This is a genomic window from Leptothoe sp. LEGE 181152, assembly GCF_032906605.1.
GTDB classification, from domain to species: Bacteria; Cyanobacteriota; Cyanobacteriia; order Phormidesmidales; family Phormidesmidaceae; genus Leptothoe; species Leptothoe turfae.
In genome coordinates this window covers 1-57,671 of the sequence record NZ_JASATU010000009.1, presented here as the reverse complement: position 1 = coordinate 57,671, position 57,671 = coordinate 1, and the positions used below count along the sequence as shown (strand labels likewise).

Annotated in this window: 47 protein-coding genes, 2 pseudogenes and 1 CRISPR repeat array (1 of these 50 running past the window's edge); of the genes and pseudogenes, 19 read left to right on the top strand and 30 right to left on the bottom strand. The window is 46.3% G+C overall.

Annotated elements, in window-relative coordinates:
- The 10 genes from QGP82_RS05480 to QGP82_RS05435 all read left to right on the top strand — a co-directional run.
- A protein-coding gene (locus QGP82_RS05480) for a glycosyltransferase family 4 protein (protein WP_499057559.1) crosses the window boundary here: on the top strand, positions 1–350 show its 3' portion. 853 nt of this gene lie to the left of the window's left edge; 350 of the gene's 1,203 nt are visible here — the last part of the coding sequence; its start codon lies beyond the left edge, outside the window; its stop codon occupies positions 348–350.
- Positions 351–679: 329 nt separating this feature from the next.
- Positions 680–1,873 carry an SLBB domain-containing protein gene (locus QGP82_RS05475; RefSeq protein ID WP_163670711.1) on the top strand — a complete coding sequence of 398 codons (1,194 nt, stop codon included), beginning with the start codon at positions 680–682 and terminating at the stop codon, positions 1,871–1,873.
- Between the two features lie 76 nt (positions 1,874–1,949).
- Complete coding sequence (locus tag QGP82_RS05470) at positions 1,950–3,368, top strand: GumC family protein (RefSeq protein WP_163670713.1); 1,419 nt, start codon at positions 1,950–1,952, stop codon at positions 3,366–3,368.
- An 88-nt stretch (positions 3,369–3,456) separates the two neighbouring features.
- Complete coding sequence (locus tag QGP82_RS05465) at positions 3,457–4,890, top strand: O-antigen ligase family protein (RefSeq protein WP_163670715.1); 1,434 nt, start codon at positions 3,457–3,459, stop codon at positions 4,888–4,890.
- Between the two features lie 43 nt (positions 4,891–4,933).
- On the top strand, positions 4,934–6,244 hold the full coding sequence (locus tag QGP82_RS05460; RefSeq protein ID WP_499057555.1) for an oligosaccharide flippase family protein: 1,311 nt from the start codon (positions 4,934–4,936) through the stop codon (positions 6,242–6,244).
- A gap of 893 nt (positions 6,245–7,137) precedes the next feature.
- On the top strand, positions 7,138–8,340 hold the full coding sequence (locus tag QGP82_RS05455) for a glycosyltransferase (protein WP_499057553.1): 1,203 nt from the start codon (positions 7,138–7,140) through the stop codon (positions 8,338–8,340).
- Positions 8,341–8,607: 267 nt separating this feature from the next.
- Positions 8,608–9,585: an alpha-mannosyltransferase gene (locus QGP82_RS05450; RefSeq protein ID WP_163670722.1), complete on the top strand. Its 978-nt coding sequence runs from the start codon at positions 8,608–8,610 to the stop codon at positions 9,583–9,585.
- Positions 9,586–9,925: 340 nt separating this feature from the next.
- A complete protein-coding gene (locus QGP82_RS05445) occupies positions 9,926–10,912 on the top strand; it encodes a glycosyltransferase family 2 protein (RefSeq protein ID WP_499057550.1) in 987 nt (328 codons plus the stop codon).
- 109 nt (positions 10,913–11,021) lie between these two features.
- Positions 11,022–12,902 carry a glycoside hydrolase family 9 protein gene (locus QGP82_RS05440; protein WP_163670726.1) on the top strand — a complete coding sequence of 627 codons (1,881 nt, stop codon included), beginning with the start codon at positions 11,022–11,024 and terminating at the stop codon, positions 12,900–12,902.
- A 219-nt stretch (positions 12,903–13,121) separates the two neighbouring features.
- The gene (locus tag QGP82_RS05435; RefSeq protein ID WP_163670728.1) at positions 13,122–14,441 is read left to right on the top strand and encodes a glycosyltransferase family 1 protein; all 1,320 of its coding nucleotides are present in this window, start codon (positions 13,122–13,124) and stop codon (positions 14,439–14,441) included.
- Positions 14,442–14,526: 85 nt separating this feature from the next.
- On the opposite strand, the gene QGP82_RS05430 is transcribed toward QGP82_RS05435, so the two are convergent.
- Complete coding sequence (locus tag QGP82_RS05430; protein ID WP_163670730.1) at positions 14,527–15,243, bottom strand: polysaccharide deacetylase family protein; 717 nt, start codon at positions 15,241–15,243, stop codon at positions 14,527–14,529.
- 805 nt (positions 15,244–16,048) lie between these two features.
- Between QGP82_RS05430 and QGP82_RS05425 the strand changes: the two genes are divergently transcribed.
- Together QGP82_RS05425 and QGP82_RS05420 are read left to right on the top strand one after the other, a co-directional pair.
- The gene (locus tag QGP82_RS05425) at positions 16,049–17,455 is read left to right on the top strand and encodes a type III PLP-dependent enzyme domain-containing protein (RefSeq protein WP_499057546.1); all 1,407 of its coding nucleotides are present in this window, start codon (positions 16,049–16,051) and stop codon (positions 17,453–17,455) included.
- Between the two features lie 58 nt (positions 17,456–17,513).
- Complete coding sequence (locus tag QGP82_RS05420; RefSeq protein WP_499057543.1) at positions 17,514–18,800, top strand: carboxylate--amine ligase; 1,287 nt, start codon at positions 17,514–17,516, stop codon at positions 18,798–18,800.
- 202 nt (positions 18,801–19,002) lie between these two features.
- On the opposite strand, the gene QGP82_RS05415 is transcribed toward QGP82_RS05420, so the two are convergent.
- The 3 genes and pseudogenes from QGP82_RS05415 to QGP82_RS05405 form a co-directional block, all read right to left on the bottom strand.
- Positions 19,003–19,992 carry a glycosyltransferase family 2 protein gene (locus QGP82_RS05415; protein ID WP_163670737.1) on the bottom strand — a complete coding sequence of 330 codons (990 nt, stop codon included), beginning with the start codon at positions 19,990–19,992 and terminating at the stop codon, positions 19,003–19,005.
- Positions 19,993–20,213: 221 nt separating this feature from the next.
- The gene (locus QGP82_RS05410; protein WP_499057540.1) at positions 20,214–21,890 is read right to left on the bottom strand and encodes an alkaline phosphatase family protein; all 1,677 of its coding nucleotides are present in this window, start codon (positions 21,888–21,890) and stop codon (positions 20,214–20,216) included.
- A gap of 194 nt (positions 21,891–22,084) precedes the next feature.
- Positions 22,085–22,216: pseudogene (locus QGP82_RS05405) on the bottom strand (transposase); the annotation flags it as partial.
- Between the two features lie 484 nt (positions 22,217–22,700).
- On the opposite strand from QGP82_RS05405, the gene QGP82_RS05400 reads away from it, so the two are divergent.
- Together QGP82_RS05400 and QGP82_RS05395 are read left to right on the top strand one after the other, a co-directional pair.
- Complete coding sequence (locus QGP82_RS05400) at positions 22,701–23,114, top strand: RusA family crossover junction endodeoxyribonuclease (RefSeq protein WP_499057537.1); 414 nt, start codon at positions 22,701–22,703, stop codon at positions 23,112–23,114.
- Entirely contained in the window at positions 23,111–23,800 is a 690-nt protein-coding gene (locus QGP82_RS05395; RefSeq protein ID WP_499057535.1) for a hypothetical protein, read from the top strand. Before QGP82_RS05400 ends, QGP82_RS05395 begins: the two co-directional genes overlap by 4 nt.
- Before the next feature lie 182 nt (positions 23,801–23,982).
- On the opposite strand, the gene QGP82_RS05390 is transcribed toward QGP82_RS05395, so the two are convergent.
- Genes QGP82_RS05390 through pcrA form a run of 3 tightly spaced genes read right to left on the bottom strand, consistent with a single transcriptional unit; the run spans position 23,983 to position 28,329 of the window.
- Complete coding sequence (locus QGP82_RS05390) at positions 23,983–24,753, bottom strand: hypothetical protein (protein WP_499057532.1); 771 nt, start codon at positions 24,751–24,753, stop codon at positions 23,983–23,985.
- Positions 24,753–25,922: an AAA family ATPase gene (locus QGP82_RS05385; protein WP_499057531.1), complete on the bottom strand. Its 1,170-nt coding sequence runs from the start codon at positions 25,920–25,922 to the stop codon at positions 24,753–24,755. Before QGP82_RS05385 ends, QGP82_RS05390 begins: the two co-directional genes overlap by 1 nt.
- Before the next feature lie 46 nt (positions 25,923–25,968).
- The gene (gene pcrA, locus QGP82_RS05380; protein WP_499057529.1) at positions 25,969–28,329 is read right to left on the bottom strand and encodes a DNA helicase PcrA; all 2,361 of its coding nucleotides are present in this window, start codon (positions 28,327–28,329) and stop codon (positions 25,969–25,971) included.
- Between the two features lie 95 nt (positions 28,330–28,424).
- Here pcrA and QGP82_RS05375 point away from each other — a divergent pair, with 95 nt between their 5' ends.
- Positions 28,425–29,240 carry an SDR family oxidoreductase gene (locus QGP82_RS05375; protein ID WP_499057740.1) on the top strand — a complete coding sequence of 272 codons (816 nt, stop codon included), beginning with the start codon at positions 28,425–28,427 and terminating at the stop codon, positions 29,238–29,240.
- Between the two features lie 26 nt (positions 29,241–29,266).
- On the opposite strand, the gene QGP82_RS05370 is transcribed toward QGP82_RS05375, so the two are convergent.
- The 17 genes and pseudogenes from QGP82_RS05370 to QGP82_RS05290 all read right to left on the bottom strand — a co-directional run bounded on the left by QGP82_RS05370 (position 29,267) and on the right by QGP82_RS05290 (position 41,521).
- Positions 29,267–29,776 (bottom strand): hypothetical protein, encoded by a 510-nt coding sequence (locus QGP82_RS05370; RefSeq protein WP_499057528.1) that lies wholly within the window; start codon positions 29,774–29,776, stop codon positions 29,267–29,269.
- Between the two features lie 532 nt (positions 29,777–30,308).
- Entirely contained in the window at positions 30,309–30,932 is a 624-nt protein-coding gene (locus tag QGP82_RS05365; protein ID WP_499057527.1) for a hypothetical protein, read from the bottom strand.
- Positions 30,933–30,974: 42 nt separating this feature from the next.
- Positions 30,975–32,630 (bottom strand): phage tail protein, encoded by a 1,656-nt coding sequence (locus QGP82_RS05360; protein WP_499057738.1) that lies wholly within the window; start codon positions 32,628–32,630, stop codon positions 30,975–30,977.
- A 96-nt stretch (positions 32,631–32,726) separates the two neighbouring features.
- Positions 32,727–33,323: pseudogene (gpJ, locus tag QGP82_RS05355) on the bottom strand (TipJ family phage tail tip protein); the annotation flags it as partial.
- Between the two features lie 15 nt (positions 33,324–33,338).
- On the bottom strand, positions 33,339–34,874 hold the full coding sequence (locus QGP82_RS05350; protein WP_499057525.1) for a terminase large subunit domain-containing protein: 1,536 nt from the start codon (positions 34,872–34,874) through the stop codon (positions 33,339–33,341).
- On the bottom strand, positions 34,846–35,427 hold the full coding sequence (locus tag QGP82_RS05345) for a terminase small subunit (RefSeq protein WP_499057523.1): 582 nt from the start codon (positions 35,425–35,427) through the stop codon (positions 34,846–34,848). The genes QGP82_RS05350 and QGP82_RS05345 overlap by 29 nt, the downstream gene beginning before the upstream one ends.
- 32 nt (positions 35,428–35,459) lie before the next feature.
- Positions 35,460–35,882, bottom strand: a complete 423-nt coding sequence (locus QGP82_RS05340; RefSeq protein ID WP_499057521.1) for a hypothetical protein — start codon at positions 35,880–35,882, stop codon at positions 35,460–35,462.
- Positions 35,879–36,307: a hypothetical protein gene (locus QGP82_RS05335; RefSeq protein WP_499057519.1), complete on the bottom strand. Its 429-nt coding sequence runs from the start codon at positions 36,305–36,307 to the stop codon at positions 35,879–35,881. Before QGP82_RS05335 ends, QGP82_RS05340 begins: the two co-directional genes overlap by 4 nt.
- Positions 36,307–36,549 carry a hypothetical protein gene (locus QGP82_RS05330; RefSeq protein ID WP_163669010.1) on the bottom strand — a complete coding sequence of 81 codons (243 nt, stop codon included), beginning with the start codon at positions 36,547–36,549 and terminating at the stop codon, positions 36,307–36,309. Before QGP82_RS05330 ends, QGP82_RS05335 begins: the two co-directional genes overlap by 1 nt.
- On the bottom strand, positions 36,549–37,265 hold the full coding sequence (locus QGP82_RS05325; RefSeq protein ID WP_499057518.1) for a phage tail tube protein: 717 nt from the start codon (positions 37,263–37,265) through the stop codon (positions 36,549–36,551). Before QGP82_RS05325 ends, QGP82_RS05330 begins: the two co-directional genes overlap by 1 nt.
- 3 nt (positions 37,266–37,268) lie before the next feature.
- Positions 37,269–37,670: a hypothetical protein gene (locus QGP82_RS05320; protein ID WP_499057516.1), complete on the bottom strand. Its 402-nt coding sequence runs from the start codon at positions 37,668–37,670 to the stop codon at positions 37,269–37,271.
- Complete coding sequence (locus QGP82_RS05315; RefSeq protein ID WP_499057514.1) at positions 37,663–38,043, bottom strand: hypothetical protein; 381 nt, start codon at positions 38,041–38,043, stop codon at positions 37,663–37,665. The genes QGP82_RS05320 and QGP82_RS05315 overlap by 8 nt, the downstream gene beginning before the upstream one ends.
- Complete coding sequence (locus QGP82_RS05310) at positions 38,043–38,444, bottom strand: hypothetical protein (protein WP_499057512.1); 402 nt, start codon at positions 38,442–38,444, stop codon at positions 38,043–38,045. The genes QGP82_RS05315 and QGP82_RS05310 overlap by 1 nt, the downstream gene beginning before the upstream one ends.
- Positions 38,444–38,845, bottom strand: coding sequence for a hypothetical protein (locus QGP82_RS05305; protein ID WP_499057511.1), 402 nt, complete (start codon positions 38,843–38,845; stop codon positions 38,444–38,446). The genes QGP82_RS05310 and QGP82_RS05305 overlap by 1 nt, the downstream gene beginning before the upstream one ends.
- A gap of 8 nt (positions 38,846–38,853) precedes the next feature.
- Positions 38,854–39,795, bottom strand: coding sequence for a major capsid family protein (locus QGP82_RS05300; protein WP_499057509.1), 942 nt, complete (start codon positions 39,793–39,795; stop codon positions 38,854–38,856).
- Positions 39,792–40,301, bottom strand: coding sequence for a structural cement protein Gp24 (locus tag QGP82_RS05295; protein WP_499057507.1), 510 nt, complete (start codon positions 40,299–40,301; stop codon positions 39,792–39,794). The genes QGP82_RS05300 and QGP82_RS05295 overlap by 4 nt, the downstream gene beginning before the upstream one ends.
- Positions 40,301–41,521, bottom strand: a complete 1,221-nt coding sequence (locus tag QGP82_RS05290) for a DUF2213 domain-containing protein (RefSeq protein WP_499057505.1) — start codon at positions 41,519–41,521, stop codon at positions 40,301–40,303. Before QGP82_RS05290 ends, QGP82_RS05295 begins: the two co-directional genes overlap by 1 nt.
- A gap of 126 nt (positions 41,522–41,647) precedes the next feature.
- Here QGP82_RS05290 and QGP82_RS05285 point away from each other — a divergent pair, with 126 nt between their 5' ends.
- Entirely contained in the window at positions 41,648–50,251 is an 8,604-nt protein-coding gene (locus QGP82_RS05285) for a tape measure protein (protein ID WP_499057503.1), read from the top strand.
- Between the two features lie 29 nt (positions 50,252–50,280).
- On the opposite strand, the gene QGP82_RS05280 is transcribed toward QGP82_RS05285, so the two are convergent.
- The 3 genes from QGP82_RS05280 to QGP82_RS05270 form a co-directional block, all read right to left on the bottom strand.
- Positions 50,281–50,724, bottom strand: coding sequence for a hypothetical protein (locus QGP82_RS05280; protein ID WP_499057501.1), 444 nt, complete (start codon positions 50,722–50,724; stop codon positions 50,281–50,283).
- Positions 50,725–50,764: 40 nt separating this feature from the next.
- Positions 50,765–51,412 (bottom strand): hypothetical protein, encoded by a 648-nt coding sequence (locus QGP82_RS05275; RefSeq protein WP_499057499.1) that lies wholly within the window; start codon positions 51,410–51,412, stop codon positions 50,765–50,767.
- Between the two features lie 385 nt (positions 51,413–51,797).
- A complete protein-coding gene (locus QGP82_RS05270) occupies positions 51,798–52,271 on the bottom strand; it encodes a hypothetical protein (protein WP_499057497.1) in 474 nt (157 codons plus the stop codon).
- Between the two features lie 425 nt (positions 52,272–52,696).
- Here QGP82_RS05270 and QGP82_RS05265 point away from each other — a divergent pair, with 425 nt between their 5' ends.
- Both QGP82_RS05265 and QGP82_RS05260 read left to right on the top strand, forming a co-directional pair.
- Complete coding sequence (locus tag QGP82_RS05265; protein WP_163697262.1) at positions 52,697–53,128, top strand: hypothetical protein; 432 nt, start codon at positions 52,697–52,699, stop codon at positions 53,126–53,128.
- Positions 53,129–53,222: 94 nt separating this feature from the next.
- The gene (locus QGP82_RS05260) at positions 53,223–53,621 is read left to right on the top strand and encodes a hypothetical protein (protein ID WP_163697264.1); all 399 of its coding nucleotides are present in this window, start codon (positions 53,223–53,225) and stop codon (positions 53,619–53,621) included.
- A 190-nt stretch (positions 53,622–53,811) separates the two neighbouring features.
- Positions 53,812–54,156: a CRISPR direct-repeat array (repeat unit 37 nt; unit sequence AGTTTCCAACTATTCCGATCTGAACTGATCGGTAAAG).
- Positions 54,157–54,745: 589 nt separating this feature from the next.
- Here the strand turns inward: QGP82_RS05260 and QGP82_RS05255 are convergent.
- A complete protein-coding gene (locus QGP82_RS05255) occupies positions 54,746–55,273 on the bottom strand; it encodes an RICIN domain-containing protein (RefSeq protein ID WP_499057495.1) in 528 nt (175 codons plus the stop codon).
- Positions 55,274–55,886: 613 nt separating this feature from the next.
- On the opposite strand from QGP82_RS05255, the gene QGP82_RS05250 reads away from it, so the two are divergent.
- Complete coding sequence (locus QGP82_RS05250; protein ID WP_499057493.1) at positions 55,887–56,621, top strand: hypothetical protein; 735 nt, start codon at positions 55,887–55,889, stop codon at positions 56,619–56,621.
- A gap of 115 nt (positions 56,622–56,736) precedes the next feature.
- On the opposite strand, the gene QGP82_RS05245 is transcribed toward QGP82_RS05250, so the two are convergent.
- Together QGP82_RS05245 and QGP82_RS05240 are read right to left on the bottom strand one after the other, a co-directional pair.
- Positions 56,737–57,288, bottom strand: coding sequence for a hypothetical protein (locus QGP82_RS05245; RefSeq protein ID WP_499057491.1), 552 nt, complete (start codon positions 57,286–57,288; stop codon positions 56,737–56,739).
- A gap of 3 nt (positions 57,289–57,291) precedes the next feature.
- A partial coding sequence (locus QGP82_RS05240; protein ID WP_499057489.1) for a hypothetical protein occupies positions 57,292–57,671 on the bottom strand: 380 nt, incomplete at its 5' end.

Here is a 57,671-nt window from a genome sequence, read left to right as displayed (position 1 = left end):
TTCTCAATCACTGTTTACAGGCTCACACACCAATTGTGGCCTCCGACCATCCCATGTTTACCGGCAGTCTAAAACATAATGTCAATGCCATGATATTTCCGGCCGGTAACGCCCGTGCCATGTCTCAACGGATTGATTATCTACTCAATCACCCAGAAACCTACACCAAACTTTCTACAACTATCCAAACAACCTGGCAATCTTTACAGCTACCTGTCCACTGGATATCTCTATTAGAAAAATGGCTGAAAGAAACAAGTACAACACATCAGTGGTTTCAACAGCACTCACTGACAGCTCCCCTTTACCAGCAGCCCTCAACAGCACAGTTTATACATCCCCCTACGTGAAGTTTGACCATACCATTGACTGCGAGAAAACGACACCGTAATCACTAGGTTCAAATTCAGCAAAGGTATGGAGCTACAGACAACAATCAAAATAACCGTAAATTTACGAAACCTGATTGAATTACAAGCTTTAGGACAAATAGTCGGAACAGACACGGGCATGCTGTATCAGTAGGGTAAATACATAGAAATACTCGTCAGCTCTTTCTTACTCTAATCCAGTAAAACTAAAAGAAATTGAAACTTTCTCAGACGTAGGTCAGTCCTATACACCAGTCAACGCGAACTAGCCTGCAATTTTCACTTGCCTACACTTTCCTAAGACAGTCATGGAAATCGTTCAATTCCCGCACACTCATCCCCCATCCGGGCCTCGTTTGAACTTATCGTTACTTCCCTGTGGGCAAAAAGCTATTCAGCCAAAGATCTTTAGTCTTATAGGAGTATTATTTCTCAGTAGCTTTTCCATCAGTCTTGTAGCTTCCCCAAGCTTAGCCCAACTACCTGTATTAGAGCCTACAGGCAGCAGCACTAGCCAACAACGGCGGCTCAGTTCACCTCGTAACGAGTCAACCGTTGCCCTGGAAACTTACGCCCTAGGTCCTGGGGATCAAATCAGAATTGATGTCCTATCCTCCAATGAACTGTTCAAAGAACCTATTGATCAAATTGTCTTATTGGATGGCTCAATCACCTTACCTTGGGTTGGTAAAGTTAGTGTCACGGGGCTGAATCCACTGCAAGCTGAGGAAACAGTCATCGCAGCCTACAGCGAGTACATCCGTAACCCACGCATAACATTCCAGTTACTACAGCCACGCCCGATCAGAGTAGGTATTGTGGGTGAAATCAAACGGCCCGGTGGTTACACGTTACAGGTCAACTCAGAAGCCGGTGAACAATCCGAGGCAAGTGAAAGTCGGACTCGTTTCTGGCCAAGTGTAACCCAAGCCATTAGTAATGCAGGTGGGATTACACGTTCTGCAGACGTGCGCTCTGTACAAATTAAGCGCGAAGGTGTCCCTGAGCTGATTCAGGTCAATCTCTGGGATTTAGTCGAAAGTGGGAACCTTCGCCAGGATGTTTTGCTACGAGATGGCGATCAAATCTTTATCCCCACTGCACAGGATATCAATAATGCAGAAGTGATTGCCTTAGCTAATACGACATTTGCCCCTGCAACTATCACAGTCAATGTTGTGGGTGAAGTCGCATCTCCAGGTAGTCTGGCCGTCGCTCCCGATACATTACTCAATCAGGCCATTCTGACAGCTGGGGGCTTCAATACGCGAGCGCGTTCCAGTCGCGTTGAACTGATTCGTCTTCACCCCAACGGCACTGTCTCCCAACAGAGAGTTGATATTAATCTTGCTCAGGATGTGAATGATCAGCAAAATCCTATTCTTCAGGACGGAGATACCATTGTTGTTGGTCGTTCAAGCCTTGCTGCCACTTCAGATACGGCTGGTCTGATCTTCTCACCCCTGACTAATTTACTTCTCGGGCTTTTTGGCATCCGATAATCAATCCTGATACTAATTTATCTCTTTACTTACTGTTTCTGTTTCATTAATCGTTTGGATGGCAGCCTAACTTACTATGAATTTCATTCGTAACGTTATTGACCTCAACCTGCAATATTTATTTGCAGCAACTCGCCGAGGTATTGTACCCGCAACGACAGCATTTGTCTTGACGGTTTTAGGGGCTGCCGCAGTCGCCAAACTACAAAAACCAACCTTCTTATCCGAAGGCAAACTTTTATTTAAGCCAGACCGAGCAGCCACCCTCACCGGGCTAGAAGAAGATGGTAGCCCTTTACAAACCATCAGTTACGGAACCCAATTGAATTCTGAGATTGAGATTATCACCTCAAAGCCACTGATCCAAAAAACCATCGATACACTACAGCTCAAAGATGATGAAGGCAAGCCCTTAAAAATTGAAGATCTTCTGGAAAATCTTCAGGTAAGCGTTGTATTCCAAACAGATGTACTGTCCTTTACGTACCTAGACGAGGATCCCGTAAAAGCAGCCGATATTGTCAATACCTTGATGGGGTCGTATCGTTCCCAAAAACTAGCAAGTACTCAAATAGACACCGAAAGTGCAGGGGACTTTTTAGACCGTCAGCTACCTGTCAGCGCTGAAAAAGTAAGGCAAGCAGAATATGAGCTACGAGTTTTCCGAGAAACCTATGACATCGTTGACCTCGCTGCAGAAGTAGAAATTTCAGTTGCCTTCCTAAATGATTTACGCCAGGAGGAATCTAGATTAAGGGTCAGCTTGAGGGCACTCCAGGGCGTCCAAGAAGCGCTAAGTAATGAACTTCGTCTCAGTGTGTCTGATGCCATTACGGCAAACGCCTTAAGCCAATCTAAGTCAGTCCAAGATATTTTGACGGACTTAAGCGCGGTTCGTCGAAAAATTGCAGTTCAGCAAGTAGAGTTTACTGAAGAAAGTCCCATTCTACTGGACCTGCGTGCTCAGGAAGCTTCCCTCGTCAACCTCTTAGATGACAAAGTCCAGGGGATAGCAGGGGGGCCTGTTCAAGAAGACTTACTTCAGATGGGAGCTACCCGAGAAAGGCTAGTTGAGGATTATGCTAAAAACAATATTCAACTTGTTTCTTTCGAGGAGAGCTTGAAGGCTGTCGAAAATAATAAACAGATATACCAGCAGCGCATAGATCTGTTTCCAGAGTTAGAACAACGTCAGCGAGATTTACAACGTAAATTAGAAGCAGCCCAAGAAACCTATCAGGAATTATTGAACCGAAGCCAAGAGCTACAGGTTAAAGAGAATCAGTTGACTAATTTCATTCAAATTATTGAACCCGCTGTTCCTCCGGAGAAACCGTCTTCTCAGGTGGCCATTAAGATCATTGCCATGGGAATTGTTGCTGGCTTTGCCCTGGCTTTGACCATTATTGTTGCCATTGACTTCTTTATCGTAGATGTTAAAGGAACTAATAAGGTTTATGATCCCGATGCCTATAACATTCCTTCAGGGCTCTAATAACAAGATATTGCTTGTTATTTTACATATTTTCTTAGAAAGACCATCTATCCAACATATTTCAAAATCCCTATAAGCCTGTTGCCCTATGGTGCTTCAAACTACTCCAGCAAGCGAACCTCCTTCTGAAGAAGTAGAAAAGAAAAAGTCACCCGGTAGAGCTTTATTAGAAAAGATCTTAGAAAAAGTCGAATTCACCTATGTGTTTATTTCCTTCTTTTTCTTCACAGATGCTGTAACGATGGTTCTTCTTAGCGGTGGAGCCAGTGAAGGAGATGGATTTAGCTACGATTCGATTAACTATATTCCCGTTCATCTTTTCTACGTTATTCATAATTGTCTTACGCTTTTTTTCGTGGCGTGCAGATATAAACGAACGCTCTATATTTTGCTGAGCAACCCAGTGCTGATTGCAGCCAGCACCGTTGTGGGTCTGTCATTTTTCTGGTCTTTTGCCCCTGATGACTCCCTATCTGCAGGGATCTTTGCCACGTGTAATATGTTGTTCGCAGTGTATTTAGCAGGACGATACACCTTGAAACAGCAGATCACAATCCTCAGCTATGTGCTGCTAAGTATATCCATCTTAAATTTTGTGTTTGTCTATGCACTGCCTCAGTACGGCATTATGGGCCCACCGGTTCATCCAGGGGCATGGCGAGGTGTCTTTACCCATAAAAACGGTGCTGGGAAAATGATGGTACTCGCCTGTGGTGTCATGTATACCATGTTCAATGAGGTCAAGGATAAACGCCTCAAGTGGCTCTACATCATTGGATTGTTCCTCTCGCTGCAAATGATCAACAAAACTGGATCCGGAGGAGCATTACTCAATTCTGTTTTTATTTTGACTATCGTTACAGTGCTTCAAGTATTTAAAACAGAAACTCGTAAACTACTTCTATCACTGATTTTTCTGATCTCGGGAGCCATATTTGTCTCCGTCGCTTATGTTCCTCTAATGACATTTGCCCTCGGGTTAATTGGAAAAGACGCAACCCTAACAGGGCGTACAGATATTTGGGAGTACATTTATACAATGATTGGCCATCGTCCAGCACTCGGTTACGGTGTTGGTGGTTTCTGGCATGGGACAGCCGGGCCGTCTTTATATATATGGCAGCGGGCTGGCTGGCGTGTACCAGATGCGCACCAGGGGTTTCTGGACATGACCTTGCAAATTGGCCTGATTGGCACAACCTTAGTGTCATTAGTGCTATGGCAAACGTTGCTTAGGGGGCTTGCCAGAACTCGCTTGTTTAAAACATGGGTAAGCAGTTGGCCTGCAGCCTATACCCTCTATATCGTCCTAATTAATCTGGCAGAATCTTCACTGTTAGCACCTAACAGCATTTTTTGGATTCTAATTTGTTCCATGAGCTTTACGACATCATTTGAAGCGAAATATTTGAATGACTTTGACAGATTTAGTCTGGGCAACAACAACAATATTATGGGGGATAAAATCATGGACAAAATCAAGCCCTCAAAAAATGTCCAGACTACCCAAACTAATATTTAATTTATAGTTTGCCAAATTTATCCTTTACAACTGAGTCAATGAGGTGAAAAAGATAATTTCCAAACTCAAAGGGATCTTGAGTGGATCCTTAGTAAAAGACAGCATGTGGATGCTATCTGCCCAAGCACTCGGTATATTTATTCAAGGGGCCTACTTTGTCATTGTAGCTAGAGTCTTAGGAGCTGAAGCATACGGCATATTTATCGGCATTGCTGCCTTCGTTAAGCTACTGTTTCCATTTGTTGGTCTCGGCAGTGCGGATATTTTTATCAAGTATGTTTCAAGGGATCCAAAGGTTTTTAGAGGATATTGGGGTACAGCACTACTCACCTCTTTAACCTTTACCGCTGCCCTAGTCCCCATCATGCTAGGCTTGGTCAAGGTCATTTTTGCTCCCAGTACGTCACTACTGCTTGTCTTATTTATACTGCTAGCAGACCTCTTAGGGGGGAAAGTATTCGATCTAGCTGCAACTGCGTTTGTGGCTTGCGATCGCTACAAGGTAGCTGCCCAAAGTAAGGTTCTATACGGTGTAGGAAAACTACTTGCAGCCATTGCCCTCCTGGTCCTCTTCGAAGATGGTAATATTGTTGCCTGGGGTGGTTTATACTGCTTAGGCTCAATCATACCAGCGACTGTATCACTGCTAACGGTGAACAAGTTATTTGGTCGTCCTATATTCAATCTAAAAAAGTATCCACCCAAGTTTGCCGAGGGCTTTTTCTTCGCCATTGCCCAGTCCGCAGAAACTGTAAACGGCCAGATTGACAGAACAATGTTAGTCAGTCTGGCATCTGCCGATGCAGCTGGTATTTATGCTGCAGGGTATCGATTTATCGATGTTGGATACATCATTATTATTGCAGTCATGAGTGCCACCTACACTCGCTTTTTGCGATATGGCGCTTCTGGCATTAAAGCAGGTCTACAATTTGCCTTTAAATTGGTCCCTGTGGCCGTAGGCTATGGAGTTATTGCAGCAATTGCCTTACTGACTCTTTCGCCATTTACATCAAATATTTTAGGACCAGAATACGCCCAGTCTGCTGGTGTATTAATATGGCTGGCACCTATTCATTTGATCGCAACTCTCCAATTCATTGCTGCTGATACGTTAACTGGTGCAGGCTTTCATAGAGCCAGAAGCGTGTTGCAAGTAACAGCAGCTTTTATTAACTTTGGAGCAAACCTATACCTCATTCCTCGGTATTCTTGGCAGGGGGCAGCGTGGGCAACGTTGACATCTGAACTATTCAAACTCGTAACCTTATGGCTAGTGGTATTCTTTTGTTACCGACAATCAAAAGAGCAAGAGCAGGTTATTCAGACTGAAACTGCTTCTGACAGCGATTAGAGGAAGACTCCACAGGAACACAGTACATCTCTTACATGACTTTCTTAAAATTTCTCTGGGATAAAATAGTTCAAAACTAATTAAAATAAAAAGATTTTCAAGAGTATTTAAAGCAAGTTAGCCCAGAAACAATAAGTCTATGTAGACTGACAGCATTAATAAAAGTTTTGTTGCCATCAATCAATATTAGAAGCATATTTATGGATTTGAGGAGACCCCTCAATGAACTATGCCGCGATGATTCTCTACTATATAAGACAGCTTATGACAAGCTTAATCTTTAAATCGCAATCACTACAATTCAATTCTGTTTGCGACAAAGTACGTATTGTCATAGACAACTCTTCCATTCATAATAGAAAAATATATTCCTTAGTTGCAGCTATCAGGGCATAATCAGGCATCTACCCAGTTACTCAGCAGGTTTTTATCAATTGAAAACTGTTGATATATGCTCAATCCCATTCGTATTCAATGGGCATAAGGATTGTATTTACTTAGTTCTAGCCATCGAGCAGACATTTACATAATTCTCTACGAATAGTCTTCACAACCATTTTTCCGACATCGTCAGCATATTTTACCGCACTAGAGAAGCTGTCATAGCATCTTAAGGAACAATAACTGTATAGTTTAAGTCATTTTGAAAGAAACAAATTGCCTATCTGAGTATGAAGTTCACTTTTAGGGCATTATAGGATTTTTTAATGCCAGGCTAAAGGGGTAGGGCGATTTGAGAAATAGGATGGGAGCATTAGGCGTACATGCTATCTAAGGCTAAAAGATTAAATGTCATTTCCGATGTAATTCCTAGGAAAGCATTAATTTTTTATGAAATCAAATAGTGTTTTTAGCTGTTTTATTGAGTTAAACAAAGGGTTCTCTGAGTAGTAATGAAAGCAACTAATGTTTTGTTCTTAACTACGCTGCTTCCTAGTCGAAGGAAAACTGGAGGTGAAGTCGCATCTCAGGCTTTTATTAATGGCCTGAGACAAAACGGATATAAGGTTTCAGTCGTAGGCTACATGCGAAAGGATGATAGTTTTGAGCCAGAAGCTCATGAAGTGTTAGTAGAAAAGCGGCATATAGAGACAAGTAGTGCCAAAATTGACGCTATCCTCTGGCTTTTACTCAGCTTCATAGTTAAGTTGCCCTATTCAGCTGCTAAATATTACTCCCAAACCTATGTGAAATTGGTAAACACTCTTCTTAGTGCCAAGCAATATGATGTGGTTTTTATTGATCACTCTCAACTAGCTTGGTTAGCAAAGTTAGTTGCTGGGAAAAGTAAGATTATATTTATTGCTCATAATATCGAGCATGAAATCTACCTCAGCCACTTCAATAACTCTAAGAACTTATTCGAAAGATGGCTCTATGCTCGAGAAGCCAAAATGGTAGAAGGAATAGAATCTGAGCTTTCGAAACAAGCCGCAGAAGTTTGGACCTTAACTGAGCATGATGCCAATCATTTTTCTAGACTCAAAGGCGTTTATAACGTTAAAGCGTTAGCCTTACCCTTAGGTCCAGAGAAAGTTTGTGAAAATGTGATTGAGAAGAGATTTGATATTGGATTAATTGGCAGCTGGACCTGGAAATTTAATGAGGAAGGGTTACATTGGTTTTTTAAGTTTGTTTATCCTGAACTATCCAGTCAGCTATCCATTCACGTTGCTGGCAAAGGTGCTGAATGGTTAAGCGGGAAATATCCAAATGTTAAGTATGAAGGTTTTGTACCAAACTCTCAGGTTTTCATGGCCCAAGCTAGAGTGATCGCACTACCTATGTTGGGAGGCAGCGGTATACAAATCAAAACCCTTGATGCTCTTGCCTCAGGATCAGCAATTGTAGCCACTCCAACCTCTATGCGAGGTGTCTCTCTAGTCTCTCCAATCGTCCAAATAGCTGAACACCCTAAAGAGTTTGCCCATCTATTAGCTGCTGAGGCGTTTAACTGGACCACGGAAAGAACGCGAAGTGCAGAAAAAACAACTTCAAATTGGTTACAAACACGGAAAGAAAAGTTTCTGAATGATATTGCCAGTTCCGTAGAAAACGGAGCACAAGCATTCACCCAAATGGCTAAAAGTCACTAATCTTCTCACCAATATAGTTGTTCTAAATAACGTACAAAAGATATCTTCTAAGGACATGAATAGATACGGAAAGTCTTCATCTATCAACAGATAGAAAAGAAACTTTGCACCACCTAGTGCGTCAATGTTTGTGTCGGAAAGAGCAGTTTCCACTTCGTCTGATATTTTCACGTTTGCATACCCCATTTCGGAAACACCAGAACCAATTTTTGTAGATGGGACAGGGAAGATTCAGTGGTGTAGCACTATAAATTGAAGGATTAATCTATGAATGATTTATTAGAATACAAGATCGATGCGTCTAATGCTGCAAACTTATTTAATGAACAAGTTAAGGCTCCAGCACCTGAAATGAAAGATTTTTCTGGAAGAGGGTTTGTCATCTGCGCAGGAGGCCCTTATCTAGAAAGCGCTTATGTTGTTGTCCGTCTCCTACGGCACTATGGTGCGACGCTACCGATAGAAATCTGGCATGCTGGTGAAGATGAGATTCCAGCCTGGGCCAGACCAGCATTTATGGAACATGATGTTTCGTTGCATGACATCATGGACTGTTGCAAAAACCGGCCTCTAAAACAGATGCGTGGTTTTCCTATTAAGACAGCAGCCATTCTCCACTCACAATTACGGGAAGTAATGCTCATTGATGCTGACTGCTTTCCCGTATGCAATCTAGAGTTTCTGTTTGACACTAAGGAATATCAAGAGAATAGAGCTATTTTCTTCCCCGATTATCAGCGTCACATACTCCTACCTGGTAAGCCTGTTTGGGACCATGTAGGTATGCCCTATAACGGTGATACAGAATTTGAAACGGGTTTACTACTCTTTGACAAAGTTGCTTGTTGGAAAGCCCTAAACCTTGCTGAATGGATGAATCTTGGTTCGGAGTTTTGGTATCAACATGCAATGGGTGATAAAGACACATTCTATTTATCTTGGCGAAAACTCAACCACCCATATTTTCTAGCTCCAGACTGCTCACGAGTTCCAACTGTTCTGAGTCGACACTACTGGACTGGCAAAAAGCACTTGGCCGATCACCGTACAGGAACCTCCAAATATACGGTGCCTTACAAGAAGGGTATCTTTACAAGCTACCTATCTCCTTATAAAGGTCGTCCTGTATACAAAGATTTTATTGATGAATGTTTACAACGATTTGTCAATAGCAATTATGGATTACATATCAAGTTCTTAGATGCTCTGAAAACCTACAAAGACGCCTCTGAGTCTTCACAATAAATATGCTCAAGTATGGTTAGGGGAGTACACAAAAATAAAGACCCAGATTGGGGCTGTAGATAGGGGGATGAGTGATGGGGTAATGGGGGGATTATCATAAGCACAAGTGCCTTAGTTTAGGCAGAAGCAGTAATCAAGACCTGAGCTATATAACATGTAGCTTCCAGGAACAATCTTTCTAATTTTCATTCGTAATTGTACGTGGGGCATTCTAGATATGTGTTTTACTATGTCCATTTTTTAGCTATCAACTGAAGCAACTATTTCCGATAGGGCCATGCTGAAATGGGTTCGGGCCATCCAATAGTTCCAAATCTAATTTACTTACTTAACTTGAAAGATGCAGGCAACCTCCAATCAACGATCCGATGGTGAGGCTAATATCAATTCCTCCACAACTCTGACCCAGGTTTCAATTTGTGCCGCAACGTATAAACGCCCTCACTTATTGCAAAAATTGTTGGAGTCTTTGAATAACCTTACATTTACTCAGATTCCTATACCTAGTATCGAAGTCATCATCGTTGATAACGACTCTACTCGTTCTGCGGAGGCAACGGTTGAAGCCCTAAAATCTTCTTTCCAATGGTCACTCAAATATTTTGTAGAGACTAATCAGGGAGTGACGTATGCGCGTAATCGTTGTGTTGCTGAGGCATCTGAAGATTCGGATTTCATTGCCATGCTAGATGACGATGAGACTGCAACTCCCCATTGGCTAGAGGAACTTTTAATCAATCAACAGAAGTTTAACGCTGCCATCATTACAGGTCCAGTTCTTGCTGTTTATAAGGAAGAACAGCAAGTGCCTAATTGGATTAAAGCTGGCGACTTTTATTCATTTCCTCGCTATGAAACTGGAAAAAGAATGGATACAGCTTTCACAGGCAACGTTATGTTTAGCACTAAGCTGTTGAAAGATCTGGAGGAAGATGAGCCACTCTTTGATCATCGTTTTGCCCATAAGGGAGCAGAAGATGCTTACCTGTTTTCATGCTTAAATAAACAGGGGTATAAAATTGTTTGGGCTGATGAAGCAGTTCTCTATGAGCCTATTGCCGATCAACGCTTGTCTTTAGATTGGATTTTAAACAGAGGATTCTGGTCTTGGAGTGTTCACAGCTTAATTGAATCAGAGCTTTATCCTTCATTTAAGGTTCAGGCTATTCGAACAATCAAAGGATTGGGGTTAATTGTCATGGGGTTTCTCTCTATTGGCCCATCTATATTTCTAGGTAAGAGTAAAGTAGCCCAGGCATTACTTAGAATGTATCGGGGTATGGGAACACTCTCCGGACTCTTAGGGCGTCAAGGTAACTGGCAGTAGTGCATTACTTGGGCTTGCCTAGGATATATTTGTGCTTTCGAATTTGTTTGAGATAGTTATAGTCATCTCTACAGCATCTTCTAATAACTCCATCTACACAAGCATTCCTATGATTAAATCTACGCTTACCAAACCTTTTCGAAATTATCAGGCAATACTAGGCACAATTGCTAAGGTCGCTGGTGCTGTTACTATTGCTCTTGGTGCACTGAGCTGTTCAGATGGCGCTCAAGAGTCGACGGTTAAAGAGTTTCAAGTTTTAGTAGACCAGTTTGGCTATCGCCCCCAAGATCCAAAAGTTGCGGTTGTTATTGGTCCTTTAGGTGGTGATCAACCTTACGAATTAAGAAATGCTGAAACCGATGAGGTGATTGAGGTTATTACCCCAGTCAAGTGGACAAATGGGGCGGTTCATTCACAGTCAGGAGAACGTGCCTGGTGGGTTGATTTTTCAGACCTGGATGAGCCTGGTAAGTATGTCATCGTCCGTGAAGACGGAGAGACACGTTCAGCTGAATTTGAAATTCGCTCAGACATCTACAGAGATGTCTTAATTGCTGCTACTCGAATGTTTTTCTACCAGCGCAGTGGTTTCTCTAAAACAGAACCCTTTGCAGACGCACGCTGGACTGATGGAGCAGCTTACATGGGTCCTGGACAAGATACCCAAGCACGATTTGTAGATGACAAACAAAATCCAGCAACCGAACGCGCTATGCATGGTGGTTGGTTTGATGCAGGTGACACAAACAAGTATGTTACGTATACGTTGCAACCTGTCCATCAGCTTCTAAGTGCCTACAGTCAAAACCCCAAAATTTGGACGGATGATTTTAATATTCCTGAGTCAGGTAATGGTATTCCTGATTTGTTGGATGAAATTAAGTATGAACTAGACTGGCTCATACGGATGCAAGACGATGATGGGGGTGCCTTTATTAAGATCGGAAATTTGGATTACAATCCGCCAAGCCCTATTCCTAGTAAGGATACTCGGCCTCGGTATTATGGTCCTAAGTGTTCATCATCTACAATTGCGATCGCAAGCGTCTTTGCCCACGCCGCAGTAGAGATGCAGTCTATTCCTGAATTAGAAGACTACGCTGCTGAGTTAACATCCCGAGCCAGAGCAGCCTGGGACTGGTTCCAGGTCCATCCAATAGACACAGATTGTGACACAGGAGAAATCAAATCAGGAGACGCAGATATGACTGCGGACGCCCAGTTGGGAACAACAGTGAGCGCCGCTGTTTATCTGTTTGCAGCAACAGGAGATCCACAGTTCTCCAACTATGTTGTTGACAATATTGACCTGGCACAACCCTACAGAGACGGTCCCTGGTCTCGCTACGATCCTTGGCAAGGAGATGCGTTAATTTTCTATTCCCAAATGCCTGATGCCGATGAGGCTTTAAAAGAGGAAATTTTAACAGATCTAGAAGATAAGTTAATTGACTATCATCCAGAAGCCTATGGCAGCGATGATTTGCTAGATCCGTTTCGCTCCTACATGCCTGACGAACAGTATCATTGGGGCAGCAATATGACTAAGGCCAACTATGGGAACATGAATTATGACCCTGTTATGCTGGGCATACATAAAGCGGAATGGCCAGCCTACATTGAGCGCTCCTTAGGTGCCATCAACTATTTTCACGGTGTAAATCCATTAGGCATTGTCTTTCTCAGTAACATGTATGAGTACGGTGCCGAATACTCCGCTAATGAGATGTACCATCAGTGGTTTGGTCAGGGTGAATTTGAAAACGCACTGACATCGAAAAAAGGACCCGCACCTGGATTCTTTATGGGCGGTCCTTACAAAGACTATTCCGGAGATGAAGCAATCGCGTCAGGACCTCCAATGAAAGCCTATATCGATGACGTAGAGCCCAATCAACCCACATATGAAATCATAGAACCCGCCATCTACTACCAGTCAGCTTATATCAAGCTACTATCTAAATTTGTTACCGCAGAAGAGAACTAGATCAGTCCCTTTTGTATCTCTGTTCTTACACAGCTGATATCTTGAAAACGATAACCACTTAGAACATGTAACAGTCGAATCAGCGTCACTTTTTCTTGATTGCAAGCATCTACTTAAACGTCTATGACTATTAAACAAGTTGAATGTAGATGCTTACATATGTATTGCAATGGTGAAAGCGTCATATTCATATGCCGTCACATCATAGGATAATTATCTATGTCTAAGAACACATTGAAAGTATTACTCATTATTGAACAATGTAATCCTGCCTGGAACTCAGTTCCCCTGGAAGGATATCGATTGTATGCAGGTATCAGCAGATTCGTTGACACTACATTAGTAACCCACGCACGCAATAGAGAAGAGCTAGAGAGAATACACCCAGATGCAGGCATCACTTACATTGAAGACAGTAAACTGATTGAAAACCTAGAGCTGCTTGGGGATCGTTTGAGCCTATATAAGGGGCAAATCATCTGGCCGCTGCGCAATGCGTTTACATACCCAGTTTACTGGGGATTCAATCGGGCAGTCTATAGTCGATTTAAAGAAGCTATTGTTCGCGGTGACTATGATCTAGTTCATACCATCACCCCAATGATGCCACGCTATCCTGTAAAAGCAATTAAGGCATGCAAGAAAACTCCGTTCATTCTAGGTCCAGTCAATGGTGGAGTTCCGTTTCCTGACGGATTTAAGGAGCTGGGGCGTCGAGAATATTCTTACTTTAATTTCCTACGCTGGATAGGACGCTCTATCATCCCTGGGTACCGGGAAACTTATAAAAAAGCCCACTATATTTTGGCAGGCTCTAGTTATACACTGAGTCTGATTAAAGAGCTATTCCCTAAGACTCGCGACAATCAGATAGAACTATTTTATGAGAATGGTATTACCAGCTCCTTTGTCAGATCTGAGGAAGAAGTAGCCCAAGCGAAAATACCTACAGAAGCGTCAGTAGATAATAAAGTTAAACTCCTATATGTTGGTCGACTTGTTCCTTACAAGGGGGCTGATATGATTTTAGACGCTATTAGCAAACTGGACGAGTCTATAAAGCTAAAGATTCATCTAACCATTGTTGGCAATGGCTCTGAGCAGGAAAGCTTAGAGCACCAGGTAAAACAGCTAAAACTCAATGATCATGTGCATTTCACTGGATATGTTGAGCAGTACCAGACCTTAGAATATTATCGACAGTCTGACATTTTCTGTTTCCCCTCAGTTCGTGAATTTGGTGGGGCAGTCGTTTTAGAAGCCATGGCTAATGCTTTACCTTGTATTGTGGTTGATAACGGTGGCATTGGTGAGTATGTAACAGAGAAAACAGGCTTTAAGATCGACCCTTTATCCAGAGAGTTTGTAGTGAACAAATTAGCTATTTATATTGCCCAGTTGGTTGAGGACCATATTATGCGACATGATATGTCCTACGAAGCACTTCAGCGTGCAAAGGAGTTTACCTGGGATACAAAAACTCGTAAGATTGTCGATATTTATTCAGAAGTTGTAGAAAGAGAAGCAACAACAGTCTAGTAAGACTCATCTGTATTGGCATTGAAAGCACATAAGCCCTTAGCAATGCGCCAAGGGCTTATGTGCTTGGGCTTTTGATATCTATTTATGCCGCCTGTAATGCCATCAACTGAGAAACTGTTTTGAACTGATACCCCTCTTTCTGAAGCCTTTTCAAAACTATTTTGGTTGCTGCCACAGTCTGGGATCGATTGCCTCCACCATCATGTAAAAGAATAATAGAGCCAGGCTCCACACTGCAAACGATAGACTCAGCAATTTTTTCTGGATCAGCTGTTTCGTAGTCCTTAGGATCAACATTCCAAAGAATATTTGTTTTTTCTCTACGGGCAAGCTCCCAAGGCAGCCGAACACGCTTTAAACCATAAGGTGCACGAAAATGTATTCTTGATTCGACACCCAAATCAGCTAGTATGTCGTCCGTCTTTTGGATTTCAGAACGGACTGTTGCCAAACTCGTGTCTATTAATCTTTGATGGGAATACGAATGGTTACCTAACTCGTGCCCTTCATCAATCATACGACGAGTTGTTTTGATATTTTTTTCAATATTTTGACCAATTGCAAAAAAGGTTGCTTTTGCATCAAACTCTTTTAATACATCAAGTAAGTTATCTGTATAAGGTGGATTAGGACCATCATCATAGGTCAACGCTAGAACTTTCTCAGTTGTATCCACACATGTAATCATCTTTCCAAACAGCTGAAACTTGTATGATGTTGACAACCAATTTAGGGTGTAACGGCTTAGAAAGCCTAACAAAACGCCGGAGACAAGGGAGATAGCTAGAAAAGAATTCATTTTATATGTGCGCGAGGTGACTCTCTAGGATAGGCATTAATGTACTTTCAGCCTCAAGACCAAAGGGGTTTCGGTATGATGGGAGCTCAGCTAAAGCAAGGATAAATAGATTCTAGTTCTGAGTGGTTTTGAAACAACAATTTCATTGAAACAAAAGCCTTTAGTTACTGCTGAGGCCATGTAAAACCAAACGTTCTAAACCAAATATTTTAGTCACTAGTATGGTATCGGATACTATAAAATACTGACTTATAAGCTAATCGAGAATATTTTATCATAGTAACTTAAATATCTGATCAAGCTATTTAGTGAAAAACTTGAAAACATGGCAATAAAATACTATAAGCGATTAATAATAAGATAAAAGCACCGAATACCCGTAAAATCTCGTTGTATGGGTTTACAAACAGTAGGTTCAACTAGGTTCAACAAGCTTGGCAACAACATGAACCCCACATAGGAGAACACAGATAATATTGAAAGGCTACGCAACAGTATGGAAAGAGCAGCATATCAAAGTAATCTCTTGTCTAGTTACCTGAATATCCTCCAAAGTTGTTCAGCCTTGAGGACAATACTAAACAGGCAAATACACAGAAATTGTTTCGACAGTTGGAAGCATTTTCCAGGCAAAATTGCGAACTTTATGCTTGTTTTCAGCGATCGGACTCGATATGCGTCACTCTCTAATATTTTCTTGACGTAGATGTTTATCGTATTAAGAAACCATGGATCTAGGGGACTTTTATTCTTTGATCAAGTCATACATGAATAAGAATTAAGAATTGGGGAATTGCAAGTAATTATGCCAAAGACTCAAGCAAAACGGCTCGTGCGCAGTATTGGTGCCCAAGCATTGCAAAAGCGAGTGGGCATGCGTCAGGATTTATCTCCCCAGCTCTGGAATATGTCCTATGAAAATAGTGCGCTTACGCTACATGGCGTCAATCTTCAAACTCTTCTGGAGCAATATGGTAGTCCCCTTCATGTATTGAACACACAGAAGCTAGCGCAGAATGCCCATGCCATGATGTATGGGCATCAAAAGCAGCAGATTCTCAATGTTTACTATTCCTATAAAACTCATCCTATTCCCCGCATACTTCAACTCCTGCATAGTTATGGCGTAGGTGCCGAGGTTATTTCTCCTTATGAACTATGGTTAGCGTTACACCTTGGTGTAGACCCTCAAAAGATCATCTACAATGGCCCTGCCAAATCAGACAAGTCCATCGAGATAGCCATTGACCGAGGTATTCGCTTACTTAACGTTAATCATCGCGAAGAGCTAGAGCGTTTTGCTAAAATTTCTCGGCAAGTTGGCAAAAAGGCCAATATTGCAATTCGATTGATATTCGCCAAGGGCTGGAGTGGCCAGTTTGGTCTTGGTGTAGATACTGGCGAGGCGTTAGCAACTTACCGTCAGGCCCTCAGTATGCCTGAGCTTAATGTTATTGGTGTGCACTGCCATCGAGGTGTTCTCTTTGATGGTCTGGATGATGTGGCAGGATACTTGCAAGGTATTAAAGATTTTTTGAATACTTTGTATCAGGAATTTGATTTTCACCCAGAGATTTTGGATGTTGGCGGGAGCATTGCTATTCCAACGGTACGTTCATTTTCAGACTTTGATAAAAAGCTAAGTGAGACCTTCCGTATTGAAGTAAGAGAGCCGACACCACAGGATTATCCTACGCTAGAAGACTTTGCTGAGTTTATTTCTAAGGATCTCACAGGGTATTTTCAAGACGTTAGTCGTCCTATACCGGAGCTAGCTGTTGAGCCAGGAAGGGCAATTACAGGGAATACCCAAGCACTACTATCGCGTATTGTTGATACTAAAGAAACGTCCGAAGCATTTACCTATGGAATTTTGGATGCAGGCATTAGTGTTGCTGAGATTGTAAAGTATGAGTTTCATCAGGTTCTTCCTCTACAGCAGAAAGCTCAGAATCCGAAAAAACTTTATCGCTTAGTGGGTCCTATTTGTCATATGGGAGATACACTCTATCCTGCTTGGCGACTACCTGAACTAGCTAAAGGTGATGCCATTTCCATTATGGATTCTGGGGCTTATTTTGTGCCTGAAGCGCGAGCTTTTTCGTTTCCTAAGCCTGGCATTGTCGGATTAAATAGCAGTGGTGAATCTTTTATGATCCGCAAGTCTGACACTTTCGAAAGCATTATCCATATGGACTGTTTGGCTGACTAGGCCACATGTTTGAAAATTTGTTTTAGAAGAATCTCCTAATTATTTAAGATCTCGTCCTATGGTAGCTATTAGCTCATCTACCCAAGCTCCAATTATGATGACTATGGGAGATTATGGGGGAACCCTCGCAGTTGTGAGGTCCTATGGGAAGCACAATCAGCCTACATTACTGGCTGATCCTAAGACTTCTACACTCACCCATAAATCTCGCTATCTTTCAAAGGCCCTCAAATCCCCACCAGTAGAAGATTTTGAGAGTTTTGTTAACTGGCTAATAGAGTATGGCAAACAAAATCCTGGCGCGTTTCTCTACCCGTCAAGTGATGATATGACATGGTTGATCTCTCGGTATCGTGATCAGTTAAGCGACTATTACAAGCTCTACAGCCCTGATGTTAAAACCATTTATGCGCTGCTGAATAAACCAGAGCTACATGCGATCGCAGAAAAGCTAGGGATTCCTGTTCCCTCTACAGTTGCGCCCACATCCGTAGAAGACCTCAAGGCGCAGGCTCACAAGCTTAGGTATCCAGTATTGATCAAACCTAGAACCCAAATTGGCATGTTGCGACGCCAAAAGGGTCAGGTCTGTGAAACGCCAGAAAAATTACTGGAAATTTACCCAGACTACCAACAAAAATTTTATTACCACCCTCTTCTCATTGACTTTGACCCAGAGGTCAATTGGCCCATGGTGCAAGAATTTCATGCAACCGCCGGTCAAAATACCTACAGCGTCGCTGGTTTTGTTGATGAAAGCCAAGAGATATTCCTAACCCGTGCATCGGCTAAAGTTTTACAATTTCCTATTCGTGTAGGCGTAGGACTCTGTTTTGAAAGCCGTCCTCTGAATCCTAAGGCCATAGACCATCTCAAAAATATCTGTAGAGAAGTTGGCTATTACGGCGTATTTGAAGCCGAGTTTATTGTGCATGGCAACCAGCTATTGTTAATGGACTTTAATCCAAGATTCTATGGGCAAATGGCCTTTGAATTAGAGCGTAAGTTACCATTAGATCAACTAGTTTTAGCCTATGCCAACAATGATTCTGAATATGGCAAAGTTATTCAAAAACAAGATCAGACATGGGACCATCACAAAGTTTATCGTTTTAGTAATCGATGGCGCTTGTGGTTGATTTTGACAACTCAAGCTGTTGTGGGGCGTTTTTCTTGGGCCGAGCGTCGTAAGTGGCTAATCTGGGCCGGTCACACAGACACTGGCTGCGATCCGGTCTACACAGATGATGATCCGAATCCTCGTCGTGCTGATATCCTATCGGTGGTCAAAAGCTGGATCAAGCATCCTCGTAGTACATTTAAGACTTTTTTTGCAGATCTTTGATGGCCACGATTGTTTCCAGTCGCTACTAGTAGGTGCTAAGTTAACAGTATGAACTACTTGGAATCACCTAACTGATATTGCTCATCACATGCCTAGCAAGAGCTGATGCTGCCGTTGTTAGGCATTAAACTTCATCCATATAACAAGTTGAACCGCGTAGTCACCTGAGGCAGAAGACTGCGCATTTTAATATGACTAGAGCTTAGCTAAACTTCTTGTATACTTTAGTCTTAAAAAAGATAGCACCAAAGTGTCTAGAGAGTGACTTTGGCACTTCTGATAATAGGGTTTGATAAAATAAAGGATATTTCAGAGATTCTAACCCAGCTCTGAAGAGTTTTCCTCGCTTGAGAAAAGCAACGACCTTATAATAGTCTTTTAGTTTTTTCGTCTCTTTAAGCTTTAGATTTAACGCATCAACCAGCTCTGTATTTTGCTTTAGATAACTAGCTTCATCTTTGAAAAAACGCCTGACCGCTGCACATTCTTCATTTAGTCTTTCAACTTTGTTGGTGCTGGTCGTTAATGCACCATCCCTAGACCGATAGTAATAGTAGGGTTCTGGCAACAGCAGAAATTTTGCACCTCTCACCAAGCAGTCTAAGTCTAACCAAAAGTCCTGTGAAACTTTGATCTCTGGCTTATAGGTGATATTGTTCTCAACGAGCAACTGTCTGCGAAAAAGTGGCTTGCTGAATCCTAGCTCTAGACCTTGTCTGCCCTCAATATCAGAGAGGACAAACGACACAGGATTAATAGCGAGAACATCAACAATAGATGGATCATGGTACTCAATCATTGTTGTTCGAGGTTCTGTTTCTCCATCTTCAATGATGTAAAAATCATCCGCCACCATATCTGCTTGATTTTCCTTCGCAAAGGTTAAAAGTCGCTCCAATCGCTCAGGTGCATACCAATCATCAGAATCTAAAACCGCAACCCAATCTCCAGTTGCTTCTTGCAGAGCCCGATTTCGCGCAGCCCCTGCCCCTCCATTTTGTTTTTGACAAACTAACTTTAACCGATCATCCTGTATTCCTTTAAGAACCTGGACAGTTCCATCTGTAGAAGCATCGTCAACAACTATGATCTCAAAATCCTCAAACGTTTGAGACAAAACTGAGTCAATCGCTCGCTTAATATAGGTTTCAGTGTTATATGCAGGAACTATAACTGATACTTCTGGCTTCATAATAGTAGTGTGAACTTATCTAAGTGTGTCTGCTCCCAATAGAAAAAGTGACTGGTGGCCAGTAACCTGACCACCGGGTAGATTAGGATTCTAAAAATACTTTAGTTTCTACACAGGTAACCTACCTGTCTATGTCACGATTATCTCCTTAGCTGTCGTCACTAAAAAACATTGGTCAGAACGATGAAATAGAAACTTGGGGTTGCGATCGCAGCCTATATTCACACTACAGTGGTAATTGCTTTAGAACGGGAAGAAGCAAACAAGGATTTACCATCAAAGTGCTCTGGAATGGGTGCACCCAAGGATGATAGGAACGTAGGCGCTAGATCGACAACGTGACCATTTTGCAACGTTTCACCAGCTGGAATTGCGGCACCCTTAGCCACAAAGAAACCACGAGAACGATGACCACCAGGACGATTAAATGTCACTGGGCCAATCCGTCCTAGAGTAGTGCTATCGACCACATCGGTTGGTAACTCGTGCCAAACAACCACCAAGTCTGCATCGGGTAGAGTTGGATTATCGTCCAACGGATCCTGACGGGTGCGTAGGACTTTTTTCACCAATGGCTGGCCCGTACGACCATCAGTCAGCTCATACAGCATGGCTGTAATATCTTCACATAGTGCATCGTACTCATCAGGAGTGACCTTGCCATCTCCCTCTCGTCCCTGCAAATTAATGCGAATGTGACCATCCGCAAAGGCAGGCAGCGCAAAGGCTTTCATGTCTGGCCATAGGGGAGAAAAGGCCATGCCAGGCATCCATCCTAAGTGAGGCTGAGTAGACTGTAGCAATCGTGGTGATGCCAATCCATCCTGGGTTTCACTTAACCACTTCTTAGGTGTCCAAGTATTAATCAATCGCTTGATCGGATTAGGCTCATTAATCTTGCGCCAAACCTCATCTGGCCAGGAGCGACGAATGGGTCGCTTAATGGGTGGAGGTGGTGTGGTACCTAGCTTACCGGGAGCCAGCCCCACCTTACCTGGGAAGTTAAACCGATACATGATTTCTCCTAGGAAAAACATGCTTAACAAATCTGTGAGGTTGGCCCCTATCCCGTGGACAGAGTAGCAAAATACCGTTGCATCCTCTGGAGCTGCGGCTAAGATTTCGCCAATAGCCCAGTCGACCTTTTTGTATACGGCCAACAGTGGGTCAGTTTTACCACGGCGATAGGTGTGCAATGGATGATCCGGTTGGCTCTGATCGTAAAGATCATGGCCAGCGGAGTGGGTATCACCAAAAGTAGTCAAGAACAAATCCCAAGCATCTCGTTGGAGCAGATCTTTGCAGACATCTACCCGCTTCTCAATACTTTCCTGAAGAGCCGTTTGAATCCAATTTACGTAGGTAGGGTCCCACCAGCGACCGTTATCGTTATGCAATACCGGATTACGACCATGCTTTTCGACAATATCCGAAAACAGTTCTTGAGGTTGCGAATGGCTTTGAACAAAGGGAAAGTGGCCGCCCCAACCCAGGATTTGTGCACCTTTAACTTGGTCACACAGGGCTGAAACTGGAATATCAAATGCTGCGACTCGATAGTCATCGCCTAGCGCATAAAAAGGAGAAAAGTTTTTATAGTCATAGCCACTCTCGACTTCGTCACACACGACGCTGTAGCTTTCTGGAGAATATTCTATAGTGTCCCAGAAGCCTGTTTTATTGGGATAACAACCCGTGGAAAAAACCACCCAAGATGGTTCTGTAGAGGAAAATTCTGCCTCGCCGCTAACATAGGGAACCGTATTTGCTAGCCGACCATAGGTGCCTTCTTTTCTCAGTCGGGCAAGGTTAGGTAACAGCCCTTGATCCATCCAGGGCTCCAGTAGGGTAGGATCCGCTGCGTCTAAACCAATACCAATAACGGGTGTCTTTGTCATAAGATTAGTCGGGACAGATAATAGAGCTAGGATACAAATACTAGATGCGCTAAACAGAGAAATTGTTTGCCATCCAGGGTGTTGTTAATCAATAAAAAACACTAAGGGCTAATTCCTAAAGTTAGGCTGAAGAAATCAGCAGATATACGGAGTTTTTGGAATCTAGGGGGTCTTATGTCTGGGTCCTCAATAACAATATTGCCTAACAGACATACTCGATTTTGGAAGCAGATGGTGACAAAATCATTTCCTGATGTGGAATAGTCGTAATGTTTTAGACAAATAGATCGACGATGATGTTTGTCTGGATTGTATTTGGTGGGCATCGCATGGCAACGGGCAGGTAATTCAGAATTCCCCTATAATCATCGCTAAATACCGAAATCCTGTGGGGGCAATGCCTCGTGCTTGCCCGCGAGGTGCCGATGGTGCGATCATATTTGTCAATACCATGGTCAGATAATCAAAGGGTTGAACAATGGCATAAGGTTATCTAGGGCACCCACAAGGGGATGCCCCTACCCACTACACCAGGGCATCTGTAATCATTCCTCGTCTATTTGGGATGCTGCTCACGGCTGTGGGTTCTGAACTTGCAATTGAATTGATTATCAAAATTCTGTACAGATTACGATTTGCGGAAGCGATGGCTTGGAGTAAGCTGCAAATCGACCCGAGGGTTGATAAACCGATACGAGTACTGGAAAAATGAATTCGTCCATAATTCAGGCGCAATTCAATATGGGCAAAGTAAGGTAGCTCCATTCTTTTAGGTAGTTGACTGTCTGGAATCGAACTACACACCAAGTTATGCAAAAGCCCTTATCACTATTTGAATTGCTGATTCCTAGGCGACCCGTATCACATCAGGCTAAGGATCGAGCCAATTTACAAAAGTGGAAAGACTTTGTGTATGGTCGTGCGCGTCTTAGTTGGCAGGGAACTCCATTGACTGAAGACGGGCTTCGACTAACGTTAGTCTATCTGTGTGATGATGCACCTGCCGATATTGATAACGTAATCAAGCCAATTCAGGATGCTCTGGTTGGAGTTGTGTTTGCTGACGATTTTCAAATTACGGATGTCGACAGCCATAGACGGTTTCTTTCTGAGGAAATTGACATTACGCATCTGCCATCATTACTGCTGCAAGGATTAGTATTAAGTCAGGAGTGTGTTTATATTCGCGTTTCTTTAGCTGAGGCATTAGACCGTTACCTATGAGTGAATCAACTAAGGCTCTCTACAATCAGAAGGTTGAGGCAACGGCTAAGGAGCTTCAGGAAAAGGGGTATGACGTCATTGTTGAACCGTCATCGGACAGTATTCCGTTTGCGCTGGGTGGCTATACACCAGATTTAGTTGCATTTAGGGGCAATAACGGCATTATCTTGGAAGTAAAAGAGAGTTCTGCGCGGTTCTCGGTGGATAGATTCCAAGAATTGGCGGAACGGATTGCAGCCCATGAGGGCTGGAGATTTTTGTTGGTTACCTTAGATGATGTAACGGATAGTTTATTCCCCAATGGTGATGATGGGCTGCCTTCTTGGACAACACTCCAAACAAAATTGGCGTCTGTAGAAACTCTCATTCAAAATGAGATGCTGGAACCGGCATTGCTATACCTTTGGAGTTGTATAGAGGGACTCCTGAGAAAACAGGCTATGGTGCAGAAGCTACCCATAGATAGGCTTCCTCCTGTTAAGTTGGTGAATCATATGTATTCCAGCGGTGAAATTTCGATGGATGAATTTGATGTGATTCGAGCAGCTTTGGAAAAACGTAATCGAGTAGCTCATGGATTAGTGACTTCCTTAAGCACTGATGACGAACTTGAAGGGTTACTCACAACAACTCGTTTGCTAATCGAAAAGTGGCAAGGGACTATTTCTTCGAAAATGACTCCTTAGCTTTCTCAGATAGAGCAAATTAAATTTATATATTCTCATAAGCGCGTAGGGCTCCGTTGCCATCAAGCAACACACTTTTAGAGTCTTTAGGCTTCTACTGGCAATTTGCTCGACAGCCCTTTAAGTTCCTGCAATGACATAGAATCTTTTTTTAGATCGCAATTATACTGGCAACCTTTCTCTTAAGTAATTAATCTTCTATGTGCTCTAATTTTGTTTTCTATCACCTCAATTTTTTCTAGAAGACAGCCATTTTCTTTGTACTTTATCGCCATCTCCAAAAGAGACTTCCTACTATGTTTAACTTCTCTATTTGAATAGCTTAGAAAACGCAAAAGTGCTGACATCAACAACTTACCTCGTAGTTTCAATTGATAATCATTATGGATTGCTTGTCTAATCTCGTCAGAAGGTTCTTTATAAGCTACCATCTCAAGAAATTTTTCACATAGCTCTTCCCGACCTTTCACACATATTCTATTGATATTATGTGCAATCTCAGGCTGTTCTCCTGAAGATAAGTACTTTTCTATTTCAAAGGCATACCATTTGCACAATTCGAAAATAATTTTTTGATGTCTTACTGCTTCATCCTTATCTAGCAAATTTTCCAGGTCCGAACCAGCATAAACATCATTTTCTATACTATACCCATCAGTCCATATAATAGAACTATACTTTTCGGGAATCTTGCTGTAGAGCCAGACATCTTTATCCGCTAGAAATATTACTAATTTATCATCACCCAAATCTCCAATCCTTTCATATACTTTAAGAAGAGTTTCTCTTCCATCACAAACTAGAAAATTTATTTTTTTTGAAGTCAATCTAAGTTTATTTTCAAGCCATCGATAAATAATCAACTCATCTTTCCCTTCAACAATAATATTTATTAATTCACTTCTTTGTAGGGATTTTAGAATTTCATTAGCCGTTGTTTTACTCTCTGACATTAGAATCCTCCTGTATCACCTCTCTCAGGATTCAAAATGATTTCTTTATCTTCATATTTAGAATAGATAAATGGTGAATGTGTTGCAACTATAAACTGATTTTTTGTGTTTTGATCGAGCAGTGTTGGAAATAACAATCTTTGCCAGTCTACATGAAGACTAAGTTCTGGCTCATCAATAAAAATTGGGCATCCTAAAACAAACGAGTTATAGCATAAAAAACTTAGCATCTGTTTTTCACCTGCAGACAGCTGTGACGAGTCCACCTGATTTTCTCTATTCCCCAAAGTTATAGATTCACTTATCTTTATTCCTTCATGTTGAAACATATCGAAAACCAACTCTGACAGAACAGAAAAAGGTTTCAATGTGTTTTCTTGATATGATTTAACTTCGCTAACATTCGACTGTATCTCGTTTAGAATTTGCGAGGAATTTTCATGCTTATCTCGATCTTCACTCCCCTTATAGTCATCAATCACTTTAATAATATTGCCTGACAATTCTCTATAGCGTTCATTAATTGTTTCAGATGCGTCTGCGTACTTTGTAGTGATCAATCTAACAATATCTTCAGTAGATATTGAACACACAAATCGGTGATTCTCATCAGATAATCTTTCGGAAAGCTCATTGAAAGATGCATATATTCTATCAACACGCCTATGTTTTATAGAGCGTCGTTTTACAGATAGATCTAAAGGAAAACTCGTAGGATCGACAGAAAATCCTCCTTCAACTCTTCGAAATGTTGGGAAAAATATAGTTTTCCCCATTGAAGAAGCAACCAATTGGTTTATTTCTAAAAGATTTCTTCCTATCAGTTGTTCAGGCAAATGCGTTGTTTTTTTACTGAGTTTAATTTTTTCCGAATCTTCTGAGTTACTAGCATGAGGGAGAAATTGAATAAAACGCTCTAATTTACCTTTATTATTGGCTTCAAAGTAGATACGTAAACAAAAAGAGTCTGTTATCACTTCAGCACTTTCAAAATCAACTTCCTGAATAGCCAGTTCAATATTGCCACTAATGAGACACCACATTAGCTTTAATAAAGTTGTCTTGCCGGAGCCGTTACGGCCAGTAAGAATATTCAGGTCATCGTTAAAAATAAGGTTGTAAGACAGTTGTTGGTTTAATTTTGTTACTTTGAAGGATCGGATATACATAATTTTCCATACGTAACCAGTTATTTTGATTTAAATCATTAAGTTGCTAATCTACACGTGTCAACATAGTCACCCTCGGATCAATAATCTTTTTACCTAATCCAGGAAATTTAATAGCCAAACAAATCTTATTGCCAGCACCAAAAATGTGAGTGATGGTGCCTTCGCCAAAGGCACCGTGTATGACCTTTTCACCAATGCCCCAATCATCCTCATGGGTCCCCGGCTTTTGTACCTTAGGTTCAGGATTTTTCAACTTTGCTGTGCGCTTAGGTGTCACCTCTAATCGAGGCAAAGCTGTCGCTGTATTTGCCAGGATGTAGTCCTCTGGTAGCTCGCCTAAAAACATGGAAGGTGTGGCAATCTCTCGCATATTCCCGTACAAACGCCGTTCCCGCGCATAGGTCAGAAATAATCTCTCCTGAGCGCGGGTAATACCCACATAACAGAGGCGTCGCTCCTCTTCGATGGCGGCGGCATCATCCAATGATCGGAAGCTCGGGAACAGCCCCTGTTCCATCCCCACCACAAACACCACTGGAAACTCTAATCCCTTCGATGAGTGCAACGTCATCAGGGAAACTGCATTGCTCTGCTTATCATCGTCCATATCTGAACTCAGCGCAGCACTGGCCAAAAATGTCAGCAATGTGGCATCTTCGTTCTCTTCTTCAAACTGGATGACGGCGTTATATAACTCATTAACGTTCTGGATGCGATCTAGATCTTCATCAGTGCCCTTATCTCTCAAAGCCCGAATATAGCCAGAGTCTTCGATCACCTCCTGCACTAATTCTGAAGCAGGCACGGTTTCTACCCGTTGCTGCCAGCCCTGGATCATAGTGGCAAAGCGGTTAACTGACTTACTGGCACGACCGGCTAAAGTTTTTACGGATGTGTCATCCGACAGAATTTCCCACAGGGGCATCCCTAACTCACCAGAGGCCTTTTCCAGATTCTCCATGGTGGTTTTACCAATGCCACGTCGGGGTGTGTTGATCGCCCGCTTGAGACTTACCGTATCGGCTGGATTGGCAATGAGTCGTAGATAGGCGAGGACGTCCTTAATCTCACGACGATCATAGAACTTAAGGCCACCCACCACTTTGTGGGGCACACTGTAGCGGGTGAGCACCTCCTCGAAAGAACGAGACTGGGCGTTGGTGCGATACAGAATTGAAAAGTCTCCCCACTTTAGCTCAGGATTCTTGTCTATGGAAATGCGAATCTGGCTCACAACATAGTCCGCTTCGGCTCGTTCATCGTCGGCTTTATAGCAGAAGATAGATTCCCCTGTGCCCCTGGTGGCTCGAAGAACTTTATCGATGCGCTCGGTGTTGTTTTCAATTAGATGGTTAGCGACTTCGAGAATGTTCGAGGTGGAGCGATAGTTCTCTTCTAGCTTCACCATGGTACGGGTATCGTCATCCGATAGCCCATCACCAAAGTCGCTCTGGAAATTCATCAGAATGGTGAAGTCGGCAGCACGGAAAGAATAAATAGACTGATCGGCATCACCAACGACAAATACAGATCGCTGATTCCAGTCTTCAAAGACTTTTGTGGTGGGGGCATTATTGGTGGCAAGTAGCCGCAACAGATCGTACTGGGTGCGGTTGGTGTCCTGATATTCGTCCACCAGCATATGGCGAAAGCGGCGGTGCCAGTAGCCCAACACTTGCTCGTTCTGCTGAAACAGCAAGACCGGAATGCGGATCAGATCATCAAAGTCGAGGGCGTTGTTTTGGGCCAGTCCCTTTTGGTAATGGCGATACACATCAGCGATGACGCGCCCTTTAAAGTTGGGGTTCTCCTTTTCGTACTCGTCAGGATCGAGACCCTGGTTTTTGGCATTGCTGACGGCGTATCGGACAGAGCGGGGATTAAACTTGCGGTCGTCCAGGTTGAGGGTACTGACGACGATATTTTTGACCAGGCTCTGGGCATCGGATTCGTCAAAAATTGTAAACGCTTTGGTCCAGCGATGACCGGCACGGCTTTGGTATTTTTCGATATCAAAGCGCAAGATGCGGGAACAGAGGGCGTGGAAGGTGCCGATCCACAGGTCTTTAATAAAAGTTTTGTAGACGTAGGAGCGCAGCTGGGTTTGCTCGTAGTCGGGCAGCAGGTGTAGGGGCTGCCCGTGGCGACCGAGGGCTTCCTGCTCGGCAAACAGCTTTTCGATGCGCTCTTTCATTTCCTTGGCGGCCTTATTGGTAAAGGTCACCGCCAGGATATTTTCGGGGTCCACACGGTGGTTGAGGATCAGGTTGGCAATGCGGTAGGTGAGGGCACGGGTTTTGCCAGAACCGGCCCCGGCGACCACAAGCAAGGGTCCACAGAAATGTTCGACGGCCTGACGTTGAGCGGCGTTGAGCTGACTGAGGAAATCGGCTGGTGTGATCATTGTGGCAGTGGGTTAGGGGAACGGCGGCCGGGTGATGCGCTGAATCAGTATTCTAATGTAACGGATCTAGTGTGGATGGGAGCGGTTGTATGGTCATAAATGCAACGATTATTGGCTGTGGCTATGTGGGTAAGGAGGTGGCTCGACTGTGGCAGCAGCAGGGCCTGAGGGTAACGGTGACGACGACCAGCCCAGAGCGTGTCGAAGAGTTACAAACTGTGGCGGATCGCGTACGGGTGTTCAGGGGAACGGAGCCAGAGGCGGTGCAGGATTGTTTAGTGGATCAGCAGGTGGTGCTGGTATGCGTGGGGTCAAAGCGCGGGGCGAACTACAAAGAGACGTACCTGGGAACGGCAAAGACCCTGGCGGAGGTGCTGCCGAATACGCAGGTGCAGCATCTTATATATACAAGTACGTACTCTGTGTACGGTCAGCATCAGGGGGCAACGGTCACTGAAGCGACGACCGTAAAGCCTGCAACAGCTAATGGTGAGGTGATTGCGGAGACGGAACAGACATTGCTGGGCTTAGGGGGGGTAAAAGTATGTGTGTTACGGCTGGGAGGAATCTATGGACCGGGCCGGACATTGGAGAGGATTTATAGTCGGGCAGCGGGTCAGACGCGACCGGGCACGGGCGGTGAGTGGGCAAATTGGATTCATCGGGATGACATTGTGGGGGCGATTGATTTTGCGCGATCGCACGCCCTCTCAGGCATCTATAACGTAGTGCAGGATGAGATTCCAACGGTTAAGGAATTGATTAATGAGGTGTGCGATCGCTACAATTTAGCCCCAGTGCACTGGGATCCATCGCAGCCTAGTGCAAGAGCGTACAATGCAAAGGTTTCGAATGCAAAAATTAAGGCGGCAGGATACCAGTTCGTACATCCGCAATTTTTTGATTCGTAGGGGCACTGTAACGTTGCAGCACATGCCTATTGCACATTCACATTAATCACCGACCCATCCTGCGGCCCCAAAATCACCTCCAGCGGTCTCTGATCCGCATGGGCTTTAACGGCTTGACGGTAGACCTTATAGCTAGTGGGTAGAGTTTTCTGCTGTCCGGGTTGATCCACCGTCAATGTATAGTCAACGGATTTGATCAGCTCAGGTGATTCGGGCTGCTCGTTTTCGCCCTGGCGAGCTTCAACATCATCCACGGTAGGTTTGGGGGGAAGTTCGGGCCACCAGAGACCTTCGTTATCTGGACCGGTAACGGCCAGGCCAGGTCGGACACCATTTTGGTTTTCTAAGGAAGTAGAGGCGAATTTTTCGAGCCGGGTGTCGTTGGGGCGATCGCGACCGTCGGCGCGGTTGTAGCGTACTTGCCAGGTATAGGTAACGGTGGCATTAGCACTATAGTTGGTGGTGGCAAAGTTGGTTGTGACGGGTTCACAGGCTGCGATCGCAATGCACAAAGCAGCTATGGTGATGGGTTTCATTATTGATCGCTCAATTTTTGATTTCAGGATAGCCGCTTATGCCTAATTTTTATACTTTAGGTAAGGGTGTTTCAAAGAAGGTCACCCACCCCCACCACATTGTCCGGGGCGAGGGTTAGGGGATGGCTTCAAGTATCCAGCCCCAGGATCGGCACCGCGTCCAGCCTGAAGGTCATTCGCTTACAAAAGTTTCCTCAAACGTAGCGGAGAATTCATGAAAGGCAACTCCCGACCTAGCTCCTAAGAATCTGAGTCGCCAATTTTTGCAAAAGTAAAGCCGCCGCCCGTCAGGGGTTTCATCTGGCGAAAATCCGAATGGTCTCATTCGGCGTTCTTGCAAAAACTGGTGCAGTTCCAGCCCATTTCTAATATTGCCAGAGACAGCCCATCGACTACGAGATCTCTGTAACTGATTCCGCCTGCCACGAGAGACCATCGCATTTTCAGCCGCTTCGATCTCGATTGGCCGCATTGCAAACGATGAGCGATCTCCGGGTCTGCCAATGTATGGAATATCAGGGTAAGGCACTGATTACTTAACAACCCCCCTCAGCCGAACATCTGTTGAGCCCGACGCTGTTGAGGCCGCAAACCTCACGGACTGATACCGCGCTACATTTAACTCCAGCCATGCCGACGCGCCACCTGCCAACGTTCTCGGATCGCCAGCCGGAAATCCGATCGCACTCGACGCAATCACGGGGTTCAATGTATTACCAGTCTGCCGCCCTGCATTTGTGTCGTAGTCTGCCGCACTCTGAGCAAATGGATTAAAAAACCCGCCCAGGTCAGAGTGGTAGCGGGCAGAGCACACAAATGTGTTAAGCGCTGTGGCTCCAGTATTCTCAATCTGGATGCCCATCGTTCTCGAATTCGAGACATCTACAATGACAATCTCAGTTGGTGAGGCTCCGACGCTCACCACCCCTGAATCAAACTCAGTCGTTCGGGATTCGCGTAGTAGTGCCTTTAGAATTGAGATCGCGCTAGCATCAACTGTCTCATCGGCTGCCGCAGCGTCCCCGACTACACCCAGTGCATCACTGTAGAACTTCTGGCCAACAATCTGCACGATACCATCAAGCCCGAGATCTTCGCCGCGAATTTTTAGCGCGGTTTCGTTGCCGTCCAGGACGTCGTAATCAAAGTTGGCCATAGCGTGAGATCGGTGGAACTATTGTTAGTTTAGCTTGAGCCACTAGAATGCGATCGCACTCGCCCTTCTCGAATAATTCAACACCAAATTAGCTTGGGGCGGCTCTCTGACAACCACAGCCCTGGATAGGAGTGATAGCACAGTCGAAGGAACTTCGATTTCAGCTTCGTAGTATGCGCCTTCCGCCCAGTTTGAGAATTTCCCTGTAGAGAGCAAGCTGGCCACACGCACTTGATAAATCGGATCGTACAATACGCCCTGAAAATCGTAGGAAACGCCCTGGGTTGTCGCTTGGCTTTGCCATTGGCCAAACTGTCCGCGTTTATATTCCAGGATGTAGCCTGATACAAAGGCAGCATCGGCTGGCGGCTGCCAGCTAACTTGCAGCACATAACTACCAGAATCTAGTACCAGCAAGACGACATTAATATTAGATGGTGGTGATGCTACAGCTGGCGCTACATCCCCAGGAATCTCCTGCGGCGAGATTGGGATACCTTGCTCTATTCGGGCCTCTTTATCGGGCAGATAAATAGAGCCGAACACCTCAATCGTCGATAGGTCACCTTCTTCTGAGTTAATGGTCAGGCATCGCCATATACGCCCCGGAACAGTGGTGATCGCCCAACTCGCACCCGCCACCGGAGCCGCGCTAAATGTAGTCGTTACAATCAGCTGGTCGGTTGAGCCGGGGTTGTTGGCAAGTAGCCTACGCTCAATCTCTCCTGATGGCGTTATTACCTCTACGTGGACTGCGCCGCCCGGTATTGTCACAGTGCGGTCTAGGTACAACTCGGTGGCTGATGCATTAAGGAGAAGCCCTGCTGAGATCGCGGCGCTATAGCGATTATCGTAGATCGTAAATAATTGCCCTGGACGCAGACCAGCCGCGCTGCCTCTAGCTTGGAAATTTATCGTATCCGTCTCGTAGAAATTAGTGACCAGTTGATAGAGTCCTGCCCTGATCGCCTGCGACCTGGAATAGCACCCATAGGCAGTAAATTTGGTTTCGCGATAGCCATAGACTGCGAACGCCTCCTCTAATTCGACCGGCTCTACCGTGGGTTTAAATTGGTCATCCGGGTCGTGCCAGGTGACCAGGGCGACCGAATACCGCGAATTTAGGTCGCTTGATGCATACGTGAAGCTGCCATCAACTGCATCGGCGTTTGTAAATTGAAATTTTGACGTCCCTGGGCGGTCTTGCCAGAACCGCATTTTTTCACCATCAAAATACCGATGCGCGTTGCAGTTGCTCAGCACGTCATCAATGTGTTTGAACCCTTGGGCTTCGGTTTGGATTAGGGTAGACAGCCGGAATCTACGCTCCAGATAGCCCAACCCAGAGTTAATTTTTTGGTTGTTATAAGCGCTAATCTCTGCGAGATCCATTAGGTCAACGTCATTGATCGAATAATCACTGCCATAGCCATACATCGGGTCTGTCAACAGAAACAGAGCAATCCATGCTGGGTCGGATGTTGGCTGCGGTGAAGGTACTAGGCGTCCATTCCATGGAATGGGCTGTCCGTTTCCGCCCAATATTGGATCAAGCCCACCCGCTAGTGGGTTCAACGAATCTGTCAGCCCCGCAACCGCTACACGCATATTGCTCGGAATCAAAATTCTCCCAATCATTCCGCCGATACGGTAGCTACGCCTCGGCGCACTGTTAAATTGCTCTGCCCCAAATTGCATCGCCACGACATGTAGATTTGGGTACGTTGGCGATGTCGTGATTATTTCTTGGTAGCTTTGCCATCGCAATTGACGAAGCTCAGTTTGGTCTCCTTCATCAATATCAGGACTCGCTTTGACCATCCGTATCGAAAAGTCACGGACACCGATCGTTACGGGGATGAATGCCTCAAATTCTCTAATCTGCGGGAAGCGATCGTTGATCGTCCGGTCATACCGCAGCACAAACGGGCCAATACCTTGTTGTACAAAAATCTGAACGCGAACCGCGTTGCCCTTTACGTCGCCGTCATCTTCTCTGCGCTCCAGCACAACACCAAAACGGACAATAACGGCATCAATCTGATCGTTGGAAAATGTTCGAGTGACGAACTGGGTGTTTTTTACCTCAACACCAACACCTGTCTCGCTAGACTGATAAGTGCCGAAACCTTGTAAAGGAGCCTCGACATTACGACCTGCCCTTTGCTGAAACAGCAGGTCTGAAAAATTTCGGCTACCGTCTAAATTTTCAAGTGGCGTTCCATCTAGGAATACATCCCGAATCGTTCGCACGCCTCGGCACGGCCCTGCACTCAGAATCTCAACAACCTGGGCGTAAGAATCAGACGGGTTCCCCGCATCCTGAGTTTTGGGCTTTCGTTGTTTTCTGCCGCCGCCCCCACGACCGCTTATTAAATGCTGATCAACCATCGAGAGCCCCCACAATTAAATCGCATTCAACCAATCCGCCGCATTAAACTCGGTCACTTTCTGAGACAAGAATGAAAATGCAGCAGAGGATGCATCGGCTACATCGGTTACACCGGGCACAGAAGATCCATTAAACTGTGCCAGCCAGCCCACGTATTGGTCTGTCCAGGCGCGACGCAAGAAATAAACTTGTCCTTGAGACAATGCGGTAGCGAATGGCAAGAATCGCTGTAATTTATCACCGGTTGGTTTGTCGGCGCTATAGCTAAAACCAGCTAGCCGATCTCGCATCGTTTGTGACCATTTTAGGCCAGCGCTACCGCCCTCTAGCTCGGTCGAGACATAAACTTCAGCCCCATCCATTTTTGCAGTATGAACAATAAGGTCGTCCCCCGCAATTGGGTCTAAGCGATCGCACAACACATCCAGCACTATGTAGATGCCATCGCAGGCCAGCATTTTCACTCCAGCCGTATAGTAGGAGGTTGTTTTCGTGGTGGCCGCCAAGTCCCAGGCGCGAACAATGATAGGTTTCGCCTTGGGTGAAAGAACTTCGCTAATGTCGTCAATAAACGTGGGCCATTGACGATTAAAGACATTGCCTGTTTGGAACCGAATTTTCCAGTTACCCCCCTCTAGCCGTGCTCGCTCGACGGGATGCAATGCTTGTAGGTTGGCGCGATAGTCGGGGTCAATCTGAGTGAGGATGGGGTTATCACTCAACTTTGACGGGATAAATGTGAATGACTTAGGCAGTGCATTGGGATATTTCTGGGTTAGTTCAGCTGGTGTATCTGCCCAGATTACCTCGTCGTTAATCGTGATGAAATGCCGCACGGCTCCCGATCTCTCTTCTATAGCAAAGCCATCATCGTCAATCCACCAATCGATAAAGGATGCCAACCAAGAATCTGGGTCTGGGTTGCAGGTGAATCGCATATAAGGCTTGACGCCACAGGTCGAACGATTTCGGGAGAGAAGGTAGAAAGTAGTGGCGCGATCGAAGTGAGTCGCCTCATCAATGATAAACAACGGCACCTGCGAACCCTGCCATCGGTAAGCATCCTTCATGCCGTGCTGCATGTGCGAAAATTTGACTGTGGCTCCGGATGGAAATTTCCAGGTCAAATCATTCTCGCGGGCTTTGCCCCCCAGCGGCATGTAGATTTTTCGCGAGGTCTCCCACAGTCCACCGGGGGCTGTTATTTCGGGGTAGGTTTTACGGAGGATGACGGCGGCAAATTCGGGGTTGTCGATGTGGTAGAGGGGTTCTAGAAGTGCCGAATACGATTTACCACCGCCCGCTCCGCCCCCCGTTAGGGCTAAGTCAACATGGCAACGTGCAAACTTATCTTGCTTCCCTTTCTGTGGCGTGATGGTGCCATCGGGTAAATCTATGCGCTCTGTTGTTCCTTTGTGGGGTAGTGCGATCGTCGAAAACTCAGAAGTGAGGAATCGATAATTGTCAGCGTCGTGTATTTCAAGCCTAGACGATACATCTTGCGGATTATGTTTGATCGGCTTAAGTACCGGAATTGGGACTGGATTCATACTTTTCAACTGTCCATCCTACAGAGTTGTTCTCGTCGGGTATTAATGCCAGCCCATAGCGCTTAAGCGTTGCCCGAGCTTTATTGAAATCATCTCGAATCCCAAAGAAATCAGCCAGTAATCCTAATGCCTGCATTTTGTTGTGCATTTTCAGGCTCTTTTTAATGGTCGTTCCTGACTCGGTAATAGACTCGTTGAAAGTTACAGATTCAATTGCCGCTGTTACATCAGGGGGCAATTCTTCAGAGTTACTAAGTGTTAGTTCAGAGTTATTGAATTTAAGGGTGCTCGTAATGTCGGCGTAGGCAACTCTGGCAATCTCTTCAAGGGTACGCTCTAGCGTGGCAACTGAGCGTGATTCAACTTGGCTGCGGAGATTTGCAAGATAGGCTTGAACGCTACCATTTGCTACCAGCCTTGCTGCGTGGTTCTTTGCGCCTTTTTTAGCATAGCCAGCTCGAATATATGCCGCTGCTCCGTTAAAGTCTTTAAGATATTCACGACAGAATAATTCTTGTTTATCGGTTAATCCTGTTTTGGGATTTCTTGCCACTTACAAAAAGAGATACATTGCATCCATGTTAACTAGCCAGTAAATATCGACATCACAGGCGGCGCTGCATCATCCGGATCAATGCCCTGCTCTAATAGCAAGTCTCTTAGCTCATCAGCAGCGCTATAGCCTGGAGGAATCTCAAACCCATCCGCTAGCCATCTTAAATCTAGCGCCGCTTGCTCCCTGAGGAATGACTTGATCTGTACGCGGTTACCCGTAAAGCGAATGCCGCCGTCTGCTCGTTCTAGGGTCTGGTTGTCATAGTTTTGTCGCTCAATCAATGCCGCTACATAGTGCAGCCGGTAGCGCACATCATCACCGCGCCGTGCGGCTGTATCGTCTAGTTTTGCTAAAATCTCAGACTCGCGACCTGTGTCATTGGTTTGAGTGAGAACCTGAACTCGCTCTAGGGCTACTGAGAGGTCAGAATAGCGATCGCTGATACTCATCATCCACCCCTCGGTACGGCAAAGACAAAATTATCAGAACCCAAACTGTTGGGTGGGGCATTCAAAGTAATAGCCCCACCATTAGTAGCTTCAGACACACCCGTTTGGTAGGCAATCAAATCAGAGTCTGTATCGTCTTCACCTTCGATGAACAACGCAAACGCTCCCACTGTCTGGGCCTCTGCCACTGCCGTAATTGTTGTGTCGGTGAACCTCAGCTCTAGGCGGTCTTCGCTGTCGTTGTAGATCACGCTACTTGATACGTCAGGGCGATCGTAACCCGTGAGTTCGCTGACGGCGATGTCGCTAACAAATTGATGAGTGGAATCGTAAGTGTAGCTCGATAGCAAAATTGCTTTCAGGCTAGGGCTATTCCAAGCGGCCCCTCCCGAAAATAGTGCAATTAATCCTTGCTTAAAAAAGAGCATCAGACTTTCAGTGGCAGTACGATATCTCGATCTCGTGAGCAGTGCGTATTCCAGTTCACCCCAGCACTCAAATCTTGGGGCACATCGACCGTGAGAGAAAGGGGGCGATCGCAAGCGGCTAAAGTAACGCCACCCCAAAGCCCGCCCCGAATCACGACAACAGAGCTTTTAATCTCAGACGCTTCGATAATGCAATCAAAGCAGTACAGAAAGCGGCCATCAGAGAGACAATCAACCTCCATTAGGGTGCATAGGTGTATCCGGACAGCACGGTGAAGCTATCGCCCTGGAATACCAGGTCAAACGATGCCCGTCGCACTTCGTTTTGGTTCCCTGGCTCCTGATAGTTCTGGATCAGCGCGGCCCCCTCTTTTCGCTCACCATCGGGTAGAGTCAGCGTGGCGTAAACCTCACGTCCGTAGAAACCACCACCTTTGAGCGCTACGTTCTGCACCAGCTCGAAGAAAGCCCGATTGTTTGGGCGAATAATGAACGAGCAGTTTACTGTTTTTGACGCCCGAATCAAGGCTACTTCTGTACCGCTGCCAGACTTAGTATCCGTGGTGTCAACGGACGTGTCAGAGGTTGACAAGTCGAACGACTGTAAACCCTCCATCGGCAAAACACCGTCCACAAAGGTTGCAGTGGAACCAACCGGTACGTCTGCCCTGAGCGGGAAAATGGTAGCTGTCACCGGGGTGTCTTCAGTTAATGTCACGTCCTCACTTAGGACTACTTGCACCCGCCGATTGTTAGTGGTGTCTTCAAACGAGAACGACGCGCCAGCATTCAATGTTTGGGTGTCGCCAGTCTCTCCAGCAATATCAATCGTAGTATCGTTGGCTGCAGCCGCGCTCGCTGTCAGTGTAATCGTTGGCGGAGTGCGGCTACCGGTGGGCAACAGCACCAGATCAAGAGATGCATTTTGAAGAATAATTGAACCAACGGCTCTAGGCATTTTTTAGCTCCTCAACAAAAAATAAGGGGAATACAGGGAAAAGACGATCTGCTCATACACATCGTCTGATGATGGAGAATGAATGGGCTGACGAAACTGATTAAAGGTCGTCTCAATACGGTTGGCGGCTTCAACTAAATTCACCGACTGCCGATCGTAGTTGACGAGCGTGACGCGGGTGTAGCCATTCTTGTGAGCCCCGCCAGAGACACGATCGCTACTGCCCATGGGGAAGCGATCAATGCCACAAAATAAGCCCGTCACTGAATTGCGTCGTACATCTTCGGGGGGCTCTACTGTGAAAGCAGGTTCACCATCCGAGAACTGGCCCAGTAAATCACCGATCTCATCGCGTAGTTGAGTCGCTAAGGGAATCAGGATTTCATCTGTCGCAATACTAGCCATGGCGCACCTCCTGAGAGTTCAAGAGTTCACTGGTATCTACTTTGTCGCGTAAGCCAGGGGGGATGTATTGACCGTTCCGGCGTTGAGTGCCACGAGGGTGATACCACCGACGATCGCGCAAATTATCCTGCATTTTTTCGGCAATATCCTCTACAAACTCTTGGAAAGCTTGATGGATAACGCTATCTGAAATCTCAGGGACGATAATCTTCGGTGACTCAAGCTCATCAACAGTAGTTGTCATCCATGGCGCAGGCGGGATGCTGCCACCGGACTTTAGCTGTGCCCCGTTATGAACAATAGGTGCATGCTCGGCGTGATAACCGATTGCGCTGGATGTTTTGGTTAGCTTTGGTGGGTTCCAGCTCAGCATCAGCCACCTCCAACTGAATAAAAGTAGCCAGAGATCGGAGACCCCAATGCCTTGGTCACTGCAACAAATCGGCTTGGGACAATCTGCGCCGCCTCAAACTCGCCATTGAACTCCAATTCAGTTGCCAGTTCCTTAAGAACAGCACGAATCCGTTTCCCAAGAGGAAAGTTGTCCGGCTGAAATTTAGGACTCACAAAATAGCCGTCTACTCGAACACGAGATACATCCGGGCCAATCTGCTCACTGAGCTTAGCCATTTCCTCAGTTGGTCTGACAGACGCTTTAATGATTTGTTGCTCTGATGGTACGGCAGGACGAGCCACGCCAAACGCATCCGTCTCAGTTGCACCGGGCACTGAGTAATAAAGAAACAAATTCTCACGCCGTCGCCAAACTGACATTAAGCACGCCCCTCCTGAACTTCAGAGATGCGCTGGTTGATTGCATTGCGGAGCGTCACACGCTTATCGCGGTTGGCCCAAGCTTGCAACAGTTCAACATCATGCTCAACGTCAACAATCTTCTCGGCTTCATCCACCGTTAGATCATCTAATGCCCCCAGTCGAGCCAGTCTGTCAGCTTCGCTCTTGGCTTCCGGCTTGGCCTCAACTTCGCCGCCACCCTTCACCCATTCAATCGCGCCCCATTCTTCATAGCGTGACAGACTGGGATGAGCCTTGATGGTTTCGACTTGGCTTTCGCTTAGGTCGTAGTTAATGCCAGGGTGGACAGGAACGCCATCAAAATAGCGAACTCCCTGAGAGGCTGGTTGTGTCTTTCGCGGGTTGTACTTAAGCAACATTTAGCCCCCTATGCTGGTTTGACGACATCAACATAACGGCCCGCCAGCGGATACTTCCACCGAACGCCAGAGATGCAGCTGTACATCGGAACAATGTACTGAGCGTTCCGGTATTCTGTTTCGAGCACCTGTGTGGGCTCAATGTGCCGATCTAAGATTTCCGCGCTTCGGGGATAAACAGCAATGCGGTCTTTGTTGGTCCCAGCACTATGCACCCCATAGCGCTCAAGCTTTTCAGATTTCAGCTCTGGCGAAGTCCCAAACGTCATCCGCGAGAACCCTGATTCTTCGCCGCTGAACAACTTACGCAAGTGTTCGATAGCACTGACTGCAGTCCCGCTAAGGCGCTTCGATGATAGTTGCTTCCACAACCGAAACGCCATCTCAATGTGATTGGGATACTCGGTCTCGTCGGTCGAATCGGTCACGGCTGCGACTTTTTCAACAAAGAAATCAACCAGGTCTTCTGCTGTTGTCGCGCCAGCATACGGATCAAAAGACGTGTCATCTACAGGAGTTAGCGGATCGTTTAGCATTCCCGTCAAGCCATACTGAGCGCTGCCAAAAGCAGTTAGCTCATTAGTGCGGCTAGCGATCGCACGTCGCGCTACCCGTTGTCGCTCGTCAGTTAGCGGCTGATTAGCAAACGTAGCGGCTTGCAATTCTCTCACGGTGTAATGAAAAGAACTGAATACGGCCACTACAGGATCTCGGGTCTCGCTGACATTGTAATCAGCCAGCGGAATATCAAAGGCTTGATCAGCGACAACAGCAGCCTGTCCACGACCTTCAATCTGTTCCTGCACCAAGACTTGAGCGCCAGGGCTTAGGTCGGCAATGGTCGGAACAAGTATTCCGTTCTCATACCGAAAGGGTCGAAACCGCTGACGAATAACGTCAGGCAGCTTCTGTTCTAAGTAACGACTTAAATGAACTCCATAATCTGTCATCGTTTCAGTACCTCAATTTTGCAAACTTCACCAGCTGCCGCGACTTCTGCAAATTTGAAGCGGGCCGAGAGATCTTCAGCCGTGGCCGTATCGGCATCAGTGCGAAATTGACCGGGCTTCCCTGTCCCACCAAACCGCACAAAGACGGTATCCGCAGGCGTTACATCTTCCTCGACAATGCCGTAGAAAAAGCCTTCGACGATATAGCCAACGGGGCGTTTGTCGGCATAACCTCGATCTCCGTTTGCGTCGATAGATTCATGATCGATCTGTTGGATCGTGGTCGCGATCGCCACACCCAGTACAGATTGACCCGCCGCCGAGATCACCGTAGCAATAGGACGCTCGCCTCGGGTAGCAGGCGTGGCTTCAACAATGACGCGACCAAACGGCAAGACGCCATCCATGCCATTAGAAGCTGTGCGGATGACAGCATGCTCTGTCGTTGCTACTTGGCCCTCAAATCCTTTGCGGTCGGTGACCGTTTCATAATTAGTAATCGCCATTAGTTACTCCACGCCTCCGAGTATTGCTTGGCAGCATCTGCACGAGCCTTATCAATTGCGCTTTCTGTAGACGGCGCGTGGTCTTGACGCGACTTCTCTAGCTGCGCCAACATGCCTTTCAGTCCGCTGCTGATTTTCTCCTGCTCGCCATCGTCATCCGCCGCATCTTGCCTGGACTGTTCGGATAACTCAGGAGCGATCGCACGCCATGCACCTTCAATAAAGCCGTCATCCTGGAAGTTAGGGTCAGCCGCCATATCTGCGCGGTGTTTGGCAATCCACAAACGTTTTACGTCAGTAGATGAAGCTGAAAAATCAGGCTCAAAATCGGCGTCCATATGCGGCAAAATGCGAGACCAGCAATCCAGCCGGTCTTTGACTTCGCTTGCTACATACTGCTGAACCTCTTTAGCATCCAGCTTTGGGGAGGTTTCTAGAGAGTCAGCTTTGGCCTTGTATTTTTTAAGGTCAGCTGTGAGAACCTTGTTTTCGCCGTCCATAGCCATGTGCTTTTTCTTCATGTCCTCATGCTCTTTGGACATGGATGAAATCGCATCAGCCAAGGCTTTGGCGTCATCGCCTTCAACCTCATAGCTTTTATTGCCGAGGGTTATTTTCATAGTTTTTCGGGGTACAACGACAGACGTTAGGGGGTTAGAGATTTCGCCATCACGCAGCAAACGATCTACGAGCGCATCATCAACAGCATCGGTATAGCTACGTACTTCAGAACCATGCCGACCGCGCTGGACAAGGGCAAAATGATTATGTTTTCTAGGCAGCTGGTGATATGGATTTTCTTTGGTGCCATCGCCATCCATCCAGTCAGTTAGGTAGGCGGGCGATATCTCTGGATACTCGCCAGACTCAACAGCCGAGATCGCATCCTTAGAAAATAGCGTTCCAACAATGCCGAGAAAGTCGCCATCAATGACAACGGAATGCCCAGTACTGCCCTGGATGTGCTGCCGCGCTGTTTCGGGAGAGATTAGTTCGTCTGGGTGGTCGAGTGTGATGACTCCCATCTTCGCCGAATCAATCGAGTCCCGATGAAATAGCTGTTGCGGTCGAATAATCTCATATCGCACACCGTCCTTCATCTGCTCGTCTTGGTACGCCAGCAATTGATTCGCCTTGCCAATACGCATATAAAATCTCAGCCGACCATCATCGAGCCGCTGCGATTTCAAGATAAATCCAGTGTCAAAACGCGACTTCAAGAAATCATCCAAAAAAGCACTATGTCGAATATAGCACTACTATTGAGAATAGCTACAACCCTCGCCAATTAAAGCCTTCAAGGGTTATTTCCTGTATACATTTTCTGTTTTTGTCAACTGGAAGTTATGTCTCAATCCATCGGAACGTTGTTTCTTGAGCTTGAACTTAATACAGAGAAATATACGGCGGGGATGCAGGCGGCCAAAGCGCAGGCCGAAAAGCTAGAGCGCGACCTAAAAAGAACTCTAAATATTGGTGGACGTAATTCGTTCGATATTGCGCCAAAAGTGGATCTGAGCGGGCTGCATGAGTTGAATCGAGTTTATGACTCGAAGATTAAGCACCGCAAGGTAGTCCAGACTGATTTAGACAGAAATCCCATCACACCTCGTGTTGATAGCTCTGCGCTAGATGCACTAGAGAAGCAGTTAGACCGGCTCAGTGGAAAACAGATTCATATTGCAACAGAGGTTAGAGCCCAGGTCTCGGCAATGGGCGGCGCGGCTGGCGGGGGTGACCACTCAAAAGAAATTGCCAGCACCCTGAAAGACATCAGCAGTGCGGTCAAGGATATTCACCAGGCGGTTAAAGGTGTTTCAAGTTTGCCGCAGGCGATCGCCAGTCAATTGCAGCCGAGCGCAGTTAGCCAGGTCGGCTCAGCGATCGGCAGCTTTTTGTCAGTACCAGGGCAGGCACTTTCTGGCGCTGTTGGAACGATTGCGACAGGGGCTCTTGAAAACGTTGGCAGGGAAGCAACGGCTGATTTTTCTAAGGGCCTGTCATCCGGAATTAACCGAGAACTTTCTTTTTTGATTGGTTCATTTGACAAAGTAGGTAATCAGCTAGGACAAAACTTAATCAAAGGTGTCCTCGATTCATTTGGCCGAGATGCCGACATGATCGCCAAGGTTTTGGAAGCGGCCATTGGCAAGCAGACGATATTGGTTGAAGGAGCGGCTGTTCGGGGTAAGCAGTCGGCTGAAGCCAGGTCAAACCGAGGGTTTGCTAGTGCGCAATCGGCAAAGGAATTTGAATTTGTAAAAAGCAATAGAGGTGAGATATCCAACCTTGCTAAGCAACTCGATACTGAATCGAAAGAACTAGCTAGAAAAGAATCTGTTATTCGAGATCGGATTGCAGAAGCCGAAAATAGTTTGGGGATGGAAGCCGTATCGCAGACATTAGAATCTTCGCGGCGTGATTACCAAACAATTCAAACAGAATTACTGAATCAGCTAAAGCGCCAAGAGCAAGCACGCGAAGATATTGATACGTTCCAAAAGAAGCTTGATACTGCCTCAAATCCTGCTACTCGAAGAGATGCTCAAGTCAGGCTGGCGCTTGCAGAAGAAACGTTTGCCGATAGCTCCGACATAATCAACGTTCTCCAGGCGCAGGCGACTACAGTTAAAGCTGATATTGATACGCTCAGTAATCGCGTTGAGATGATTGCCGAAATCGCGGCCAATCGATTCCAAGGCTTGATGGATGAGCTTACCAAGGCGGATGACCTGCTAGCCAATAAGCAACGACAATTTGAGCGATATGTCAATGCGGTTGAAACGTTTGATTTGCTAGATGTGCCAAATGATATGGCAACGTCGAGCCCAGTCGTTAATCGAGCGAGAAAGAAAGATAGCCCTGAAGCGCAACAAGTTTCGAGAAATTATCAAATCCTTGTCGGTGAAGTTGCTAAAAGATCTGGTGTTTCTTTGGCCAATCAAGACATCCCCAGACTGGTTGCCAATGATAGCTTGCAAGGTGCGAACGCAATGTTCGTGCAAGACACAAACTCAATCCAGATCTCATCATCTGTCATTGAGGCGCTTAACCAAGGAACGCTGACCGGCAAGCAGCTAGAAACCTTAGTCCATGAGCTAAGACATGCTGTACAGAGTGACTTTGGCCGGGCTGGTGAAAATATTGCTATTCCAACCCTTGCCCTTACTCCTGAGGAGCAACAAAGGTATGGGCCTGGGATAGAACGGTCTGTTCGAGGGGGCCGAGGGGGATCAGAAAGTTATCGCAGGACTATTGAATCAGATGCCTATGCGTTTGCTGGTCGTGAATCGGCTGGCATTGGCGAAGCTTTATCGCGGCAAAGGGCAATTGATTCCTTGCAGCTAGAAACGGGTATCGGTGGCGGAAAAGTCAAAGACGCATACGCTCAGCTTGAAAAGCAATATGTCGCTGAACTGCTAGCGATTCAAAATAAATTTGATATCGATTCATCTCCTGAAGCAGTCAAGGCAGTCCAGGCTTTTGCATTAGTAGAGCAACGAGTCAATGACCTGGCAAATAGCGCGGCAAATTTAGATGATTTGTCAATTGAAGAAATATCTAAACTGCAATTCCGACTTAGATCCGCACTAGAAAAGGCTGAGGCTGCACTGAAAAAGCAGGTCGAAAAATTTGAATCTACTGTTCAGGGCAAAGCCGTACTTGGCGAGCCCTTGCAAATGCCGGTCAACCCTCTAAGGGAACCAGAGCTTGTAGAAGTCGCCCAAGGTCAGCCCCAAAAACAACGCCAAGCCAGGCAAGCCACTGCTCAAGCTGGCGTTAGTCAATCGTCCAGCCCCATAGAGAACGTATCTCAGCAAATAGAGGATGTAGCCGATGACGTAAAAGAGCGACTCACCTTTCAAGATATTGAGGAAATACTTAGCGAACTCAACCAAGTCGCTGCTGGATTTAAGACAAAATACACTGAACTCAAAAAGCAGATTAAGGAAAATGTTAAAGCGGGGCAAGAGAACATCGCTAGAGCCCAAATTGAGGCGTATCTAAAAACATCAGAAGAATCACGAACTGAGATTGAGCAGGTTATTGAAATGCTCAGATCTGAGGGAGTTGATGTTGGCGTTGAATCCGCACTTGGTTCTAGGTTTCAAGGTATCAAGGGCCAACTGGCACAGAAGGAAACGTTTGCTAAACGACAGCTCAATAAACTCCCAGAAGCAACCAGCGTTGGGGGCAATATTAGCGAAGGGATGGCGCAGGGGGTAGAACCGCAGGCCGTTGTCGATGCCATTGAGAATATGGCAGAAGCTGGAATTAAAGCGGCTGAGGACACACTTGAGATTCAGTCGCCGTCTAAAAGATTTTTTAGGATGGGTCTGTTTAGTAAGCTGGGTTTTAATCTTGGATTCTCCAAAGGTCCGTCCACTGTCAGCGCAGATCTTGAGGAAGAGCTTAAGGCTGCACAAAAAGCAGTAGAAGAGTTTGCCCGTACCAAGAAAATCAACAAAAACGATACCCAATTTACGAACCGTCAGAGCGCGGCAGAGCAATCCCTGAATGAAGCTGAACAAGCATCAGCAAAATTTGATAGGGCGGAGATGGAGATTGAGCGCCGCTTTGCTAAATCTCAGTCCGGACTAGACAACACACTGATTCAAGCCGAGGCAGGGACAGAAAGTCTTGTTGGACGCATCAACCGAGTGCTGAAATCTGAGGGGATTATCAATGGTGGCGGATGGCTCGCCGAACTAAAGGATCAGGCGCTAGGGGTAGTTCAAGGTTTTCTTGGATTTGGGGCGCTCTCATTTGTTGGTCCCATGCTGGGGGAATTCGCCAATCAATCCATGAATGCCGCCACGCAGCTAGAGGGCTTGCGCAATACATTGAAACTGCTTGAGGGCGACTCTATTAGCGCGGCTCAAAGTTTAGATGATGTATTTGCTAGGGCTAACGAACTGGGAGTTGATGCACGCGCATCGGTAAGCGGCTTTGTTCAGACTCAAGCGGCAGCACGCGGGACAAGTCTTGAGGGTCAAGGTGCAGAAGACGTTTTCGACGCGGTACAGCAAGCCTCAGCGGTATTTCAGCTATCCGGAGAACAAACCGAACGCACCCTTTTAGCACTGCAGCAGATGTTGTCGAAAGGAAGTGTTCAAGCAGAAGAATTACGAGGTCAATTAGGTGAGGCGCTTCCAGGGGCGTTCCAAATCGCCGCGCGGTCAATGGGTGTGACAACCCAGGAGTTGTCAAAAATGCTGGAGCAGGGACAGGTTGTTAGTGACGAATTCCTGCCCGCCTTTGTCCAACAGTTAGAAGCCGAAACCTTTAGCGGGCTAGCAGCATCCGCCGATTCTGCCCAGGCTTCGATGAACCGATTCAACAATACTGTATTTGAATTACAGGCGAGTGTTGGAGAAAACCTTCTCCCGGCACGGCAAGTCGGAGTGGAAGCGTTAACGGCAGGGCTGAAACTAGCTCAGGACAATGCTCAGTTGTTAATCATTACCTTCTCTGCATTGTCTATCTCGATGGCGATGAAGCTGGGAGGCGCTGCGATCGCAGCCGCCAAATCCCTTGGCATCATCCCGCCCGCAATGACAGGCATCCGAACCGCGACGACAGCCACTATTAAGACGTTGGCGGTCTTTGCCGTTAAAATCGGCCTAATCAATGCGGCGCTGAAACTTGGACAGATTGTATTTAGCGCCTTCGGTGAAAATGCTGGCGAGCTTGGCGATATTGTTGAGTCGAATACTGATAGGCTAGAGCGCTTTGCCGATTCATTAGATCGCATCGTAGGCAGTGGAGAAAAAGCTGCTGACAGCCTGGGCGGGGTAAAACTGACTGGCCCTATCAGTGTATTAACCGAAGGGATAGGTGGCTTCCTTACGAACGAAGCGTCCAGGAGTGGAGCTAGAGGGCTTGCTGACCGCACTGACATTATTGGTCAAGCGTCTAATTTCATCAAAAATCGCTTTGCTCAAAAACAACAAAATGATGCTCTTGAAGCGGCGGATGCACTGCAATCCAATACGGCTAGTGTGATTGCGCAAGCTGCAGAATTTACATCAGGGCCTCGCAACGACGAACTACAGCGGTTTGGTGAGCTAGATAAAGAACTCCAGGTATTGCGGCAGCGACTTCGGGCAACAGAAGCGCTCGACACTGACAACCTAGCTAAGCAAAATTCACTAGAAGAGCAAATCAACCGGAAGCTAGAAGAGCGTGAACGGCTGGTCGGCGATGTAGGGACGACTCGCCAGGTAGTTGATGAGCAACTGAAAACTCAGGAGGACGGGCTTGCTGCACTGAAAGTTCTTTATGAGCAAGGCAGTATCACAGCCGAAACGTATAACACGGCAGTTGCAGACCTCACCCCGCAAATCGCATTACTAAAAGCACAACAAGAGTTATTTAACCAAGCGCTTGACCAATCCGTTGTTGATATTGAACGTATTGCTGATGCAATTTCTGATGTAGCCGCCTCCCTCGATGCAGCGGCAATTAATTCAGCACGGGCGGGGTCTATTGGCCGTAGCAATCTAGCCAGAGCACAGATTGCAGGTGCATCTGAGGGGCAAGTCGCTAGTCTGTCGCGGGGGCTAGAACAGCAAGCACTAGCATCTGAACTATCCGCCACGGCACAGACCATTGCTAAGCTCAACGCTGAACTAAATTCAGTCGATTTAGCCGACAGCCTCAATGCATTGGGAGGACGAGAGGCATTGTCAGGGCTCAGAGCGCCTGAACTTGCCCGAATGCAGGACCGAATTGGCGACATAGACCCGGCACTAACAACAACGCTGGACGCGCTGATCAATCTAGATGAACTCGAAACTCAGGCGCTTGATATCCAGGCTCGTATTGATGAATCAGCGGCGTCGGCGGCCATGGACCTGCGTGCGCTGGGTGAATCTATCACGGATTACTACCAGGGCATCTCTGAAAGCTTTGAGTCAACAATGCTCGAAGTTGAGCAAACGTTAGCGCAGGCTGAATTTAACCAGTTGCAAGCCGACTTAACCCGCAGTGTCAATAACATCACTGACGAGTTTTTGGGCACCTATACCGACACGATCACCGATACTATCCAATCGATCTTTGATGGCGTAATGGAAGGGCTGCAGCTAGAGTCCACGATTGCTGGAATAACACAGGGGCTTAATGGAACGATCCAGGAGGGGATGGGCTTGATGGGGCAGATACCAGGGCAAATGCCTGTGCTTACTTCAGGTGTGGCTACTGATGTCGTCAATCTTGCTGAACAATGGGATGGGAAGCACTTCAATGAAGGCGTATTTGCTCAGTGCGCTTACTTTGTCCGAGAGGTGTTCAAGAGCGCAGGGATAGAGCTTGGGGTGAGCGCTGACAAACTATCTTCAGGAGACCCCAGGGCGGGTGAACTGGGGGCCGGGTTCGCTTCTTCTTTGATCGGCTCTGATATTGGGCAAGTGGGCAGAACATCCGACCCAACTGCTATTCCCGCTGGCGCAATCGTAGGATTCACAAATACATACGGCAATTTTGAGCAAGGTGCAATCACTCACGTCGGGGTATCCACTGGCGACGGGCAGATGGTTGATAGATCCACTCAGTCTAGACCTGTGCAAGAACGCGCTATCTCTACATTCAAGCCTGACGCTCAAGGCCAATACGTCTACGTAATACCCAGTCAGCTTGCCGCCCCCGCTATGGCCAACTTGCCTCAAGCACAGGCGCGACCGCAGACGGATTTCTCCAACCTCACCGTCAAAGGGCAAGCGGCATCTCAAGAGCAAATCAATAACGCTCGCATCATTGCTGAAGTAGGGCGGTCACTGGGGGCGAATAACGAAGAGATTGCAGGCGCGATCGCAACCGCTATCCAAGAATCCAATTTAATCAATCTCACTGGCGGCGACAGGGATTCACTTGGCTTATTCCAGCAGCGACCATCAATGGAATGGGGTAGTCGCAATCAAATCTCAGATCCGGTCTTTGCGGCTGAATCATTTTACACAGGTCGTGGCAGCAACATTGGACTGCTCGAAACTCAGCGGGGGCAAGATATTTTTGCGAGGTCTCACCAGGTGCAACGCTCTGCTCATCCAGACGCACCACGTCAATGGGACCAAGAAGGTCAAGCGCTGGCAACGGCCCTTACGGGAGGAGGAGTATTCACAACGCCAGCAGTCAACACCAGCGGCATTACCCAAGGGCAAGACTTGGCAGCGCTCGGTGCAAACCAGCAAATCGATGCAGCCCAGCGACAATTTGACGCACAGCAAGATCTGAGACGGGCCGATGCTGAAGCCAATACCCGCAAACTGCAGCAACAGTTGCTAGACGATCGTCGCCGTGAAGATGACTCTCAGCTACAGCGAGAGCGCGAAATTGAAGATGCAAATCTCGACCTGGCCCCCGACAATGCCACCACTCGCCGGACTAGGGACTTTATCCAGTTAGACCGCGAACAGGCTGACAGTACTCGTGATCTGCAACGCCAAATCGAAGACATGGAATTGTCTTACGATTCAGCTCAGCAGTCTATTGATGAATTCAATCGCACTATTGAAGCGGCTGAGGCTACTGGCGGCGACCCATTCTTGATTGCTCAATCGCGTGAGCAAGTCGAATCGCTCAGAGAGGCCCAGTCCGATCTGCTCCCAGCAATAGAAAATCGCCGCAAACATCTAGCCGACATGGAGGCACTACACCTTGAGGAGCGAAAACAGCTAGAGGTAGAACATGAATTGGCTGTCGAAGCTGAGCGCATTGCTAAGGCCAGGGCCGAGGCTGATATCACAGGAGATCTTTCACGGTCTCAAATTGAGCTAGCTCGCCAGAATGGAGCCCAATCCGTAGCGATAGGGCTCAACGCCGACATCCAAGTCACGGAGCTAGATCTAGAAAGGGCTGAAGCCTTACTCAGTCTCAGAGAGCAGCTTGCCAACGAACAGATCACAGACGAAGAGTACGAGCTACGGCTGAAGCTGGTCACAGAAACATTTGACAATCGTCAGGAGTTGCTAGGTCGTGAAAATGACAGAGAAAATCGCGGCCAACAACTCAGGGATGATCGAGCTGTCCTCGACTCCAACATGGATGTGGCTAATGCTGCGTTGTCCCTGGCTGATCAACGCGGGTTTGGCAACTCTCGACAGATGAATGAACTCAGAGAGAATATGGCGATCGCTGAAGAAAATATGCGATTTGCCGAGCAACTAGAGTCTATCCGCAATAATGCCCATCTATCTGCTGATGCCATCGAAAAGATGACAGCCAACGCCGAATTAATGCACGAGCTTAATTTAGAGGGCATTAATGCGCAATTCTCTGAAATGACGGAGATTTTGCAAATGGCACAAGGGCACGCTACCGACGCATTTGCATCATTCCTGGATGGTTCAAAAACAGCGGGCGAGGCATTCAGCGGCTTTATCGATTCAATGATTTCTGGCTTAGCCCAAATGGCCTCTCAATTGCTGATGCAAGAAATCTTCGGCGGCTTATTTGGTGGGCTAGGTGGTGCAGCCGGTGGCGGTGGCGGCGGTGGTATCTTTGGCATCGTTAAAGGCTTATTTGGCGCAGCCGATGGCGGCTACGTCCCTAACTTCATGTCGGGAGGCTCCATTGCGGATGCCTACCGTCGTGAGTCGATGGCACCCGGCAAGCCCCGGTTAGCCATGCTCAACACCACTGAAGCCGTCCTAACTCAACGGCATCAAGCACAGATCAACGCAATGCTGGCCCCCATGGGTAGTTCGCTGGATCAAGTCTTCGCTGGGAATTATGCCGGTGGCGGCTATATGGGGCAGAGGGCTGCAGCAGGAATTACACCCAGTGGAGTACGAGAGGCACCGGCTATTTCTATCTCAAACCAGTTCGCTAGCACTGGTGATTCACAGCGCGATGGTGAATTTGCCAAGAAATTGGAGCGGAGGCAGGCGGCGTTGGTGCGGCAAATTATTCAGGAGGAGCAGCGACCTAGGGGGCTGTTGTCGCGTTGACGCTCCGTGGCGCATACTCGTTCACCCATTTAGTAAATTCCGTGATAACCAGAGTATTCAGCAACCAACTGACGGGCTTTCCAGGCATCCTCATGGAACGACGCCCAATCTCCACGCCCAGAAGCAATCGTGCCAGAAGCAACATCAATGATTGCCTGACCAACTAGGGTCCCATCGCGAGAAATAACCTTTGCTTCAGATAGCACTACATCACCAGGAGTGATGTCAATCACCTGCGAAATAATGTAACCATCATGGGTTAAGGTCACTATCCCAACATGAAGCGTGTCCTCATCTTGAAAAAACCTATAGCAATGACTAGGTCCAACAAATGTCCAGGACTGATCTCGCCGACAGGAACGAAGTGCGGTCGGATTGATTTCAACATATTGCGCCCGCGCCTCACTCTGAAAGCCCAATGCACCCGCCGCGATCGCACTCGCTAACACCAAACTTTGTAGAAAACGTTTCATTTTTACCCCTTTACCATTGGTTAAAGTTTGAAGCGCACCCTTATTCACCTATTGCATTGTTCGCACTTTGGCCAAAAACCGTCCGCCAAGCTTCAACAGTTCCTTCTCCAATATCATTAATTACTTCGCCGCCTCTACCCTCAATGGACACACGGATGATGGCTTCTCCTGCTGGAGCGCTGGCTAAAATCTGTTTTTGCTCATCGTCTAGCGTGAAGTTGCCGTTTACTCCTTCTAGCGAAAAAACGATATCGCCAATTTTTACGTCTAGCGCATTGGTCTCGTACCAAATGACGTTCGTTCGGCAGGAGAAAACCCCACATCGTTTCTCCCGTCTGCGTGCGACAATCCTTACGCCTTTTTCTGACCAAATTGAGATGACCGATTCGTCCCAATTAGACCAGGCAAGATTACCTGAAAAATTATTATCTGCAACGGCTAGATACTCACCATCAAACGGGTGAACGATAAGTAGGGGACGAGACCAGGGTAGGTCAAAAACGCTATCACGCCAGTCGTTTATTTCTAGGCGCTCTATTTCTCCATCATTAAAAGTTTCTTCAGTATCATCTGTTTCACAGAATGCGGACGCTCGATCTTCGCAATTAGCTTTAACTGGGATGTCTGTTGAGAGGATTACCGAGGTTGCGATCGCAAGACAGCCAAAGCTTTTGTATAGAAATTTCATTACCTGAGAAAATAGTAAGTATCCCTACTTTCTCAAAGTATTTTTCCTGACAGGACCCATATAGATCGCTTTACAGGTTTGAAACACAATCTTGGGTGCCTGTTAGTACAGAGATTTGTAGTACACGGCAGATAACAGCTAAAATTGATTGATTGCTGCAAATCATTCAATGTGAAGCAATTAAGCAAGCTACATAGCAATCAATCAATACCTACCATCGTTTTATTATTCAGTTTTCAATGTCATAAGACACTTGAGAGTGAGATCTCAGGCTACACCCCTGCCGACTCCTGCCCTTGCACTTCAGTAAACTGGTCAGGTGTTAAGCCCATATCGGTCAGTTGCTCATCAGTGAGCGCAGCTACACCGGTCTTATTCTCAATACTTATGGAACTGGAGGAAATAGACCCATTTGTTTCTTTAGGAGATATAGATCGTTCTCTACCTCTAATGATTGAAACTGTCGATTGAGTTGATCCAATGAGGCTGCCTGAGTCTTTGCGGTAACGGTATGTCCTGGATCTCGTTTAACCGTCTGTTTCAGCTCGTCCAACTCAGACTGGACTTCATAGTTTTTCCAAAACTCTTCGTAGTAGTCAATGATTGATCCACCGCAATCACTACCACAGAGACTATCTAAAATCAGTAGGCCGCCAACGATCGGCAAAGTTCCCATTACAAACATGCCTAACTGCATACTACCAAAACCAACCCATGCAGCCGTAGCGCTCGCATGGGCCGCTCCGTGTAGAGTTCCAATGGCAGTTCCAGTCCCAGCAACACCGACCGCATTAGCAGCCGCATTGATAATGGGCGTACTAGCAGTTAGAGCTGTGCCCGCAGCGATTTTAGAATCCATGGTCTAAGCAAAGAGGTCAGATAGCTACTACTACTTTCTTCGCTGTCGCCCTCGATCCGAACGCAGGCTAATAACCATAACCAATCCACATCTAAACTATCCCCATTTTCCGGGGTGAAGTTATTGAGTCATTATTGATCTACCACTCAATCACCACAATCAATCCACCACTTCCCCCTCAATAGACAGCATTGATCATCCCCAAAAAAAATCCCTCGGCAGGTACAAGCCAAGGGAGGTGAGTAAGTGCATTTAGAGTCCGATGAACACCCTGTAGTATCGACCTCCGAATGCTTTTAAAAGTTGCGAAAGAATGCTCAATGCTATCTATTGAGGGGGTTAACCAAAAGTCTCATTTAGTTAAAGCATCCCGACAGATGAACGCCTCAGGGAAGTTTTTAGTGTAGTTTCCCTACATACGACACATGAAACTTACCCCGGTTATCGCTTCGTTTGCGTTGTTTTCTGCTGCTCCCTCGGCATTGGCTACACCTGTGTGCTACATGGATATGTATGGGGTGCGCACGGACCTGAGTTATATGTGCAACGAGCGGGACGTAGCGGCTCAGGCGAGAGAGGAGCAAGCGATTGCCGCGCTTAATCAGCAGAGGCTATCAGACTTATCTACCTATGGCGTTTGGGCTGTCGGCAATAATATAAGGGGGACTCTAAGGAATTCTGGTGCCTCGCCTATTAGCAACATTACGCTCACTATTCGTGCTCAGCAAGAAGGACGGTCTGAAGAGTTCAGGGAAGTCACTATCGATCAGGTTGGCGGGCGAACTGAGGCTGATTTTGTGGCGACGTTCAACCATTTGCCAGAAGAATGGTCGATTCAGAGCATTGAGATTGAGTAGCAGGCTAAGCTAAAAGTCTACTAAGCCGCGACCGTTCTGATAGCCCCTGAATAGTGATGGATAATTGATCTGTTGCTGTTCGGGGACTATTGCTATGCGTAAATACTGGCTGCCTGTAACTTTGTCCCTGCTGCTTGTGACAGGAGGTATAGTACTACTATCCCTGCAAACCAATGACCCAGAAAGACTAAGCGCTAAAACACTTGCAAGCCAAGAATCATTCAAGACTGAGGCGGCTGCGATGGAATTGGATGATCTAATCATTGAATCTGGAGTCAACAAAAGCAATCATGAACAAATGGTATTGGTGTTCGATCCTGGTTGGTGGCAGCTAGAGGATTCAAGACAAAACTATATTGCTCATGAGCTCATGCTATCTTGGAAGGCTAAATGCGAATGTGATTCACCTGGCATGTATTTTGTTGATCAAGACGGAAATGAAGTAGGGGTAGGAACGGCCACACATATCCGACTGAACGTTCAGAAAGACTGATAATTGTGGCGGGCTTATTGTATTCCTGCGTGCAAACTCCATGTCGCCCCTGACTTCGGTTGGGGGTTTTGTTTGGGGCCCACAAAAAACAACCGCCCCGAAAATCCCCAGGGCGGTTGTTTTTTGTTGCTTCCAATCGGTAAAGTCCAAGACTCCACTATCAGGGACATCAAAGGCATCCTAAAAGAAGAGTTTCCAACTATTCCGATCTGAGCTGACCGGTAAAGGAATTCATCAGTCTCTATTCAAGACAGGCAAGGAGTCAGGTTTCCAACTATTCCGATCTGAACTGATCGGTAAAGCTGTCGATGTTTGTTGATTATATGTCAGCGCAATATCGAAAAAAGTTTCCAACTATTCCGATCTGAACTGATCGGTAAAGACTACTATGCAATAACTAGTAGTTGGTGCGTCCAGGGAGAGTTTCCAACTATTCCGATCTGAACTGATCGGTAAAGTTCTTCCGTGAAGCTGCGAAGGCACGGCAATCTCAAACGCAGTTTCCAACTATTCCGATCTGAACTGATCGGTAAAGACACCCCCAGCAGAAGCCCGTCATAGAGCACGCCCCAGACGGCTAAACCACGGATGCCGATAATCCTATCCTATCAGCCTTCAGGATTTACGGCCTCAAGCACTGAAACCCTTGTCAAATAAGGCCCCACGGATGTCAACCAAAACATAGGGCTTTCAGCGATCAGCCGATGTCCGTGGGTGGAGGCAGTACCTTCTCATTCCTTTAAGCTTTTCCCGCTACCCTCAACCCTCCCTGGGCACACTAGGGCTATCTGCAAAGCGTCCGCAATGCGGAACACCTGATCCCCCTAGGAGTACGCCCTGGGGGCTTTGCTTTGGGGTGGGGGTGGTGTAGACGGGCATTAAATAACCCCCAACACGCAAGGCATTGGAGGCGGCTTTGTTATAGAAGTTGAATAGGCAGTATGTCTGCCCTCAGTGTCTAGAGTGCCCAGTTCTGTAGGGAGCGATCGCACCTTTCAAAGGTTCACACTCCCTCAAGTTCTTATTGGGTCTGAGAGAGTTGATTACGATAAGGGTTACGGCTTCAGTGTTCAGCATGATCGGGGTAAAACACCGATCATGCTGCTTTGGCATATTACCTAAAACTATCTACTAGTTTTCTCAAGCTTCCAGAGCTGATTTCTTACTGCGCCATTATCTGGCCAAAGCTGTATTGCTCCTCCATTTATACCAACTTGATGACCATGAGCATCAAGGAACTTCACTTGTTTTGCACGTGGACTGGCACAAATGATTCTGTAGGTGTCGTCACCAATCGGATTAATTTGCCACTGCTGATGTGGCAAGCCGTTTGATGTCCAGAGTTGGACTTTAGTTCCAGGAGTACCTAAACCATAGCCATCGGCATCTAGGTAGCCAGTTTCGAGATTATGCCACAGGCTCACAATAGAATAGTAGTTGTCGGTATTGGCGATCCGTTCCAGTTTCCATTTTTGATGCGGTGTACCATTTGGCATCCAGAGCTGAACTTTAGTCCCATCTACTTTAGGACTGTTGCCGTCAGCGTCTAGGCACCTGCCTCCTGCTGCGGGATCGGCAGAGGATATGACGTAAATTCCACTAAGGTCAACAGAATCAGCAGCAGCATTATTCGTTGAAGCAGTAGTTACCATAAATGTAAACCCCTGAAGAAATAGTGTTCATTTAGGCTAATCGTTAAAGTTGAACAAGGCATCACTAACTTTACTTAGATCTGAGATAAAGATGGAAATAAAGCTAGATTTTGTACAGCCTTGAATTTATAAGCCCTACTTGACGCTGATGAATATTGTCAGTGTCGTTTTTGAGAATTCCCAATCTAGAATCTCTTTCACTAATCCTCAAAAAGATATAGTCTCAAAAGATGATTGAGTCTTGCTGAAGTTTTTTGCGCCCACCACACAACCCCACAACTACCCCCTCCACCCCCCAGACAACCTCACCTCCGACCTTGGTCTTGCATTTCAGCCCTGAAGCCTCCCCAATGCTCCACCAAGGTCTGACCGAGACTGAAGGACGGTGCCACGGCGGAAAGTCTTTAGGAAATATACAGAACCTTTCAGGCGATCGTTCAAGGCTGCATGCTAGGTTGGGCGATGTCTACCTGATCCTCTTGTCAGGGGATTAGGCAGAACAATTCTAGATAATCTTCTTGCAGGGGTGTTAACCAGACATTTTCTGAATAACTCCTATGCTCAGAGTATTATCCAGAAAAAATCGGTATACATAATCGTTACGCTGACAAAGATGCTCGACAACAATCACACATCGTTTTTCCCGCCGCAATCGAACTGTACGCTCTGGCGGTACATGGACCTAACGAAATTGCTTAGCCTCCTTGAAACCAGCAAGCTTTTCTTTCCGCGATCTGATAAGTTTGACGATCCCTACGAGGGTGCATGGTCGAAAGCGGGGATCAAGCTGCTCCGTGATCCGGCAACAAACGGAGGGTTACCGCCAGAAGCCGTCGACCAATTCATTGCGGGCACCCAGCGACAGCGACAAGAAATGTTCATTAGCTGCTGGTTTGTAAGTGATCATGAGTCCGCAGCAATGTGGCAACTCTACCTTCAAAGCCCGGAGGGAATTGCGATAAAGACCGATCACGACTCCTTGACTAAGGCAATTGATGCAGCTCCGTTTATGGGGCGCACTACTATGGTTCGCTATATCGACTACGAAACTACACCAATCCCGTTTGGGAACGGTTTTTTCCCTTTCATCCATAAACGACTTAGTTTCGCACATGAGAACGAACTCAGGGCAATTGTCTGGTCCCGAGAAAACGTAAACAAACCGCAAATACCAGCCGGTTCCACGTCATTAACTATCGACATCGAACCAGCTGAATTGATCAAAGCGATCCACGTTTCTCCTAAGGCACCAACTTGGTTCGGCCAGCTTGTTGAACAATTGATAGCGAGATATTCTTTAACAATACCAGTAATTCGTTCCGGACTTTATAATCGGCCAACATACTAGTCGGCCTAATTGGGATTGGGAGAATCCTCACGACTCCTCTTCCCTCAAACAACCCCAACACCCTCTCCGACCATTTCAGGTGCTGATAGGTGGTCATGTTAATCATCTCAACGCCTCATTCAGAATGGCCTAATCGATAAAAGCCATTCTTGCCAGTATCCCGAATGGCCTTAAGCGCTTCCTTATGCATCGCCGCTGGCAAAAGCACACAGCCTGGTACGTACAGCAAATCGCATCCCTTATATTTCTTGAGCCACTTGGCAATACTGGCTCGATCACTAACACCCTTAGGCGGCATCTTGGCTTTAGCCGTCAGCCCAGCAGCCCCCTTCTCCAATAAGCCAGGGAAAGCCATACCCCTTTCAACTGATTCCTTAAGCACTGACTCCAAAGCTGCATGAGAATCCCACAACTTCCCATCATGGATAACCCAGCTATGAAAGGTATACAGATTGTCGTAGCTGCCCATGCTGCTATCCCATGCGAACGCCTGCCCAGCCATTGCCTTAGCGTCATTACCTAAGCACTGAGCCCCACGATAAGCACGATACAGGCAGTCATAGCCCATATACTCGCTGACGTGGATAAACTCGTCGTCCAAGTTTGAGATCGCGACTGGCTTGGTGTGATTTGTCCGTGGTGCAGTCTTTCCAAACCCTTTGGCCATCTTTTAGCCCTCATCTACTAACGCATTATTCAAAATCGCTACGACCTGAACCAGTAGCTCATGATCTAGGCGCTCAAACAGCTTCCCGGCTACCTCTTCAGCGCCAACCCCCTCAGCCCAGGAAACCGTAATTCGCTTTGTCCCACTCAGGCGTTCTCTTACGAACTCAGTGGCCTTTCGCTTATACTGTGGCCGCTCAAGCAGGTTCATGGGGGCTGGATTCTCCTCAACCCATTTCTCTAACTCAGTCCCGATTTTGTCTACCTGTTCTTTAACCTCTAACTGCTTGGGTGTTGGCTTATGCTGGTTTACCCTGGGGCCTAACTTCACCGCCTCACTCTGACCTAGCAAACCAGAGTGGTATAACTCCCTGGCAATCTGGG

What these genes read in the sequence shown, in the direction of transcription:
- QGP82_RS05340 (WP_499057521.1), bottom strand. Translation starts at nt 35,882, where the DNA reads ATGATGAGTATCAGCGATCGCTATTCTGACCTCTCAGTAGCCCTAGAG.
- QGP82_RS05265 (WP_163697262.1), top strand. Translation starts at nt 52,697, where the DNA reads ATGAAACTTACCCCGGTTATCGCTTCGTTTGCGTTGTTTTCTGCTGCT.
- QGP82_RS05445 (WP_499057550.1), top strand. Translation starts at nt 9,926, where the DNA reads ATGCAGGCAACCTCCAATCAACGATCCGATGGTGAGGCTAATATCAAT.
- QGP82_RS05365 (WP_499057527.1), bottom strand. Translation starts at nt 30,932, where the DNA reads ATGGCCAACTTTGATTACGACGTCCTGGACGGCAACGAAACCGCGCTA.
- QGP82_RS05385 (WP_499057531.1), bottom strand. Translation starts at nt 25,922, where the DNA reads ATGTATATCCGATCCTTCAAAGTAACAAAATTAAACCAACAACTGTCT.
- QGP82_RS05455 (WP_499057553.1), top strand. Translation starts at nt 7,138, where the DNA reads ATGAAAGCAACTAATGTTTTGTTCTTAACTACGCTGCTTCCTAGTCGA.
- QGP82_RS05325 (WP_499057518.1), bottom strand. Translation starts at nt 37,265, where the DNA reads ATGCCTAGAGCCGTTGGTTCAATTATTCTTCAAAATGCATCTCTTGAT.
- QGP82_RS05285 (WP_499057503.1), top strand. Translation starts at nt 41,648, where the DNA reads ATGTCTCAATCCATCGGAACGTTGTTTCTTGAGCTTGAACTTAATACA.
- QGP82_RS05450 (WP_163670722.1), top strand. Translation starts at nt 8,608, where the DNA reads ATGAATGATTTATTAGAATACAAGATCGATGCGTCTAATGCTGCAAAC.
- QGP82_RS05245 (WP_499057491.1), bottom strand. Translation starts at nt 57,288, where the DNA reads ATGGCCAAAGGGTTTGGAAAGACTGCACCACGGACAAATCACACCAAG.
- QGP82_RS05410 (WP_499057540.1), bottom strand. Translation starts at nt 21,890, where the DNA reads ATGACAAAGACACCCGTTATTGGTATTGGTTTAGACGCAGCGGATCCT.
- QGP82_RS05440 (WP_163670726.1), top strand. Translation starts at nt 11,022, where the DNA reads ATGATTAAATCTACGCTTACCAAACCTTTTCGAAATTATCAGGCAATA.
- QGP82_RS05415 (WP_163670737.1), bottom strand. Translation starts at nt 19,992, where the DNA reads ATGAAGCCAGAAGTATCAGTTATAGTTCCTGCATATAACACTGAAACC.
- QGP82_RS05430 (WP_163670730.1), bottom strand. Translation starts at nt 15,243, where the DNA reads ATGAATTCTTTTCTAGCTATCTCCCTTGTCTCCGGCGTTTTGTTAGGC.
- QGP82_RS05300 (WP_499057509.1), bottom strand. Translation starts at nt 39,795, where the DNA reads ATGACAGATTATGGAGTTCATTTAAGTCGTTACTTAGAACAGAAGCTG.
- QGP82_RS05310 (WP_499057512.1), bottom strand. Translation starts at nt 38,444, where the DNA reads ATGTCAGTTTGGCGACGGCGTGAGAATTTGTTTCTTTATTACTCAGTG.
- QGP82_RS05475 (WP_163670711.1), top strand. Translation starts at nt 680, where the DNA reads ATGGAAATCGTTCAATTCCCGCACACTCATCCCCCATCCGGGCCTCGT.
- QGP82_RS05360 (WP_499057738.1), bottom strand. Translation starts at nt 32,630, where the DNA reads ATGCAATTTGGGGCAGAGCAATTTAACAGTGCGCCGAGGCGTAGCTAC.
- QGP82_RS05280 (WP_499057501.1), bottom strand. Translation starts at nt 50,724, where the DNA reads ATGAAACGTTTTCTACAAAGTTTGGTGTTAGCGAGTGCGATCGCGGCG.
- pcrA (WP_499057529.1), bottom strand. Translation starts at nt 28,329, where the DNA reads ATGATCACACCAGCCGATTTCCTCAGTCAGCTCAACGCCGCTCAACGT.
- QGP82_RS05400 (WP_499057537.1), top strand. Translation starts at nt 22,701, where the DNA reads ATGCAAAAGCCCTTATCACTATTTGAATTGCTGATTCCTAGGCGACCC.
- QGP82_RS05390 (WP_499057532.1), bottom strand. Translation starts at nt 24,753, where the DNA reads ATGTCAGAGAGTAAAACAACGGCTAATGAAATTCTAAAATCCCTACAA.
- QGP82_RS05335 (WP_499057519.1), bottom strand. Translation starts at nt 36,307, where the DNA reads ATGCTCTTTTTTAAGCAAGGATTAATTGCACTATTTTCGGGAGGGGCC.
- QGP82_RS05260 (WP_163697264.1), top strand. Translation starts at nt 53,223, where the DNA reads ATGCGTAAATACTGGCTGCCTGTAACTTTGTCCCTGCTGCTTGTGACA.
- QGP82_RS05470 (WP_163670713.1), top strand. Translation starts at nt 1,950, where the DNA reads ATGAATTTCATTCGTAACGTTATTGACCTCAACCTGCAATATTTATTT.
- QGP82_RS05350 (WP_499057525.1), bottom strand. Translation starts at nt 34,874, where the DNA reads ATGAATCCAGTCCCAATTCCGGTACTTAAGCCGATCAAACATAATCCG.
- QGP82_RS05275 (WP_499057499.1), bottom strand. Translation starts at nt 51,412, where the DNA reads ATGAAATTTCTATACAAAAGCTTTGGCTGTCTTGCGATCGCAACCTCG.
- QGP82_RS05395 (WP_499057535.1), top strand. Translation starts at nt 23,111, where the DNA reads ATGAGTGAATCAACTAAGGCTCTCTACAATCAGAAGGTTGAGGCAACG.
- QGP82_RS05425 (WP_499057546.1), top strand. Translation starts at nt 16,049, where the DNA reads ATGCCAAAGACTCAAGCAAAACGGCTCGTGCGCAGTATTGGTGCCCAA.
- QGP82_RS05255 (WP_499057495.1), bottom strand. Translation starts at nt 55,273, where the DNA reads ATGGTAACTACTGCTTCAACGAATAATGCTGCTGCTGATTCTGTTGAC.
- QGP82_RS05320 (WP_499057516.1), bottom strand. Translation starts at nt 37,670, where the DNA reads ATGGCTAGTATTGCGACAGATGAAATCCTGATTCCCTTAGCGACTCAA.
- QGP82_RS05315 (WP_499057514.1), bottom strand. Translation starts at nt 38,043, where the DNA reads ATGCTGAGCTGGAACCCACCAAAGCTAACCAAAACATCCAGCGCAATC.
- QGP82_RS05270 (WP_499057497.1), bottom strand. Translation starts at nt 52,271, where the DNA reads ATGGATTCTAAAATCGCTGCGGGCACAGCTCTAACTGCTAGTACGCCC.
- QGP82_RS05305 (WP_499057511.1), bottom strand. Translation starts at nt 38,845, where the DNA reads ATGTTGCTTAAGTACAACCCGCGAAAGACACAACCAGCCTCTCAGGGA.
- QGP82_RS05420 (WP_499057543.1), top strand. Translation starts at nt 17,514, where the DNA reads ATGGTAGCTATTAGCTCATCTACCCAAGCTCCAATTATGATGACTATG.
- QGP82_RS05435 (WP_163670728.1), top strand. Translation starts at nt 13,122, where the DNA reads ATGTCTAAGAACACATTGAAAGTATTACTCATTATTGAACAATGTAAT.
- QGP82_RS05370 (WP_499057528.1), bottom strand. Translation starts at nt 29,776, where the DNA reads ATGAAACCCATCACCATAGCTGCTTTGTGCATTGCGATCGCAGCCTGT.
- QGP82_RS05465 (WP_163670715.1), top strand. Translation starts at nt 3,457, where the DNA reads ATGGTGCTTCAAACTACTCCAGCAAGCGAACCTCCTTCTGAAGAAGTA.
- QGP82_RS05250 (WP_499057493.1), top strand. Translation starts at nt 55,887, where the DNA reads ATGCTCGACAACAATCACACATCGTTTTTCCCGCCGCAATCGAACTGT.
- QGP82_RS05295 (WP_499057507.1), bottom strand. Translation starts at nt 40,301, where the DNA reads ATGGCGATTACTAATTATGAAACGGTCACCGACCGCAAAGGATTTGAG.
- QGP82_RS05330 (WP_163669010.1), bottom strand. Translation starts at nt 36,549, where the DNA reads ATGGAGGTTGATTGTCTCTCTGATGGCCGCTTTCTGTACTGCTTTGAT.